We start from the raw sequence: 56935 nt of genomic DNA on the forward strand, positions 1-56935 counted from the left end.
TATGACGAGCAACAGGGCTATCGCGGTGCCATCAGCAAGCTCGACATTTCGGGCGACTGGGGCGTGAAGCTCGCCGAGATCAAGTCTCTGTCCGATATCTCGCCATGGCGCATGGCCGTGGTGCTGGAGACCAGCGACCAGTCGGCGCGCATCGGCTTCCAGCCGAGCCGTGAACTCGGCGGCGCCGTGAGCAAGCAGCGCGAGACCGGCCTCATCACGCTCGACGGCATCAAATGGGCAAGAGCAGCCTCGGGGGCTGCGAAGGGCAGGGCGGCAAGCGCAGTGTCGCAGGTGCTCCAGCCCGGCGACGTGATCTACGCCGATCCGCTGTACAAGGACGCCCAGCCTGTCGAAGGTCAGTACCGGCTGCGCCAAATTCCCGAAGTGTCCGGCGCGATGGTGGTGATGGACCCCTGGACCGGCCGCGTGCTGGCGATGGTCGGCGGCTTCTCGTTCGACCAGAGCCAGTTCAACCGCGCCACGCAGGCCTATCGGCAGCCCGGTTCGTCGTTCAAGCCGATCGTCTATTCGGCCGCGCTCGACAACGGCTATACGCCCTCGACGGTCGTGCTCGACGCGCCCATCGAAATCGACCAGGGCCAGGGCGCGGGCGTGTGGCGGCCTGAAAACTTCTCCTCGGGCAAGTTCCAGGGGCCGGTGACGCTGCGCAACGCGCTGCGGCAGTCGCTCAACACGGTGACGGTGCGCCTCGCCCAGGACATCGGCATGCCCCTGATCGGCGAATATGCCCGCCGCTTCGGTGTCTATGACGAACTGCCGAACTATCTGTCCTACGCGCTCGGCGCCGGCGAGACCACGGCGATGCGCATGGTCACGGCGTATTCGATGCTCGCCAATGGCGGCCGCCGAGTGAAGCCGACCTTGATCGACCGCATCCAGGATCGCTACGGCCACACCATCTTCAAGCACGACCAGCGCGAATGCCGCGGCTGCGACGCACCGGGCGGCTGGAAGAACCAGAACGAGCCACAGCTGATCGATCGCCGCGAGCAGGTGCTGGATTCCATGACCGCCTATCAGATCACGGAGCTGATGGAAGGCGTGGTCCAGGCCGGTACCGCGACCGTTGTCAAGCAGGTCGGCAAGCCGATCGCCGGCAAGACCGGCACCACCAACGAGGCCAAGGACGCCTGGTTCGTCGGCTTCTCGCCCGACGTCGCCGTCGCCATCTATATGGGCTACGACAAGCCGCGTCCGCTCGGCAAGGGTAACGCCGCGACCGGCGGCCATCTCGCAGCTCCCATCGCGCGCGACTTCCTCCAGCTCGCGCTCGCCGACAAGCCGGCAGTCCCCTTCAAGGTGCCGGCAGGCATCAAGCTGGTGCGGGTCGTCGCCAAGTCCGGCATGCGCGCCGGTCCGGGCGAGACCGGCGGAACCATCCTCGAAGCCTTCAAGCCGGGCACGGCGCCGCCGGATAATTATTCGGTCATCGGCGTTGCCGATGCCGACGGCCGCATGCCGGCGTCGCAGCAGCAGCAGCCGGATTCCGGTTTCTTCATGCGGCCGGGCACGGGCGGGCTGTACTAAGGCTTAGGACAAGACAGACGTTCGTCGCCGCGGTGGTTGCGCTTTGCAGCCGCCGCCGCTACATCCCGTTGTCATTAGACGCGGAACAATCCCGCGAGACCAGAGAATCCCATGCGCGCCGAAATCGAACGGTTGGTAGAAGAGATCAAGCAGTCTGTCGGGCTGCTGAGGAGGCATCTTTGACGTCGAGAAATCGACGGCGCGCCTCGCTGAGCTGAACAAGCTCGCAGAAGATCCCAACCTCTGGAACGATCCTCAGAAAGCCCAGAAATTGATGCAGGAGCGCACCTCGCTCGAGGATGCGCTCTCCGGCATCGGCAAGGTCGAGCAGGAGCTCGAAGACGACATCGGCATGATCGAGCTCGGCGAAGCCGAGGGCGATGAGGGCGTCGTCAAGGAAGCCGAAGCCGCGCTGAAGACCCTCAAGAAGGAAGTTGCCCGGCGCGAGCTCGAGGCGCTGCTCTCGGGCGAGGCCGATAGTTTCGATTCTTATCTCGAAGTGCATGCCGGCGCCGGTGGCACCGAGAGCCAGGACTGGGCGCAGATGCTGCTCCGCATGTACTCGCGCTGGGCCGAAACCCACGGCTTCAAGGTCGAGATGCTGGAAGAGTCCGAGGGCGAAGAGGCCGGCATCAAGTCCGCGACCATCCAGGTCTCCGGTCACAATGCCTATGGCTGGCTCAAGACCGAGGCGGGCGTGCACCGCCTGGTGCGGATCTCGCCGTTCGATTCCAACGCGCGGCGGCACACCTCGTTCTCGTCCGTCGCTGTGTTTCCGGTGATCGACGACACCATCAAGATCGACATCAAGGAATCCGACGTTCGCGTCGACACCATGCGCTCCGGCGGTGCCGGCGGCCAGCACGTCAATAAGACCGAGTCCGCGGTACGACTGACGCATATCCCGACCGGCGTCGCCGTGGTCTGCCAGGCCGGTCGCTCGCAGCACAAGAACAAGGCGCAGGCCTGGGACATGCTGCGCGCGCGGCTTTACCAGATCGAGCTGAAGCGGCGGGAAGAGAAAGCCGCCGCCGACCAGGCCGCCAAGACCGACATCGGCTGGGGCCACCAGATCCGCTCCTACGTGCTCCAGCCCTACCAGATGGTGAAGGACCTGCGCACGGGTGTGCAGACCTCCGACACATCAGGCGTGCTCGGCGGCGATCTCGACGACTTCATGGCCGCGACCCTGGCGCAGCGCGCCTTCGGCACTCCCGGCGCCGACATCGAGGACGTCGACTGATGCCCCGGATCGCCTTCATCGGGCTTGGACGGATGGGCCACGGCATGGCCGGCCGCTATCTCGATGCCGGTTTTACGGTGACGCTGTGGAATCGCAGCAAGGCCAAGGCGGAAGACCTGATCGCGCGCGGCGCGCTGTGGGCGACCTCGCCTGAGGACGCGGCGATCGACGCCGATGCCGTCGTGACCATGGTCGCCGATGACGAGGCCTCGCGTGCGGTCTGGCTCGGGCCCGAGGGCGCGGCCAAGACGGCCAAGGCCGGCACCATCGCGATCGAATGCTCCACCGTCTCCTATGACCACGCGCGCGAGATGGGCCGCGAAATGAACGCGCGCGGGCTGATCTATATCGATTGCCCCGTGACGGGATTGCCGGATGCGGCAGCGAGCGGAAAGCTGACGCTGCTCGTCGGTGCCGATGCGGCCGATCTCGAACGCGCGCGGCCCTATCTGACACCGATCGGCTCGACCATCCGCCATTTCGGCGCGGTCGGCGCTGGCACGGTCTACAAGCTGATCAACAATCTGATGGGCGCGATCCAGATCGCCGGTCTCGCTGAGGGCCTTGCGATCGCCGAGCAGGCCGGGCTCGACATGAACCTCGTGCTGGACTCGATCCAGGCTGGCGTCGCCGCAAGCCCGCAGGTGCAGCGTCACTCCAAGCGCATGGTCGCCCGCGATTTTTCCGGCGCGACGTTCACGGCGGCGCTGCGGCATAAGGATGCCGCCTACGCGGTGAAGCTCGCCGAGAGCCTGCTGGCCGACAAGCCGCTGGTCGCGCGCGCCGCGGTGGAGGCCTACGCGCAGGCCAAGGCCGCGATGCCTGACGACGACGAAGGCAAGATGATCGAGCTGGTGTCGCGGCCGAAGAAGCCGTCTTAGCGGATCACATCGACATAGGCAGTTTCGCTCGCCTCGTTCGAGCATCGGTCTTGTAATCGGGTGCGTCATCGGAAATCGGGTGGCGCTGTTCGCCGCGTTGTCCTAGGGCGGCTGTCTCGCCTACCGACACGAGACGCCATGCCCCCGAATGACAACCGGATTGACGCGCGCGACTGGTCGCTGCTCGCTGTGCTCTCGGTGCTCTGGGGCGGCTCGTTCTTTTTCAACGGCGCGGCGCTGCGGGAATTGCCGCCGCTGACGCTGGTGCTTTTGCGCGTTGCACTCGGATCGGCCATTCTGCTGCCGCTGCTCCGCATGCGGGGCATCAGTTTCCCCCGGGGCATAGCCGGCTGGAAGCCGTTCGTCGCGATTGGGCTCCTTAACAACGTGATCTCGTTCTCGCTGATCGTGATCGGTCAGACTTTCATTCCAAGCGGGTTGGCGTCGATCCTGAATGCCACCACGCCGCTGTTCACGGTGATCGTGATGGCGGCGGCAGGCGAAGAGGCCTTGCAGCTGCGCCGCGTCGGCGGCGTGGCACTGGGTCTCGCCGGCGTGATCATCCTGCGTGGATGGGGTGTCGAGACACGAGCAGGGCAGGGGCTCGGCATCCTGCTCTGCCTCGGCGGCGCCTTCAGCTATGGCTTTGCGGCGTTGGCCGCGCGGCGGTTGTTGAAGGACGCCGCGCCGCTAGGGACGGCAGCATTTCAACTGATGGCTTCCACGGTGATGATGGCGATCGTTGTCGGCGCGATGGAGCAGCCGTGGCGTCTCCCGATGCCGGGCGCGACGACGTGGCTAGCGGTGCTTGGCCTTGCCGGCCTGTCGACGGCGCTCGCCTATATCGTCTTCTTCCAGATTCTGCGGCGGTCGGGCGCGACCAATGTGATGTTGGTGACGCTGCTCATTCCCGTCACCGCCGTTCTTCTGGGGTGGCTGGTGCTGGGCGAGCCGATCGCCATGCGTGAGATCGCGGGCGCTCTTGTCATCGGCAGCGCATTGCTGGTGATCGACGGGCGCCCCGTAAACCTGCTGCGGCGCGTCGCTTGAGTTCCTAAGTCGCCGTTTCACCTCACGGAAAATCGTGGCGCTTGCCAGCCGCAGGCGGCCTTGCGACACTCTCGGCAAAACAAGACTATAAAACATAGGGGAGAGAACGATGCCGGGTCGTCGCGAAAGCCTTGCTGCCCTCGCCATTCTTGCTGCCGGCGTGCTCGTCACGACACCGGCCCTGGCGCAAAAGAAATACGATCCCGGCGCCACCGACACCGAAATCAAGCTCGGCAACATCATGCCCTATAGCGGGCCGGCATCGTCCTATGGCGTGATCGGCAAGACCGAGGCCGCGTTCTTCAAGATGATCAACGACCAAGGCGGCATCAACGGGCGCAAGATCAATTTCATCAGCTATGACGATGCCTATTCGCCGCCGAAGGCGATCGAGCAGGCGCGCAAGCTGGTCGAGAGCGACGAGGTGTTGCTGATCTTCCAGCCGCTCGGCACGCCTTCGAACTCCGCGATCATGAAATACATGAATTCCAAGAAGGTGCCGCAGCTCTTCGTCGCCTCCGGCGGCACCAAGTTCGGCGATCCCAAGAATTTCCCATGGACCATGGGATTTCAGCCGAACTACCAGAGCGAGGGGCGGATCTACGCGAAATATATCCGTGACAAGTTTCCGAACAGCAAGATCGCGGTGTTCTGGCAGAACGACGACGCCGGCAAGGACCAGTTCAAGGGCCTGAAGGACGGGCTTGGCGACAAGGCCAATATGATCATCGCCGACAAATCCTATGAGGTCAGCGATCCTTCGATCGACTCGCAGATCGTCGCGCTTCACGATTCCGGCGCCGACATCTTCTTCTCATGGGCCGCGCCCAAGGGATCGGCGCAGGCGATCCGGAAGGTCGGTGAGCTCGGCTGGAAGCCAAAATTCTTTCTGGCCAACACTGCGACCTCGGTCGCCTCGGTGCTCAAGCCAGCCGGGCTCGACTATTCCAAGGACATCATCTCGACCGTCTATCTGAAGGACCCGACCGATCCGAACTGGGACAAGGATCCTGCGGTGATCAAATGGCGCGAGTTCATGGACAAATATTACCCTGACGGCGACAAGGCCAATTCCAACAATATCTACGGCTACGTTCAGGCAGAGGCGATGGCGCAGGTGCTGAAGCAGTGCGGCGACAACCTCACACGTGACAACGTGATGAAGCAGGCCACGAACCTAAAGGATTTCCACACCGACCTGATGCTGCCGGGCATCATGGTCAATACGTCGCCCGACGATTATTTCCCGATCGAGCAGATGCAGCTGATGCGCTTCAACGGGCAGGCCTGGGAGCTGTTCGGCGACGTCTCACCGGTGAGGTCGGCCACGAGCGCGGCCAATAGAATGCGAGAAGCGCAGGCCTAGCCCGCGCTGAGGCGCACGCCGGCGCGCAGGAATTTCTGCGGATCGACCGCTTCGCCGTCGATGCGGGTTTCATAGTGCAAATGCGGGCCGGTGGATCGGCCGGTCGAGCCGACGAGACCAACCACCTGGCCGATCTTCACGATCTCGCCCACCCTGACGTTGATCTCGGAGAGATGGCCATAACGGGTCGCAAGACCATTGCCGTGATCGACCTCGATCATGCGGCCGTAGCCGCCTGACCAGCCGGCCGAGACGACCTTGCCGTTGGCGGTGACACGAACGGGATCGCCGCTCGCGGCGCGGAAGTCGAGCCCGGTGTGCATCGCGGGCCGGCCGAGGAATGGATCGCTGCGCACGCCGAAGCCGGAGGTGAACTCGACCTCGCCGATGACGGGCTTGCGATAGGGCACGAGTGCGAGGGTGCGATTGAGCCGGTCCATCTCGGCGCGGGTGCTGTTGATGCGATGGAGCTGCTTCTCGAACGGCCCCGAACTGGCGGTGAGCTTCACGGGTACGAAAGGCCCACCCATTGCCGTGCGCGGCACGGCGGCTTCGAGATTTGCGAGGTTCAGGCCGAGATCGCTGACGACGCCGCGCATACGGCGCATGCGTGAATCCATGCCTTCCTCGACGGCGTTGAGCGCCGCCATCTGGCGACGCTCGACCTGGTCCAGCGAGGTCGTGAGCCGAACCACGACGTTGTCGAACCCTTGATTCTTGGCGAATTGATTGACGGGCGGAGCTGCGAGCGTCGGCGCGCGCGACTCGAGCCGCGCTTCGCGATCCGGCGGCGCCACGAAGATCACGGTGTCGCTGATCGGCGAGGGCTTTGGCGTGCCCTGCGTCGCCTGGCTGGCATCGCCACGCTGTGGGTTGGAACGGGGAATCGATCCGGTCACGTCCGGCATGGACCCGAGCGCCGTGGCACGGGACTCCAGCGCCGTCTGGCGCTTCATGATCTGGTCGAGCTTCTGGTCGAACTGCTCCTGGTCGAGCAGCTGCCGGCTGGTGGTGCGGTCGACCTTGGCGCGCAGCTCGGCGATGCGGTCCTCATAGGCGTATTGCATCTCGGCCTGCCGGGCGATCAGCCGGGTGAGGACGTCGTCGCGGAAGGCGAAATAGGTCGCGGTCGCGGCCGACCAGAGCCCGAGCAACACCACGGTGCCGACCACGATCCAGAACACCACGGGCCCCAGGCGAACCTGCTTGCCGTGATGCACGATGGTGTAGGCGTCGTCGGTGTCCGGAAGGGGAAGCGCGGTTGCCACCGCGGCAGCACGGCGATGAAAGGCTCGTCCGTGGTCGTGGGGGTGATGTTGGGGGTACTGCGAGAGCTGGGCAGAACTTTTCGACATCGGCACTCCCGCGCCGGTCGGATGAGTCCGTACGGCCTAATTGCCGCGGCAATCTGGGCCAGTCATGGTTAATTTTCCGGAAACGGAACCGCTTGAATTTAAATGATTGGTTAAAGGGTTCTTGCCGCCTCCAAGACCTCGTCGGCGTGGCCATCGACGCGGACATTGCGCCAGATCCGGGCGATCCTGCCGTCGGCGCCAAGCAGCATCGTGGTACGAAGAACTCCCAGGAAGTTCTTGCCATACATGGACTTTTCGCCCCAGGCGCCGTAGGCCTCCAGCATCTCATGCGTCTCGTCCGAGATCAGGGGCACGCCGAGACCGTGCTTGTCGCGGAATTTATCCTGAGCCTTGACCGGATCGGCGGAGATACCGAGCACGGCGGTGCCAACCTTGGCGAAGGCACCTGTCAGCCGGGTGAAATCGATGGCTTCCCTGGTGCAGCCCGGCGTATCGGCGCGGGGATAGAAGAACAGGACCAGCTTCTGGCCGGTATAATCCGACAGCGCGACGACACCGCCACCGTCGCGGGGCAGGCGGAAGGCGGGAGCCTCCTGACCCTCGGCCAGGCCGGCCTTCGTCGCCTTTTCGGGTGCGGGTGCCGATTTGGAAGAATTTAACCGTTTCGATGCGGCCTTATGCGATGCTGTCTTTGCTATGGTCCCAGTTGATTTGCTCGCCGGTGTCCGCTGTGTTTTCGCGGACTTGGTTTGAGTCGCAGCCCGCGCTTTCACGGGCGTCTTTTTAGCCGTCGGACTGCCGGAGGGCGCTTTGGACGATTTCTTTTGGGATTTCTTGGACATACGCCTTCCTTTCGTCGCTTTCGGCGGGTCAACCAAAGCGGTATTGCAGCCCTTTTCCGCTATGCCGGAATCGTGCCCTCGGCAGGGCGAGTCTGACGACGCCGGAGTCTGGTTACAAGGAATTCCACGCACCACCCCACTGCTCGTTGAACGCGCTCCCGGGGCGACATGACGAACAGAAGGAATATTCGAGGTATGGCGGCAATGCCGGCGCGGGAAGCTTCGCTTCCCGTCGACGGCTGCGGCCCCGGCGGCGCTCAATCCCACGACGGGCGCCTGTATCGAGAGGCAATGGCAAGGAATACGTCGCCCCAGGATTACAATCGGGATTTGGATCGGCGCGGCAGCCAAACAGAGTCGCAGCAATGGGACGACGCCGATTGGGATCCGGATCAGGAAGCGGCGGCGGGCTATCGGGCGCGCCGGCTGCTGTCGCGTTCCAATTCGGGCTTCCATCGCTTCGCTGACGGGTTTGGGCCGCTGCGCCGCTGGCTGGGCGGCGGTCGCTGGCTGAAGCGCGTGGCCGTGGTCGTCGGTGCCCTGATCGTCATCTTCGTCGGCTGTTTCGGCGCGCTGTGGTGGCGGCTCGGCGCCGGTCCCATCAATCTCGACATTGCGACGCCGTGGCTCGCCGCCGCGATCGAGGACAATATCGGTCACGGCAACACCGTGGAGGTCGGCGGCACGCAGATCGAACGGGCCGGGCGGATCCGCATTGCCGTGCGCATCCGCGATATCGTCGTGCGCGACCACGATCACGTCATTGTCGCCACCGCACCGAAGGCCGAGGTGAAGCTGTCGGGTGCGGGCCTGCTGATGGGGCATCTGCGCGCAGAAAGCCTCAACCTCGTCGATGCCGAGCTCGCGATCCGGATCGCGCCTGACGGCACCGTTACGGTGTCGGCTGGCGACACCGCAAAGCCGCTCGCAACCGGCGTCGCCTCCAAGAAGGACGCGGGGCTGCCGCCGACTTTCCCGCGCAACGGTGTGCCACCGCCTCCGTTCGCCACCGAGCCTGCGACCCCCGACGCATCGCAAGCCGCGCCCCAGGCCGCGGCCCCGACCGGCATTCTTCAGGGCCTCGACTGGCTCGACAGTCTGAGCATGACCGGCCTCGACGGCCAGAACCTCAACGAGATCGGCCTGAAGAACGGCAATCTGATCGTCGACGATCAGCAGCGCGGCAGCAAATGGACGTTTGAGAACATCACGCTCAGCCTGCGCCGACCGAGCCGTGGCGGCGTCGCGCTCAGCCTCGGCGAGGAAGGCGCGCGTCCGTGGTCGTTGCGTGCCACGATCGGCCCCGCCGAGAACGGCGTGCGCTCGGTCGATATCCGCGCCGACAAGGTCTCGACCGCCAACATCCTGCTGGCGCTGCGGGTGAAGGACCTCACCTACACCGCAGACCTGCCGCTGACCGGCGAGCTCAAGGGCGAGCTCGGCCGCGACGGCGTGCCGACCTTCTTTCGCGGCAAGATCGCGGTCGGCGCGGGCAACATCATCGACACCGATACGCCCGACTATCCGATGGCGATCGACTCGGCTGAGATCAATGTCGAGTGGGACGCCAATCGGCGGGTGCTGGTCGCTCCCTTCAAGATCCTCTCGGGCGCGAACCGTCTGACGCTTCTGGCTCATGTCGAGCCGCCCAACGGCACCGTCAATGACTGGCAGCTGGGTTTCAGCGGCGGTTCGATCCTGCTCGGCGGCATCGACAACGAGCCGCCGCTGGTCTTCAACCGCATTGCGATCGGCTTCCGTTTCGACACCGACCACAAGAGGCTGCTGTTGACGCAGGCTGATATCTCCAACGGGGAGATCGGCGTCGCCGGCACCGGTGCCATCGACTATTCGGGCGAGCCGCGGCTGACATTGGGTTTTGCGGGAACGCCGATGTCGGCCTCCGCGCTCAAGCGGATGTGGCCGACGCTTGTCGTTCCCGAGTTGCGCGAATGGGTGATCGAGCGGATCGAGCGTGGAACGCTCCAGCGCATCGAGATCGGCGTTAATTCACCGACGAAGAATCTTCCGCGCAAGGGCCCGCCCATTCCCGACGACGGCCTGTCGGTCAATATCGTAGCGAGCGGTGTCACGGTTCGCCCCGTGGATGGCTTGCCGGTGGTGCACGATGCCGATTTGAAGGCACGCGTGACCGGTCGCACCGCGACGGTAAATATCGGGCAGGGCATTGCCGATACGCCAGCAGGCCGCAAGGTTACGATTTCCGACTTCGTCTTCGAGGTGCCCGATATGGCGCCCAAGCCGTCGCCGTCGCGGACCAGGTTCCGTGTCGAAGGCCCGGTGCCTGCGGCCGCCGAAATGCTTTCCAACGATCGCCTGAGCGATCTGTCGTCGACCGTCATCGATCCCAATACGAGCAAGGGGACGTTCTCGGCGAACGTCCAGCTTGGGTTGCCGGTCAAGGGCGAGCTGACCAAAGCCGACACCACCTACAGCGTTACCGCCGATCTCAACGGTTTTGGCGCCGACAAGCTCGTGATGAACCAGAAGCTGGAGGCCAACAACCTCAAGATCGTCGCGAGCAACCAGGGCTACCAGGTCAAGGGCGACGTCAAGATCAACGGGCAGGCGGCCTCGCTCGACTACCGCAAACCGGCCGAGGGCGACGCGGACGTCAAATTGCAGACCACGCTCGACGATGCGAGCCGCGCGCGCCTCGGATTTGACTTGGGTCCCGCCGTCAGCGGATCGGTGCCGATCAAGCTGTCGGGCAAGATCGCAGGGGGGCCCGACCAGACGACGAAGCTCGGCATCGAGGCCGACTTGACCTCCGTCAAGCTCGACAACATCCTGCCCGGCTGGGTCAAGCTGCCGGGCAGAGCGGGCAAGGCCAGCTTCAAGGTGGTGCCGACGGCGCAATCGACGCGTCTGGAGGAGATCGTCATCGAAGGCGGCGGCGCCTCGATCAAGGGGTCGCTCGAGGTCGATGCCAACGGCGATCTCATGAACGCGAACTTCCCGACCTATGCGCCGTCAGACGGCGACAAGGCGTCGCTGAAGGTGGAGCGCAGCCAGGAGGGCGTGGTCAAGGGCACGATGCGCGGCGACGTATTCGACGGCCGCGGCTTCCTGAAATCGGCGATTTCAGGCAATTCCAAGGACGACGCCAAGAGCAAGACGAAGAACGTCGATTTCGACATGGACGTGAAGCTCGGCGCCGTCATGGGTTTCAACGGCGAGGCGATGCGCAGCGTCGAAGCCAAGATGTCGCGGCGCAACGGTGCGGTCAAAGCCTTCACGCTGAGCGGCAGGATCGGAAAAGACACGCCCGTGGCCGCCGACCTGCGCGGCGGCCGCGCCCAGGGCAACCGCGAGGTCATCTATCTCCAGACCAGCGATGCCGGCAACTTCCTGCGCTTCACAGACACCACCAACAAGGTCTACGGCGGCCAGATGGTGGTGGCCATGGAGCCGCCGACGTCAGAGCCTACGACACGGGAAGGCCTGATCAATGTGCGCGACTTCTCGGTCAAGGGAATGGATCAACTCGATCGCGTCGCGGCGGGCGCTCCCAACGGTGCGCAGAGCGGCGTGGCCTTCACGGCGTTGCGTGCGGAGTTCACGCGGCAGAACGGCGCGCTCACGATCCGCGACGGCGTGGTCAAGGGGCCGATGATCGGCGCCACCATCGAGGGCTCAATCGACTTTCCCGGCAATCAGGTCTGCATGAGCGGCACCTTCGTGCCGATGTATGGCGTCAACAACATCTTCGGCCAGATACCGCTGTTCGGTATCTTCCTCGGCGGCGGCAACAATGAAGGGTTGATCGGCGTGACCTACGAGGTCGTCGGCACGCCCGCCGCGCCGGTGATGCGCGTCAATCCGATTTCGGCGATGGCGCCGGGTCTATTCCGCAAGATCTTCGAATTCAACACCGGCAAACAGAACTCGCCGTTCGAGGAATTCCCGTCGCAGTCGAACGATGGCTCGAGCGGATCGACGCGTCAGCTATCAAGCGGCTGCACCCTCGCGCGGCGATAGCGGCGAGCAGCTGTCTCCGGCGTCATGGCCGGGCTTGTCCCGGCCATCCACGCCTTGTCCCGCGGCGTCAAGGACGTGGATGCCCGGGACAAGCCCGGGCATGACGAGATCATTGTGAGCATTCCGGCCGCCTACGCCGCGCGCACGCCGGCCAGGAAGGTCCCGACTTCGCCGGAGAGCTGCTCGGCCTGCTTGGAGAGGTTCGAGGCCGCGGCGAGCACCATGCCCGCGGCATTGCCGGTCTCGTTCGCTGCCGTGCTGACGCCACCGATATTGGTGGTGACTTCCTGGGTCGCCTCAGCCGTCTGCGAGACACTGCGGGCGATCTCGGCGGTGGCGGCGCCTTGCTCCTCGATCGCAGCGCCGATCGAGGTGGCGATCCGGCTGACTTCCTCGATCGTGGCGGTGATGCCGCCGATGGCGTCCACCGCTTCCTTGGTCGCGCCCTGGATCTGGGCGATCTTTTCGCCGATCTCGCGGGTGGCTTCCGCGGTCTGGCTCGCCAGCGACTTCACCTCGGAGGCGACGACCGCAAAGCCGCGGCCGGCTTCACCGGCGCGTGCGGCCTCGATGGTGGCGTTGAGCGCGAGCAGATTGGTCTGCGCCGCGATGCTGGAGATCAGCTCGGCGACATGCTCGATCTGCTGGGCGCCATCGGAGAGCGCGCGCACGATGGTGTCGGTGCGGCGTGCGCTGTCCACGGCGCGGCCGGTGACCACGGCGGACTGCGCGACCTGACGGCTGATCTCGGTGATGGAGGAGGAGAGCTCCTCGGCGGCGGCGGCGACCGTCTGCACGCGCTGGCTGGCTTCCGTGGCGGCCGAGCCGACGACGGCGGCGCGGCGATTGGTGCCTTCCGCGGTCGACGACATCGACTTCGCGGTGACCTCCAGCTCGCCGGAGCCCGAGGCCATCAGGCCGACGAGCTGGCCGACAGAGGCATCGAACCGATCGGCGAGCGAGATCAGCGCGTCACGCTTCTCCTGTTCGCTGCGGGTCTTGGTGGCGACCTGCTCGGCCTCCAGCTTGCGCGCCGTCAACGCGGTCTGCCTGAGCACTTCGAGGGTCTCGGCCATGCGGCCGATCTCGTCGCCGCGACCAGTCTCCTCGACCGCCGCGTCGATAGCGCCTTCGGAAATGGCCTGCATGCGGTTCTTCTGGCGGTCGAGCGCGCCGAGCACGTCGCGGGCAATCAGCCAGGACAGTGTCGCCATCAGCAGCATCAGGCCGATGCCGATCGCACCCAATTCCAGCGTCAAGGCTCGCACGTCGGCGTCGATGTCGTCGACATAGAGGCCGTAGCTGATCGTCGCGTTCCAGGGCGCGAATTTGCGCGCGAACACGGTCTTGCGGACGGGCTCCGTCTGGCCGGGGCGGGGATAGAGATACGAGGTTACGCCGCCCTGTGCGGTCTCAGCGCCGGCCTTGATAATAGCGTCGGCGATCAGGACGCCATTGGAGTCCTTTGCGCCGGTAATCTTGCCTTCGAGCTGCTGGTTGGCGCCGTTGACGATGAGGGACGTATCGGCGTTGTAGACCACCGGATAGCCTTGGCCGCCATTGAAGCTCATGCGGCGGCCGCGCAGATGGAACTGGGCCTTCGCTTCGGCCTGCGTCAGTTTGCCGGCGCCGACCTCCTCCTCAAGTGATTGGGCGAGGTTGTGGAGCATATCGACCGCGGTCCGCATCTGCTGGACGCGGTCCTCCAGCATGCGGCTCTTGCTGAGCACGGACGACACCCCGATGATGGCCGTGACCGTGAGCGCCGAGAGACAGACCATGCTGGCGAGCTTGGTGCGGATCTTGAGGTGACTCAGCAGCTTCATCACGGCCTCGACGGAATGGTTATTGTTGCTCGCGTCGGTAGCATGAAATTCTTACCAATCATGAATGGACGCGTGCGACGGGCTGCCGCGCAAGCGGCGTCCGCGAGCTGCATGCGCAGACATCCATGCGGAAATGCGCCGCGTGGGCGCATGGCTCGTCAAGTCGGAGAAAATTGTGTGGGTCTTTAGTCGCGATCGAATGCGATGGGAGCGGACATGAACCGATTCGTTCATCGCCTCATCATGTCGATGCTGCTCGTCGCGGTCCTCGTCCTGGTCTGGAACGTGCTGGGCTCGCGCTGAGATGGCACCCGTAAATATACTGGTGCCATCCCTTTATTCACGAATCAATTGCTGACGCCTCAGCGCCGCGCGAGCGCGCCGCCGGTTGTGCCGCTAGTCCTTGCCCATCGCCGCATCGGCGCTGACCGAGCCGCCGCCGGCTGCCGAGAGATAGAGGCAGGCGAAGCAGAACAGGATCGCCGCGGTGCCACCATTGAGCAGCGGCAGGAACACCGGCGTCTCGCCCTTGAACATGTGGCCCATGAAATAGGCGAAGGCCATCTCACCCGAGAGGATGAACGCCGCGAGGCGGGTGAACAGGCCGATCATCAGCAGCGCGCCAAGCACGAGCTCAAGCGTACCGGCTGCGTAGATGATCGGCGGGATGTTTGCGAAGTAGGGAAGCACCGGAAACTTGAACAGCTTGGCGATGCCGTACTGGAGCAACAGGAGTCCAGTCATAAAGCGAAACAGGCTCAAGAGAACGGGTTGAAAGCGAACGAGATAGGGAAAGTTCATTGGTTTGTGCCCTCCATCCAATGCGCGACTTGGACCGTATTCGGTTCCGAGCCGCAAGCCACCCCAGCTCAATTTGAGCTGACATTTTTGTCATGTCGGACAAAACACCGCAGCCGAGACTTTCAGCCGCGTGCGATCCGCATTTTTTGCATCTATTCGCGCCGCGCCCATCCGTAATTTCCCGGTGACGCGAATGCGCCCAAGTTACCTGCGGGAGACCTATCGCCGCAAGGCGGGCACGACCAGGAACGGGATCATCCCGAGCACCACGCTCCCAAGCGCGAAGGCGAGCAGCGCGTTGTAGCCATGCGTCGCGTCATGGATCAGGCCGCCGCTCCAGGAGCCGAACGCCGAGCCGAGCCCGCTGCCGATCGAGATGGTGCCGTAGATGGTGCCGACGCGCTTGCCCCCGAAGATCTTCATTGCGGTCGCCGTGATCAGCGGTCCACGTGAGCCCATCATGCTGCCGAAGCAGACCACGAATCCGGTGAGCAGGAGGATGTTCGGATCGTACTGCAACAGCCACAGCAGGAAGATGCCGAGAATCGAGATCGCGTAGCTGAGCAGCACGGATGGCCGGCGTCCGATCAGGCCGTCGAGCGCTGATACCCCTAGCATGCCGAACACCAGCACGACGCCGGAGAAGCCCCAGGCGGTGGCGGCCTGCAGCGGTGGAAAGCCGGCATCGATCAGATAGGCCACGATCTGTGCGGCGATCGCATACATGCCGACGGCGGTGAAGAAGAATGTCGAGAACAGCGCCCAAAAGGCGTGATGGCGCATCGCGCTCGGAAGGGTCCAGCCGTGATCGACGAAATGCGGATCGGTCTTCTTGGCGATACGCGGCGACCCCGAGGCGAACAGCCGCCATGGCAGCAGCATGAGCGGCACCAGGAGGCCGAGCGCAGCGAAGCCGAACAGCTGGTAGGTCTCGCGCCAGCCGAGATGATCGATCAAAAGCTGCGAGGCCGGCAGCAGCGCCAGCACGCCGCCACCCATGGCCGAGTAGACCACCGCCATCGCGGTCGGCAGCTTCGGGCCGAACCAGCGGCCCAGCAGGATCGAGTTCGGCACATTGCCGATGAAGGCGACGCCGATGCCGACGCAGAGTCCGATCGAGAGCTGGAACTGCCAGAGTGACTGCGCGTGGCTTGCGATCAGGAAGGCCGAGCCGAGCAGCAAGAGGCCGAGGGCATAGACGATGCGTGGGCCGGAATGATCGAACAGGCGTCCGACCAACGGCGCCATCAGTCCGCTGACGAGCCAGGTCAGCGAATAGATCGAGACCACCTGGGCGCGATCCCAGCCGAAGTTTTCCGAGATCGGCTTCAGGAAGACGGTAAAGCTTTCGCTGAGGCCGCGGCCGAGCACGGCGAGTGTGAAGCAGAGCGCGAGCACCACGAGCGCGGTGCGCACGACGCCCTGCGGCGTCGCCGTGACGCCTTCCCTGGTCGCTTGCTTGGACTGTTCCTCGAGCGTGTTCTGGTCCATTGCCAATCAGGGAGCGCGCTTCAGCGCCCCCTGACAAGCAGCGAAAAGCTCATACGCCTATGCAGGCCTGAGCAGGATGTGCTTCTTCTTGCCGAACGACAGCTTGACCACGCCTTCCGGCGTCAGGTCGGCCGCCGACAACGCCATCTTCTCGTCGGTGACGGGCTCGTCGTTGACGCGCAGGCCGCCACTCTTGATCTGGCGCCGTGCTTCGCCGTTGGAGGCAAGGAGACCCGCCTTGACGAAGGCGTTGAGCACGCCGAGGCCGGCGTCGAACTCGCCGCGCGGAATTTCCACGGTCGGCAGGCTCTCGGCCAGCGCGCCTTCCTCGAAGGTGCGGCGCGCGGTCTCGGCCGCCTCGTTCGCTGCGTCGCGACCATGCAAGAGCGCGGTCGCCTCGGTGGCGAGCACCTTCTTGGCCTCGTTGATCTCGGAGCCTCCGAGCGCCTCGAGCTTCCTGATCTCGCTCATTGGCAGCGTCGTGAACAGCTTCAGGAATTTGCCGACGTCGGCGTCTTCGGTGTTGCGCCAGTACTGCCAGAAATCATACGGCGAGAACTGGTCGGCGTTGAGCCAGACCGCGCCTTGCGCGGTCTTGCCCATCTTGGCGCCCGACGCCGTGGTCAGCAGCGGCGTGGTCAGCGCAAACAGTTGATGGGTGCCCATGCGGCGGCCGAGATCGACGCCCATGATGATGTTGCCCCACTGGTCGGAGCCGCCCATCTGCAAGTTGCAGCCGGTCCGCCTGGCGAGTTCGACATAGTCATAGGCCTGGCAGATCATGTAGTTGAACTCGATGAAGCTCATCTCCTGCTCGCGCTCGAGGCGGAGCCGCACGGAGTCCATGGTCAGCATGCGGTTGACCGAGAAGTGCCGGCCGACGTCGCGCAGCATTTCGATGTAGTTGAGCTTTGTCAGCCACTCGGCATTGTCGAGCATGATGGCGTCACTCTTGCCGTCGCCATAGCGCAGCACTTTTGCGAACACGCCTCGGATCGATTCCTTGTTGGCCTCGATCTCGGCGACGGAGCGGATTGCGCGCGTCTCGTCCTTGCCGGAGGGATCGCCGACCATGGTGGTGCCGCCGCCCATCAGGGTGATCGGCTTGTTGCCGGACTCCTGCAGCCAGTGCAGCATCATCATGGTCAGGTAATTGCCGATGTGCAGCGAGCGAGCGGTGCAATCGTAACCGACATAGCCGGTCACCTCGCCCTTGGCGGCGAGTGCGTCCAGCCCCTCGAAATCGGAGCACTGATGGACGAATCCACGTTCCTGCAGCGTATTGAGGAAATCCGATTTGAATGCAGTCATTTGTCGGCGCGCCTGACAATTCTTGGTTTACTGTTTTGGGAGCAATTTAAGGGTCTTCCGTGGGAACTCGGTTGCCGCCCGCCACTTTGGCCTGTGGCATTATAAGATGTGTCCCTCTGGCACAAGATCGGCATGCCGGAGGGGGCTCTTGAGGACGCTGATCCATGATGTTGACGGCACTCGGCTTGATGAGCGGCACCTCGCTGGACGGGGTGGATGTCGCGCTGATCGAAACCGACGGAAAGCAGGTGAAGGCGTTCGGGCCGTCCGGCTATCGGCCCTATAGCCCGGCCGAGCGCAACCTGCTGCGCCAGGCGCTGAGCGAGGCCGTGCAGCTGTCGCAACGCGATGCCCGGCCGGGAGTTCTGGCCGAGGCCGAACGCGCGGTGACGCTCGCGCATGCCGAGGCGGTGGCCGCTTTCGTTGCCCAGAACCGGATGAAACCGGAAGACATCGACATCGTCGGCTTCCACGGCCAAACCGTGCTGCATCGCCCCGAGAAGCGGCTGACGGTGCAGATCGGCGATGCGCCGGCGCTGGCCAGGGCAATCCATATCCCCGTGATGCATGATTTCCGCGCCGCCGACGTCGAGGCCGGCGGGCAGGGCGCGCCATTCGTGCCGGTTTACCACCGGGCGCTCGTCCATTCGCTGGAGCGCGAAGGGCCGATCGTTGTCGTCAATATCGGCGGCGTCTCCAACATCACCTATATCGACGGCAACGACACGCTGATTGCCTGCGATACCGGGCCCGGCAACGCGCTGCTCGACGATTTCATGTACCGCACCATGAATCAGGCGTTCGACGCGGACGGAAAGTTCGCAGCCCTTGGCAAGGCGGACGAAGCCTGGATCGCGCGAGCGCTGGAGCTGCCGTTCTTCGCAAGCCCGCCGCCGAAATCGCTCGATCGCAACGATTTTGCCGCCCTGAAGCTCGGCGAGGTGCAGCCGGCCGACGGCGCCGCGACTCTCACCGCCTTCACCGCGGCGGCGATCGCCCGCATCATCCCGCTGCTGCCTCGCAGGCCGCGGAGCTGGATCGTCTGCGGCGGCGGCGCGCGCAACCGGACCATGCTCCAGATGCTGCGGGAGCGCGTCGGGTCCGCCACGGTCGAGGCCGCCGAGACAGTCGGCTGGGCCTCCGACGCCATCGAGGCGCAGGCCTTCGGCTTCCTCGCCGCGCGCGGCCTGAAGGGACTGCCGCTGTCGTATCCCACTACCACGGGCGTGCCGATGCCGATGACGGGCGGGGTGATCGCGCGGCCTTGAGGCCTTAATAGATCGGCGCCGATCCATGCAAATGCATTGAACTTGACGAGTGTATGCAAATGCATTTATGTTGGATGCAGTTGCATACAACCGCCGGGATCGTTGCCATGACCGCTTCCCTCAAACTGATCAGCCACAAGCTTTGTCCATACGTGCAGCGCGCAGTGATCGCGCTCAAGGAGAAGGGCGTTCCGTTCGAGCGGGTCGACATCGATCTCGCCAACAAGCCCGACTGGTTTCTCAAACTGTCACCGCTTGGCAAGGTGCCGGTGCTGGTCGTGACGAGCGAGAAGGGCGAGGTCGCTTTGTTCGAGAGCAACGTGATCTGCGAATACATCGAGGAGACGCAAGGCGGGGTGAGGCTGCATCCGGCGGATGCCTTGAAGCGTGCCGAGCACCGGGCTTGGATGGAGTTCGGTTCAGCAGTGCTCGGCGACCTCTGGGGCCTGGAGACCACGACCGATCCGGCGACGTTCGAGAGCAAGCGCCAGGCGCTCGTGGCGAAATTTGCGCGGGTCGAAGCGGCGCTCGGTGCCGGTCCTTATTTTGCTGGCGAAGCGTTCAGTCTGGTCGACGCCGTGTTCGCTCCCGTCTTCCGCTATTTCGATCTGTTCGACGAGCTGACTGAGCACGGCATTTTCCGCGATGTGCCGAAGGTCCGGGCGTGGCGCGCCGAGCTGGCGAAGCGTCCGAGCGTCCGCACTGCCGTGGGCGCGGACTATTCGCAATTGCTGCGCGCCTTCCTCGTGCGCCACGACGCACATCTGCTCAAGCTTGCGGCCTGAGCCCACGCCGATGTCGCAATCCATGGCCTGGCTGATGCTGGTGATCGCCGGCCTCCTCGACGTCGGCTGGGCGATCTCGATGAAATATGCGGAGGGCTACACGCGCTCTGGCTGGAGCGTCGTTTCGCTCGTGCTGCTCGCAGCCTTCGTTGTCCTGCTCGGGCGTGCCTTGAAGGTGCTCGAGGTCGGCGTCGCCTATTCGGTCTGGACCGGGATCGGCGCCGCCGGCACCTTCGTCATGGGCGTCGCGCTGTTCGGCGAGGCCCTGAGCGCGATGAAACTTGCGGGCATCGCGCTCGTCTTGATGGGAATCGTCGCGCTCAAGCTGGCTTGAGCGGTGCCCCTTAGCGCACGTTGGCGAGGCGCATGTCGAGATAGGCGGTGATGGTTTCCATCAGCGGCTCGAGCTTGGCGTCGAAGAAATGGTTGGCGCCGGGGATGACCTGCTGGTCGATCACGATGCCCTTCTGGGTCTTCAGCTTCTCGACCAGTGTGTTGACGTCCTTGGGCGGCACCACCGCGTCCTTCTCGCCATGCACGATCAGGCCCGAGGACGGGCAGGGCGCGAGGAACGAGAAGTCGTAGAGGTTGGCGGGCGGCGCGATCGAGATGAAGCCCTCGACCTCCGGGCGGCGCATCAGCAACTGCATGCCGATCCAGGCGCCGAAGGAGAAGCCGGCAACCCAGCAGGCGCGCGCTTCGGGATTGATGGTCTGCGCCCAGTCGAGTGCCGCGGCCGCGTCCGACAATTCGCCGGTGCCGTGGTCGAACGAACCCTGGCTGCGGCCGACGCCGCGGAAATTGAATCGCAGCACCGAGAAGCCGCGATGCGCGAACGCATAGTAGCACTGGTAGATGATCTGATGATTCATCGTGCCGTGGAACTGCGGATGCGGATGGAGAACCATCGCGATCGGCGCGTTCTTCTGCTTGGCCGGATGGTAGCGGCCTTCGAGACGGCCGGCGGGGCCGGTGAAAATAACTTCAGGCATGATGATCTCTTGATTGATCCCTTGAAGACGTTCTTCAACAATCAACCGATTGTGCGGATTTCATCGGCTGCTAGGCCGATCAAGCCGCGAATGGAAGGGTGGAGCGGCGCCCTCGGATGATGCGCGAGCGGCGCGCGGCGAACTGACGCGCGCGTTCTAACATGAGGCGAGGGTCAAAAAGCAAGCATCTTGAACATCCCGCAATCGGCTCAAGACGTTAGCGTGTCATGGCCGTCATCGCGCGATGGCGATTGGGAATCGAGATTGCCAAGTGCTCCCTGCGGGCCCATGTCGGGTACCAGCGGGCGAAGCAGCCTGACCAAATGGTAATATAATACGTCATGCCGAGCCGTGTTTATCTCGACTGGAACGCGACCACGCCGCTTCGCCCCGAGGCGCGAAGCGCAATGCTCGCAGCCTACGAGTTGATCGGCAATCCGTCCTCGGTTCATGCCGAGGGGCGGGAGGCACGGCGGCTCGTCGAGGGAGCCCGGTCCACGCTTGCCGAAGCCGTAGGCGCGCTGCCGCGGAACGTCGTCTTCACCTCCACCGGAACCGAAGCCAACGCGCTGGCGCTGTCGCCGGACCTTCGGGGCCCGTCTGGCGGACCTGTCGACCGGCTTCTGGTCTCGGTCGTCGAGCATGCTTCGGTGCTGGCAGGCGGCCGGTTCCCGGCCGATAAGATCGGTCATATCAGGGTCACGCGCTCCGGCGTGATCGACCTCGAGCATTTGAAGGCGCTGCTCAGCGATGGCCCGCCGGTGCTGGTCTCCGTCATGGCGGCCAACAACGAGACGGGCGCGCTGCAGCCTATCGCCGAGGCCGCGGGAATCGTTCACGGGGCCGGCGGCCTCCTGCACGTCGATGCAATCCAGGCGCTTGGAAAAATCCCTTTCGATATCAAAGCTATCGGCGCAGACCTTGCGACCTTTTCTGCGCACAAGATCGGCGGCCCCAAGGGGATCGGCGCGCTGGTTGTGGCCGAGGGCGTGGCCGGACTTGAGCCGTTGCTGCGGGGTGGCGGGCAGGAGATGAACCGGCGCGCGGGAACCGAGAATGTCGCCGGCATCGCCGGCTTCGGGGCTGCGGTGCGGGTCGCGCTTCAGGCTTTGCCGGAGGATACGGAGAGGATGGCAAGTCTAAGAGATCGCTTGGAAAACGGCATTCGCTCCATGGCCGGCGCAACGGTCTTCTCAGACAACGTTGAGCGGTTGCCTAATACCGTTCTTTTCACGGCCCCTGGCTTGAAGGCCGAGACCGCCGTGATCGGTTTCGACCTCGAAGGTGTCGCAGTGTCCTCGGGCTCTGCCTGTTCCTCGGGCAAAGTCCAGCCGTCCCACGTGTTGTCGGCAATGGGGTATGATCCCACCGTCGCCCAGGGAGCGGTGCGTCTCAGTCTGGGCTGGTCCACGGAGCCGGATGACATCAACAGGGCGTTAGAGGCTTGGCGAAAGCTCGGTAATACCCTACTTAAGGGATAAGCGATGAAACACGGCTTGAACGGTTCTAAGCGCGTGCGTCCCGCCAAGAAACATCGTAATAGTCGTCCGAGTTTGATGATCCACCGCGGTCCTTGAAACCGCGAGCGGAGGATAGAATGCCAGCCGTGCAAGAGACGGTCGAGCGCGTGAAGCGCATCGACGTCGATCAGTATCGTTATGGGTTTGAGACCCTGATCGAGTCCGACAAGGCCCCCAAGGGGCTGTCGGAAGAGACCGTAAAGTTCATCTCCGAGAAGAAGAACGAACCCGCCTGGATGCTCCAGTGGCGGCTCGAAGCCTATCGGCGCTGGCTGACGATGACCGAGCCGACCTGGGCCCGCGTCGACTATCCCAAGATCGACTTCCAGGACCTCTATTACTATTCGGCCCCGAAGCCGAAAAAGACGATCACCTCGCTCGACGAGATCGATCCCGAAATCCTCAAGACCTACGAGAAGCTCGGCATCCCCTTGCGGGAAGTCGCCATGCTCGAAGGCGTCGAGCCGAAGCCCGGCGAGGAGGATCCCGCGCGTCGCAAGATCGCGGTCGACGCCGTGTTCGATTCGGTCTCCGTTGCGACCACCTTCAAGGCGGAGCTGAAGAAGGCCGGCGTGATCTTCATGCCGATCTCGGAAGCGATCCGCGAACATCCCGAGCTGGTTCAGAAATATCTGGGCTCGGTGGTGCCGACGTCGGACAATTTCTATGCGACGCTGAACTCGGCGGTGTTTTCGGACGGCTCGTTCGTCTACGTGCCTCCGGGCGTGCGCTGCCCGATGGAGCTGTCGACGTACTTCCGTATCAACGAGCGCAACACCGGTCAGTTCGAGCGCACGCTGATCATCGCGGACAAGGGCTCCTACGTCTCCTATCTCGAGGGCTGTACCGCGCCGCAGCGCGACGAGAACCAGCTGCACGCGGCCGTCGTCGAGCTTGTCACGCACGACGACGCCGAGATCAAATATTCGACGGTGCAGAACTGGTACCCGGGCAATTCGGAAGGCAAGGGCGGCATCTACAATTTCGTCACCAAGCGTGGCGATTGCCGCGGCAACAATTCCAAGATCTCCTGGACCCAGGTCGAGACCGGTTCGGCGATCACCTGGAAGTATCCCAGCTGCATTCTGCGGGGCGACAATTCGCGTGGCGAGTTTTATTCGATCGCGATCTCGAACGGCTATCAGCAGGTCGACAGCGGCACCAAGATGATCCATCTCGGCAAGAACACGTCGAGCCGCATCATCTCCAAGGGCATCGCCGCCGGCAGGTCGCAGAACACCTATCGCGGGCTCGTCACGGCGCATCGCAAGGCGACCGGCGCGCGCAACTTCACCGCCTGCGATTCGCTGTTGATCGGCGACAAATGCGGCGCGCACACCGTGCCGTACATCGAAGCCAAGAACTCGTCGGCGACGTTCGAGCACGAGGCCACCACGTCGAAGATCTCCGAGGACGTGCTGTTCTACTGCATCCAGCGCGGTCTCACGCAGGAGGAGGCGGTCGGCCTCGTCGTCAACGGCTTCGTCAAGGACGTGCTGCAGCAACTGCCGATGGAATTCGCGGTGGAAGCGCAGAAGCTGATCTCGATCTCGCTCGAAGGATCGGTCGGCTAGCGCCGATCCTCGCGGCGCGCATCGCGCGCCCCATGCATCATTTGAATAAACTGGACACCAAGATGGCTTTGCTCGAAGTGAAAGACCTCAAGGTTCGTGTCGAGGAGCGTGAGATCCTCCACGGGCTGACCCTGACCGTGAACGAAGGCGAGATCCACGCGATCATGGGGCCGAACGGCTCCGGCAAGTCGACCCTCTCCCACGTCATCGCCGGCAAGCCCGGTTACGAGGTCACCGACGGCCAAATCCTGTTCAAGGGCGAAGACCTGCTCGAGATGGCCCCGAACGAGCGCGCCGCCAAGGGCGTGTTCCTGGCGTTCCAGTACCCGGTCGAGATTCCCGGCGTCGCCACCATGAATTTCCTGCGCACCGCGCTGAACGCGCAGCGCAAGGCGCGCGGCGAGAGCGAGTATTCGACGCCCGACTTCCTGAAGAAGGTTCGTGAAGTCTCGAAGTCGCTGAATGTCCCGCAGGACATGCTCAAGCGTGGCGTCAATGTCGGCTTTTCCGGCGGCGAGAAGAAGCGCAACGAGGTGCTGCAGATGGCGCTGTTCGAGCCGAGCCTGTGCATCCTCGACGAGATGGATTCCGGCCTCGACATCGACGCGCTGCGCATCGCAGCCGACGGCGTCAACGCGCTGCATTCGCCCAAGCGCGCGATGGTCGTGATCACCCACTATCAGCGGCTGCTCAACTACATCGTGCCCGACATCGTGCACGTGATGTCGAAGGGCCGTGTCGTGAAGAGCGGCGGCAAGGAACTGGCGCTGGAGCTGGAAGCGTCGGGCTACGCCCAGTTCGAGGACGCCGCGTAAGGATTGTTTGAGATGAACGTTGCTGTGGCAAAGACCGGAAACGGCCGCGCGGTGAGCGATCTCTTCGCCAGCGCCGAAGGCCGCCTGCCGGGTTCGCCTTCCGTGATCGCGGCGCGCCGCGAGGCGTTCGAGACCTATGAGCGTCTCGGCCTGCCGCACCGCCGGATCGAGGAATGGAAGTACACCGATCTGCGCGCGCTGGTCGGCGAGGTGCTGCCGCTGGCGGCGGCGCCCGATGCGGCTGGGTTGAAGCGCGCCGCGGACGCGGTGAAAGCGCACGCGATCGCGGGCGCCCGCAAGCTGGTGCTGGTCGACGGCGTGTTCGCTCCCGATCTCTCGGACATCAAGGCGCTGGCCTCCGAGGCGGGCTTTAAGACATTGCGGGAGACGCTGGAGAAGGATTCCGGTCTGCTGAAGACCGCAGCTACCGATGCTGTGATCTCGCTGAACGCGGCAATGGCGACCGACGGTGTTGTGCTTGATATCGCCGACGGCGCGCAGCTGTCCGCGCCGATCCAGATCATCCACATTGCGACCGCGCCTTCCGCGTCGACTTTCACCCGCTCGCAGATCGCGGTCGGGAAGGGCGCTCGTGCCACCATCATCGAGAGCTTTGTCGCGGCCGGCGCCAAGGCCTACCAGGTCAACGATGCCGTCATCCTCTCGGTCGGCGACAACGCCGACGTCGCGCATATCCGCCTGATGGACGATTCGCCGGATGCGGTGAACGTCACCTCGCAATTCGTCACCGTCGGCGCGAATACAAAGCTCAATTTCTTCAACATGACCACCGGTGCTGCGGTCAGCCGCCTCCAGGGCTTCATCACGCTCGCAGGCGAGGGCAGTGAACTCTCCGTCAACGGCGTGAATCTGTTGCAGAAGACCGAGCATGGCGACACCACGCTGGTCGTCGACCACGCCGTGCCGAATTGTGTGAGCCGCGAAGTCTTCCGGGCCGTGATCGACGATCGTGCGCACTCGGTGTTCCAGGGCCGCATCATCGTTCGTCCAGATGCGCAGAAGACCGACGGCAAGATGATGATCCGCGCGCTGCTGCTGTCGGACGAGGCGGAAGCCGACAACAAGCCCGAGCTCGAGATCTTTGCTGACGACGTCTCCTGCGGTCACGGCGCCACCGCCGGTGCGCTCGACGACAGCCTGCTGTTCTATCTGAAAGCGCGTGGGCTGCCGGAGAAGCAGGCCCAGGCGCTGCTGATCCAGGCTTTCGTGGGCGAGGCGATCGAGCAGATCGCCGATGATGATCTGCGCGAGCACGTGATCGGCATTGCCGAGCGCTGGCTGGAGCGGCGCCAATGAGCACGCATCGGGCAGTCAAGAACGGCGCCTATGACGTTGCGCGCGTGCGCGAGGATTTCCCGGCGCTGGCCATGCAGATCTACGGCAAGCCGCTGGTCTATCTCGATAACGCGGCTTCTGCGCAGAAGCCGAGTGCCGTGCTCGATCGCATGACGCAGGCCTACACCTCCGAATACGCCAACGTACATCGCGGCCTGCATTATCTCGCCAACGCCGCGACCGAGGCCTATGAGGGCGGCCGCACCAAGGTGGCGCAGTTCATCAACGCGCCGCGGACCGAGGAAGTGATCTTCACTCGCAACGCGACCGAGGCGATCAACCTCGTCGCCTCGTCCTGGGCTGAACCGAACATCAAAGAAGGCGACGAGATCGTCATCTCGATCATGGAGCACCACTCCAACATCGTGCCCTGGCATTTCCTCCGGGAACGCCATGGTGCCGTGATCAAATGGGCGCCGGTCGACGACGAGGGCAATTTCCTTATCGACGAATTCGAGAAGCTGCTGACCTCGAAGACCAAGCTTGTCGCGATCACGCAGATGTCGAACGCGCTCGGCACCATCGTTCCGGTCAAGGACATCGTGAAGATCGCCCACGCCCGCGGCATCCCCGTGCTGGTCGACGGCAGCCAGGGCGCCGTGCATCTGCCCGTCGACGTCCAGGACCTCGGCTGCGACTTCTACGTTTTCACCGGCCACAAGGTCTACGGTCCGACCGGCATCGGCGTGCTCTGGGCGAAGTACGACCACCTCGTCGCGATGCGCCCGTTTAACGGCGGCGGCGAGATGATCCGCGAGGTCTCGCGCGACATCGTCACCTATGGCGATCCCCCGCACAAATTCGAGGCCGGCACGCCGGCGATCGTCGAGGCGGTCGGGCTTGGCGCCGCCATCGACTACGTCAATTCGATCGGCAAGGAGCGTATCGCCGCGCACGAGCACGATCTCGTCACCTATGCGCAGGACAAGCTGCGCGAGATCAACTCGCTGCGGCTGATCGGCACGGCGCGGGGCAAGGGCCCGGTGATCTCCTTCGAGCTCAAGGGCGCGCACGCCCATGACGTCGCCACCGTGATCGACCGCCAGGGCATCGCGGTGCGCGCCGGCACCCATTGCGTGATGCCGCTTTTAGAGCGGTTCAACGTCACAGCCACATGCCGGGCGTCGTTCGGCATGTATAATACGCGGGAAGAAGTCGATCATCTGGCACAGGCGCTTCTGAAGGCGCGGGATTTGTTCGCATGAGTGACACGGCCGAAATCAAAGCCAATCCGATGGAAACCCAGTCGGCGCTGCCGCCGGAGGAGACCGAGCGTCTCACCACCGAAATCATCGCCGGGCTGAAGACCGTGTTCGACCCGGAAATCCCAGCTGATATCTACGAGCTCGGCCTGATCTACAAGGTCGAGATCAAGGACGATCGTTCCGTCGACGTGCAAATGACTCTGACGACGCCGAATTGCCCGGCCGCCGGCGAGCTGCCGACGATGGTCGAGAACGCGGTCGCCAGCGTCCCCGGCGTCGGCGTAGTCGACGTCAAGGTGGTCTGGGAACCGGCCTGGACGCCGGAGCGCATGAGCGACGAGGCGCGCCTCGTGCTCAACATGTGGTGACGCGTAACCTCGGCTTTAGATACTTAGAAGATCCTTGTTGGATCCTTGGCATTGAATTCGCTCGGCAACGGACCACATCACTGACATGACACAGATTTCGTCAGGCTCGACACCAGCATCCACTCCGAAGCCGCGGCGGCCCCGCCCGCAGGTGATGCGGCTGACGGACGCTGCTGCCCAGCGCATTAACGAGCTGACCCAGCGGGCCGATTCCGAGATCGTGGGCTTGCGTGTCGGCGTCAAGAACGGCGGCTGTGCCGGTCAGTCCTACACTGTCGAATACGCCCATGACGTCCGCCCGACCGACGAGGTCGTCGAGGACAAGGGCGTCAAGATCCTGGTCGATCCGAAGGCCGTGCTGTTCCTGCTCGGCACCGAGATGGACTACAAGGCCGATAAGATGCAGGCCCAGTTCGTCTTCAACAACCCCAACCAGATCTCCGCCTGCGGCTGCGGCGAGTCGGTCGAGCTGCGCCCGGCGCAGATCGACGGGTAGTTTCCTGTCATTGCGAGGAGCACTTGCGACGAAGCAATCCAGGCTGTCTCTGCGGCGACAGTCTGGATTGCTTCGCTTCGCTCGCAATGACGGCGGTGGTATGAAGGCTGGCCTGCTCGCCCCGGGAAGCCTGCCATGGACCGCGAATTCCTGATCGACCTGTTCGCCGATTTCGGCCCCGTCGCGATTCGAAAAATGTTTTCCGGCTACGGCATCTCCGCCGACGGCATCAACTTCGCGCTCGCGTTGCGCGCCGGCCTGTTTTTCCGCGCCGATGAGGTGACGATCCCGGATTTTGAAGCGGAAGGCTCAAAGCCGTTCCAATACGCGAGCCGCGCCAAGACCGTGGTGGTGAACTCCTACTGGGAGCTGCCGGCCCGGCTGTTCGACGATTCCGAGGAGCTTTCGCAATGGGCGAGGGCCGCGCTCGCCGCCGCCCAGCGCGCCAAGGTGAAAAAGCGGCCCAAAGCCAAGAAGACACCGAAGAAAGCGGCGCACAAGCCGGCGAAGAAGGTGGCCAAGCCTGCGAAAGCGCCGAAGAAGGCGAGCAAAAAGAGCTCGCTTGGGAAGCGCGCCAAGCGACTGGGGTAAGCTCAGTCCACGGCCTTGGTCAGACCAACCCGCATGTCCTTGGCGGTGAAGACGCAGATGCCGTCGGCAAGCACGCGACCGTCAGCAATTCCGAGCACCAGCTTGCCGCGCCGGACCATCCGCATGGCGACCTCGTAGCGCACGCGTTGCGCGTTCGGTGTGACCTCGCCCGTGCACGCGACTTCGCCGACGCCGATGGCGCGGCCCTTGCCCGGCGAGCCCGACCAACCAAGCCAGTAGCCGACCATCTGCCACATGGCATCCAGCCCCAGAGAGGCCGGCATGGTCGCATCGCCGCGATAGTGGCAATCGAAGAACCAATGGGCCGGCGCGATGTCGAGTTCGCCGACGATATGGCCCTTGCCGAACTCGCCGCCGTCCAGGCTGATCTCCGTGATGCGGTCCATCATCAGCATCGGCGGCGCCGGCAATTGCGCATTGCCCGGGCCGAAATAGCCGCCCTCGCTCGATTTCAACAAGTCGTCCCTCGTGTAGGACGGTTGCGGCGTGTGAAAATCATGCGGGTTGGGCAAGACGATAAGTCCTCCGGATGCTCGCAGTCGGGCGCCTCGAGACGGCGAGGGAGATGTCGTTCGTCAGGTCAGAATGTCAAGCGCGGGCGGCGGTGCGCGGCTTCGGCGTCACGCCACGCGGTTGTGCGTCTCTACCGCGAATTCCGGATCGGCCTCGCAGATCACGCGGTTGCGGCCGTTGCGTTTGGCGGCGTACAGGCAAGCATCCGCGCGTTCGATCAGCGCATCGGTGTCGTCGCCCTGCTTGAGCATGGAGACGCCGACGGAGATGGTGACGCGGCCGAGGATTTCGCCGGTGGACTTCTTCTTTAATTCCTTTGCCATCACCGCGCGGCGGATGTGATCGGCCACCGTGAGGGCCTGGCGCAGCGCGGTGTTGGGTAGCACGACCGCGAATTCCTCGCCGCCATAGCGCGCGGTGATGTCCTGGCCCTTGATGGTCTGCTTCAGCGACAGGCCGACCAGCCGCAGCACCTGGTCGCCGGTGAGATGGCCGTAGGAATCGTTGAACGACTTGAAATGATCGATGTCGACCAGCAGCAGCGACAGCGGCTCGCCGGAGGCGAGCGCGCCTTGCACGGCCATGTCGATCATGCGATCGAAATATTTGCGGTTGCCGAGCCCCGTCAGCGGATCGGTCAGGCTCTCGGCGCGGATTGCCTCCAGGCTCTGCTGGAGATTGCTGATCTCGCTCTTCGAGAGCGTCAGCCGATCTTCCAGCGCCTTGTTGGTCTCGCGCATCTCGCTGGTGGAATGCAGCAGCGTCTCGACGATCGACTTGATCTGCTCGCGGCTCTTGGCCGATGACAGCTTTTCGGTCGCGCCCGACAGGCTGGCATCGTAGGAGCCGGTCATCTCGAGTGCGTCGCCGAGTACCTTCATGACGTCGTCGATCTCGCCGATGACGCGCGCACCGACCTTGTCGATGCGGTCGGTGGTCTTGATGTGGGAGAGGTAGGTCTCGTAGATCTGATCGAGATCGGCCTCGGTCAGCTTGCCGCTCCGCGCCAGCGTCTCGTTGATGATCTTGTTGAGCGGGGCGTTGTAGCCGGTGGCGTAGACGAACCAGATCTCGTAATTGCGGGGAATTGCCGTCTGTCGTAGCGATCGGATTTGACCGAGCGCAACCTCAGCGAACGCCATCGTGCGTTCGTGTTCGTCGAGCACCTTGACCACGGAACATACCCCACAGCGATCGGCGCGCCGTCGACCGCAGCAATACTTAAATTATGTTCGTAGGCTAACGGACGATCGTGAACGCCCCGTAAATATACGTCCACGAATGCGTCCAAAAAAGTGCGCGCCAGCTTTACTTCAACCAAAGCCGGGCGCGCATCGCGCTTCAGGCGCCGGCGGGGGAGCGAACCGGACGCAGCAGAAATGCCGGCAGATGCGAGTGGTCGCCCGGCTCACTGTCGGCCTCACGTTGGCGGCGCGGCTCGGGGCGACCGATCGACGGCACATGCGACGGATTGGCCTGCTGGCGCGCACCGTCACGCGGCTCGGATGATGGCTTGCCTTCACGCGGAGGTCTGGCTTCACGCGGAGGCCTTGATTCACGCGGAGGCCTGGCCTCGCGTGCGGGCCTTGCTTCGGAAGCGGGCCTCGCCTCGGGAGCGGTCCGTGCTTCGGCTGAAGGCTGTGCCTCGCCACGCGCTTCGCGCGGCTCGTGGCTGCGCTCACGATCGCGACCGCGTTGCGGCTTGCCGCGTCCGCCGCGTGAACGTTCACGGCCGCGCTGCTCGCGCGGACGCTCGCTCGCATCGGAAGCATCGGTGCGGACTTCGAAATCGCCTTCGGCGCGCGGAATGCTCTGGCCGATCAGCTTCTCGATCGCCACCATCGACTTCTGGTCGAGCGGCGTGACGAGCGAGATCGCCATGCCGGACCGGCCTGCGCGACCGGTGCGGCCGACGCGGTGGACATAGTCGTCGGGATGGTGGGGAACATCGAAATTGAAGACGTGGCTGACCTCGGGGATGTCGAGGCCGCGGGCGGCGACGTCGGATGCGACCAGCAGGGGCAGCTCGCCCTTGCGGAACTGTTCGAGTGCCGCCGTGCGGGCCGACTGATCCATGTCGCCGTGCAGCGCACCGACGCTGAAGCCGTGCTTCTGCAGCGATTTGTGAACGACGGCGACCTCGCGCTTGCGATTGCAGAAGATGATCGCGTTCTGGAGATCCTTGGCCTCGCGCAGCAATCGGCGAAGCAGCTCGCGCTTCTCGTGCGCCTCACGCCCGGCCGGGACCTGACACTGCGTAACGGTGACAGCGGTGGTGGCGGGCTTCGATACCTCGACCTTCTGCGGATTGTGCAGGAAGGTTTCGGTGATGCGCCGGATCTCCGGCGGCATGGTCGCGGTGAAGAACAGGGTCTGCCGGGTGAACGGGACGAGCTTGCAGACGCGCTCGATGTCGGGAATGAAGCCCATGTCCAGCATCCGGTCGGCTTCGTCGATGACGAGCAACTCGACGCCGGTGAGCAGCAGGCCGCCGCGCTCCGTGTGGTCGAGCAGGCGGCCCGGAGTGGCGATCAGCACGTCGACGCCGCGCGTCAGCTTGGCATCCTGGTCGCCGAAGGAAACGCCGCCGATCAGGAGGGCGACGTTGAGTTTCTGACCCGCGCCGTAGCGGTCGAAGTTTTCCTTCACCTGCGCCGCGAGTTCGCGGGTCGGTTCGAGGATCAGGGTGCGCGGCATGCGCGCCCGGGCGCGACCCTTTTCGAGGATGGTGAGCATCGGCAGCACGAAGGCCGCGGTCTTGCCGGTGCCGGTCTGGGCGATGCCGAGCACATCCTTGCGAGCGAGGACGTGAGGGATCGCCTGTTCCTGAATGGGGGTGGGGGTGGTGTAACCGGTGGCCGCCACTGCGGCGAGGACTTTTTCGGATAGTCCGAGATGGGTAAAAGACATTGAGCCTCTGGTCGAAACCGCCGTTCGGAATCGAGGGTAATAAGGCTGTCGCGTTCCACCCCAAAACGGCGCGCTCTCAAAGAAGCTGGGGGTGCTGACTCACGCGAACAAAGCGCCAAGCTCAGGAATCGCTCTTCGATCTGAGCCGCGTCGCCACGGAACATAGGCGGGAATCGGCCAAAGTCAATGGAGCAGGCGCGGGAAGGCCCTAAAAAACCTGAGGTTTTCGCCCAAATAGCGGGCGCGGCTGCGGTTTTCCGCCCAATCCGGCGATCGGCCGGAGCTGCCCAAACGTCGGCTAACGCCCCTGCGGCCCCTGCGCGCGGAAGTCGCCGGGGGCCATCCCGTAGGCGGCGTTGAAGGCCCGGTAATAGGTCGCCAGGCTGTCGAAGCCACAGGAGGTCGCGATGTCGGCGATCAGCCGGTCCGGGGCTTCGCGCATCAAGTGGCGGCTCTGGTTCAGGCGTTCCTCCGTCACGGTTTGCGAGAAGCTCTTGGCCGTGCTTTCGAACAGAATATGCAGGTGACGCACGGAGATGCCGAGCAGATCGGCCACCACTGTCGGCGCCAGATTCGGGTCTTGCAGGTGACGCGCGATCAGGCGCCGTGCCTGCGAGAGCCGGGCGGTCCGCAGCGCGGCCTGCCCGAGGCGGCTGCCGGGCCGCAGGATGCCGCGCTCGATCAGCGCCAGATGGGCTAAAGCCTGGACGAGGGAAGCGGCATCGGCGGGGCCGTCATCACCCGCGGCAACTTCACCGAGATCGGCGAAGCAGGCGCCGAGCAGAGGCGCCAGGGTGGAATCGTCGAACGTCCGGGGCGCAAGCTCGCGCATGCGGTTATCCTGCGTGGAGAGGCTGCTCACGGGGACCTTCAGGATCCGCAGATGGAAGCCTCCTGCGCCCAGCGGCGTCGTGCGATAGGGCAAGTCGGTATGGCTGGTGGCGAAGCTGCCATTGGCGATCGTGAAGTCGCTGCTGCGCATGCCGCCGAACCAGCCGCCGCTGCCGAGCTGCTGATAGACGCAGATGCTGTCGCTCGGCGCGTCAGCGATGTCGGTCATGCTGCGCTCGACACTGTAGTGCGAGGCCTTCAGTTCGACGAGGCCGGCGCCGCCAAGCTGGCGCAGCGAGAATTCGCCGAAGAAGTCCGCGCGGCGTTCTCGCTCGAGTTCGGCGGTGACGCCGAACAGGCCCTTGGAGCGCACCTCGCGCCAAAAGTCGAAGCGGTCGTGCGGCTCGACCTCGTCGGTGCACCAGCGATACACGGCAGCCCCTTGCTTCCAGCGGAATTGCCCACAAGAATTGACTGAGAAAAAGCAGATTCCAGCGGGATCTGCCATAGGCTAGACGACAAAACCTGAGTCCTCGGGGCTGTTGAACCAGCGCTATGGCTGGGCCGACTATCACATCAACGGCGCGGTTCCCATGAACCGCTGTTCGAGGGAACCGGCGTGGGCCGTTCGTGAGGGATTTTCGATGACGCGTCGGCTTTTCAGAGTTCTGGCGGCGCTTGGCCTCGCCGTCGGCCTCAGCGGTTTCGCGCTCCCCGCCTGTGCCGAGAAGCGCGTTGCGCTCGTCGTCGGCAACAACGACTACAGGAACGTTCCGAAGCTGCTCAAGGCGGTCAACGACGCCCGCACCATGGGCGATACGCTGAAGCAGCTCGGCTTCTCGGTGATGGTCGCCGAAAACCAGAGCCGGCAGCAATTTTCGGAAACGCTGCTCGCGTTCGATCGGACGATCGAGCCCGGCGACACCGCGTTCTTCTTCTATGCCGGCCACGGCTTCGAGATCGCCGGCCAGAACTATCTGCTGCCGACCGACGTGCCGGCGGCGACGGAAGGGCAGGAAGAGCTGGTGCGTGACGCCTCCATCCTGGCCGATCGCATCGTCGAGCGTCTCCAGAACAAGAAGGCGCGAACCTCGATCCTGGTGTTCGACGCCTGCCGCAACAATCCGTTCGAGCGCAAGGGCACCCGCGCCGTCTCAGGTGGTGGCGGGCTTGCCCCGATGGTGCAGCTGCCTGAAGGCGTGTTCTCGGTCTTCTCCGCGGGCCCGCGCCAGACCGCGCTCGACCGCCTCTCCAACGACGACGCCAATCCCAATTCGGTGTTCACGCGCACCTTCGCCAAGGAACTGCTCCAGCCCGGCGAGAACCTGGTGCAGGTGGCGCAGCGTACGCGCCGTCTCGTCGCCGAGATGGCCGACACCGTCAAGCACAGGCAGGTGCCGGTCTATTTCGATCAGATGGTCGACGACGTCTTCCTCAGCGGCATCGCCAAGGACGTCGCCGCGCGCCCGGCCGATCCCCCAGCGCAGAAGCTCGCGGCGCTGCCACCGGTGTCGGTGCCGCGCGTGCAGAAGGAGGAGACCACCAATGCGCCGATCGCGAGCTTCTCGCGTCACAATGGCGGTTGGAGCGTGGTGTTCTCCTTTGCCGATCCGACCCTCGGCGTTTCCTGGCGCATGGCCGGCAATGGCGACTTCCGCGAAACCGGCTTCATCGATACGCTCGACCCGCGCACGCGCAAGAGAATGCCGAACCCATCGATTGAATTGCCGCCGGACGCGCAGGCCGGCACCATCGAGGTCCGCTACGTCGACCAGTCCGGTGACATGCAGGGGCCGTTCCCGATCAGGTTCGATCCCGAAGCCGCGCTGATCCGCGACCAGCGCAAGATCCTCGACATGACCGCGACGAGTTGGCTGTCATTCCGCGAGTTCAACGGGCTGCTGGTCTACTACACGCACCTCGTGTCCTACCGCTGCGCCATCCGCGAGGTGCGCATCGGCATCGACACCGCCGTTCCGAACCAGGTGTTGAAGATGCCGGGCTGCGACATGCGCGATCCTAGCGCGATCAGCGCCGGCATGCCGCTCTACATGAAGCTCGCGCCGGCAACGCAGTTCATCTCGGTGGAGCTGACCTATCGCGACGGCAGCGTGTCGGAGATCAAGAGCTTCCGCAGCGCGAACCGCAGCAACCACTGAGGTGTCGAGCAGGCCGCGTCCGCCGCAGCTATTCGCGGCGCTTCTGATCAAACATTTGATGGAATCGAAGGTTCGATCAGGGCCGGAGTCAGCGAGAAGAAGGCGCCCATCGCGATCGAGATGATGACGCGGCGCAGCAGGAGCTTCTCCTACTCCTCGTATGTATAGCCGTTCTGTTCGATGCGCACTGGCGCCAGCCCGGGCCTGCGCGGCGTGATCATGATCACGACGAAAAGCACGTTGATCAGGATCCAGACGCCGAGCAGTATGAGGATTGTCTGCACTGCAATTTCCTGAATGAGTCGGAATTGGCAGCAAGGCTAACGGCCATTCACAACTGCGGCAAATGAATCTTGCTTGCTGCACTGCACAGAAAGCAACTGGTGGATGAGGACCCGGCCGTGAAACCCGATACGTCGCAGCATCCCCAGGGCTCCGCGGTAAAAGTGCGGTGTTGCATCGTCGGCGGCGGACCGGCGGGCATGATGCTCGGCTATCTCCTGGGGCGCGCCGGGATCGATGTCGTGGTGCTGGAGAAGCATGCGGATTTCTTCCGCGACTTCCGCGGCGACACCGTGCATCCCTCGACGCTTCAGGTGATGGACGAGCTCGGCCTGATCGACGGATTCCTGAAGTTGCCGCATCAGCGCTTGCAGAAGATGGACGGCCTGTTCGGCGGTACCCCCGTTCGCATCGCCGATCTCAGCCGCCTCCGCACCAAGTACCCCTTCATCGCCTTCATGCCGCAATGGGATTTCCTGAATTTCCTGCGCGAGGCCGGCCAGCGCTTCGCCTCGCTGAAGGTGATGATGAACACGGAGGCCGTTGATCTGATCCGCCACGGCGAGACCATCGCCGGCGTGCGGGCGAATACGCCGAACGGGATCGTGGACATCGAAGCCGATCTCACCATCGCCTGTGACGGCCGGCATTCGACGGTGCGCCAGCGTTCCGGCCTCGAGGTCGAGGAGATCGGCGCGCCAATGGACGTGCTGTGGTTCCGCGTCGGCCGCAAGGCGAACGAGACCGAGAACGTGTTCGCGCGCGTCGAGCCCGGCAAGATGATGATCACCTTCGACCGCGGCGACTATTGGCAGTGCGCCTATGTCATCGCCAAGGGACAATACGACGCGGTGAAGGCGAGGGGATTACAGGCGTTGCTCGATGACGTCGTTCGCATGGCGCCGATCCTGAAGAGCGGCATTGCCGATGTGAAGAGCTTCGACGATTTCAAGCTGCTCACTGTCGCGATCAACCGCCTGCCGCGCTGGACGCGGCCGGGCCTGCTTCTCATCGGCGATGCCGCGCATGCGATGTCGCCGGTCGGCGGCGTCGGCGTCAATCTCGCCGTGCAGGATGCGGTTGCGACCGCAAATCTGCTGGCGGACAAGCTGCAAAACGGCTGTCCGTCGGAGGACGAACTCGATGCCGTGCGCCGTCGCCGCGAATTCCCGGTGAAAATGACGCAGCGAACGCAGATGATCGTGCAGAACAACATCATCAGCGGCGCCTTGCAGGGCGGCGACCGGCCGCTGAAAGTGCCGCTGGTCGTGCGCCTCATCACCGTGCTGCCGTGGCTCCAGGGCATTCCGGCGCGCCTGCTCGCGCTCGGCGTCCGGCCCGAGCACGTGCGGTCGAAGGCTGCGCCGGCACGGTAGCGCAAGAACCCGGTAGGGATAACGCTGCGTTAAATCGCGCTCGGCGCGTTGCCTGCGTGCAACAGCGCAAACGGATTGAAGGCGCGCTGCTTGCCAATCCCACGTCTTAACTGTCTTGATTCAAATTTGAGTAAGAACTGCATGTGAGCGTGCACCCATCAAAGGACACGGGGTGTACCATGCGTAACAAATTGATTGCCGCCTTCGCCTGCACGACCGCTCTGGTTTCGACCGGCGCCGCTTCCGCCGCCGATCTCGGTGCGCGGCCCTACACAAAGGCGTCGGCCTATATGGAGTCGATGTTCAACTGGACCGGCTTCTATGTCGGCGGTCACATCGGTGGCGCATGGACCAACGAGCGTTGGAACAACACCGCGAACACAACGCCCTTTGGTGACCTCGCTCCGGGCGAGGGCTTTCGTCAGCGCGGCGCCGGCATCATGGGCGGCGCCCAGATTGGCTACAACTGGCAGGCCAACAACTACGTGTTCGGCATGGAAGGTACGATCTCCGGCCTCGACAACCACGGCTCGGGCAGGAACAACACGTTCGGCGTCGGCCTCGACGATGTGTTCTCCTGGCGCGCCAACGTGCTCGCGACCGTCGTCGGTCGTGCGGGCTTCGCCGTGCAGAACAATCTGTTCTATATCAAGGGCGGCTATGCCGGCGTGAACAACCGTCTCTCGGTGAGCGACACCGTTCCGAATCCGTCGACCGGCTCTGGCGGTCAGACCCATTGGGCCAACGGTTGGACCGTCGGCGCCGGCTGGGAATACGGCGTCACCCGCAACTGGATCGTCGGCCTCGAGTACAACTACGCAGCCTTCGCCAGCCAGACCTATCAACTTGGCGGCACCTCGGGCAATTACAGCTTCGATGCCAAGCCGCGCGACATCCAGTGGGCCGTCGTGCGCGCCAGCTACAAGTTCGACGCGCCGGTCATCGCCCGCTACTGAGTGCGTCAACGAACGACCAAGCAGCCATAAAAGACGATCACTGCCCAAATTTAAAAGCCCCGGCATTGTCCGGGGCTTCTTTTTTGTGTGCAGCGCTTTCGCGTACGGCCTACGCCATCACCGAGAACCCGCCGTCGACGGGGATCGCGGTGCCGGTGACGAAGTTGGAAGCGGACGAGGCAAGGAACACGGTGATGCCGGCGAAGTCGTCGATGTCGCCCCACCGCCCCGCAGGCGTGCGTGCCAGCACCCGCTCATGCAATCCTGATACCTGCTGCCGCGCGCCGCGGGTCAGGTCGGTGTCGATCCAGCCCGGCAGGATGGCATTGACCTGGATGTTGTCGGGCGCCCATGCATTGGCGCAGGCGCGCGTGTACTGAACGATGCCACCCTTGCTCGCCGCATAGGCCGTTGCGAAGCTCGCGCCGAAGATCGACATCATCGAGCCGATGTTGATCACCTTGCCGTTGCCGGACGCCTTCAGCGCCGGGTAGGCCAGCTTCGAGCACAGGAAGGCGCTGGTGAGGTTGGTGTTGATCACCGTATTCCACTCGTCGAGCTCGAGCTCGTGCGGCGGCTTGCGGATGCTCATGCCGGCATTGTTGACGAGGATGTCGATGCGGCCGAGATCTCCGACGACACGTTCGACCATCGCTGCGATGGCCGCCTTGTCCGTGACGTCGGTGGCAACACTGATCGCCTTCACGCCGCGTTGACTGAGATCGGCGACGGCGGCGGCGGATTTGGTTTCGTTGCGTCCGACCACGGCGATGTTGGCGCCGGCATCTGCGAGGCCACGGGCCATGCCGAGCCCGATGCCGCCATTGCCTCCCGTGACGATCGCGACCTTGCCGCGGAGATCGAACCGACTGGTTGTCATGCTGCTATTCCCTGGTTTCTTCTATTGGTTGCTCTGCCAGATCAGCACCAGCCCGAAGCCGGCCATGGCTGCGCCATAGCCGGCCCATTGCAACTGGTTGACCATGAAGCTCGATCGCGGCCACGCGACGGTGCCCGTGCCCTGTCCGATCCAGAGCAGCCCGACGGCGAGGGCAAACAGGCCTGCTACAAGCAGAGATCTGCGCATGCATTCCTCCCCATTGGTCCGCTTCTGTCGGGACGCGACAAGCCGATTGCCGCGGCCCGAAAACTTGGCGGGAGACTAGCCGTAGCCGTGGTTGGGATACAATGGCTGCTGATGCAGGCCGCAGCGCGGATGCATGTCCATACGCAAGATCGCCGGAAAGCCAGCTTTGGATACGCCTACCAATGCTGAAAGCGGGCATCAGCCGCTGAAGCACCGCACAACGAAAAAGCCCCGGACGATGCCGGGGCTTTGACGTCTGAACTTGCGTTCGGATCAGTACTTCGCGACGACCGGACCGGTCCAGTTGAAGCGGTAGACCAGCGAGGTCGAGATCGTCTGGTTCCAGCTGTTGGCACGGATGCTGTTACCGATCGGAAGATTGCCCACGTCCGTCACGATGTCCGAGGTCTTGGCGTTGTAGAAGGCCGAACGATACTCGGTCTTCATGAACCAGCCGGGCGACTGGATGCCGAAGATGTTCAGGTTGTTCTCGACGCCACCGCCAACAAACCAACCGTTGCGGTTGTAGCTGCCCAGGTGGACACCAGCGGGAACGCCACCCAGCGTCATGAAGTTGGTCTGGCCGAAATGGGCGCCAGAGTAACCGCCGTTGACGTAGGAGAGAACGTTCGGGGCGACCAGCCAGCCGAGGCGAACACCAGCGGCCCAGGAGTCTTCCAGCTTCTGGTTGCCGGTGAGGCCAAGGGTCGGATCCTGAATGGTGGCACGGATGCTGCCGAACTGACCGTCAGCGAACACGCCGGCGACCCAGGTGCCGCTGAACTGCCAGTCGTAGCCGAGGCCGACCGTGCCGAACCAGCCCGAGCCACCCTGGCGCTGATCGATCGTCAGGGGAACTGCGCCGACCGTGGTCTGCACGCGCTGGTCAGAGGCCGAGAGGCCGCCGCCGGCGCCGCCGAAGATGTAGAAACCGGTCCAGCTGGCGACGGGAGCCGCCATCGGCGCCTTCACGTAGGGACGGGCGCCAAGGTCAGCGGCCGAGGCCGAACCGGTCATCGCGGCAACCGCAGTCAGTGCGAGCAAAATCTTCTTCATTTTAAAATCCCCAAGCTTTGGTCTGTCTGGCAGGCGCGAGCGCACTGAAGTCCGTGTGATCTGATGTCCCGGACTATAACTGCTTCTCTCCGAAATGCTGTTGCAGAGCAGGCACAGTCGCCGGGAAACGCTGCACGGCAGGGATTCTGAGTGTCGTTGTCGAAATATACAATAATCCTGCATTATCAATGTGTTACTAAGAATTTCGCCTATCTTTGTTTTGGTAACTTCTCGTTAGCAAATCCGGCTTTGTCCGAAATGGAGGCAATCCTGCATCAGCATGGCCCGGTGAGTCGTTGGCCGACTCGCGATGCGACGAGGCCGGGAATCAGCGAGTCGAGGTGGGGTAGGACGGTTGTCGTCCCCAAAACAAAAGAGCCCCGGGCTTCATGCCGGGGCTCTGGATGGGATACGACCGGGCAGCGCCTGCGGGATCAGACGTCCAGCAGGTCGTCATTGGCGAATTCGGCCTTGTCCGAGATGAACGCGAAGCGCGCTTCGGCCTTGGTGCCCATCAGGCGCTCCACCGAATCCGCCGTGGTGTCGCGGTCGTCGGCAAGCAGAACCACTTTCAGCATGGTCCGCTTGGCCGGATCCATGGTGGTTTCCTTGAGCTGCGCCGGCATCATTTCACCGAGGCCTTTGAAGCGATTGACCTCGACCTTGGCGTTGGCGTTGAACTCGCTCTTGATCAGCGCTGCCTTGTGCGCGTCATCGCGGGCGTAGACCGACTTCGTGCCGTTGGTCAGCTTGTAGAGCGGCGGCACAGCGAGGAAGAGGTGGCCTTCGTCGATCAGCCGCGGCATCTGCCGGTAGAAGAAGGTGATCAGCAGCGAAGCGATGTGGGCACCGTCGACATCGGCGTCGGTCATGATGATGATGCGCTGATAGCGCAGATCCTCTTCGCGATACTGCGCGAGCATCCCGCAGCCGATCGCCTGCACGAGGTCGGCGAGCTGCGTGTTCGCCGTCAGCTTGTCCTTGCCGGCGGAGGCGACGTTGAGGATCTTGCCGCGCAGCGGCAGCACCGCCTGGGTCTTGCGGTCGCGCGCCTGCTTGGCGCTGCCGCCGGCCGAGTCTCCCTCGACGATGAAGAGTTCCGAGCCGTCCAGACCGGCATCGCTGCAATCGGCGAGCTTGCCCGGGAGACGCAGCTTCTTGCCGGCGGTCTTGCGCGCGGTCTCCTTCTCTTGCCGGCGGCGCAGCCGCTCCTCGGCGCGGTCGACCACGAAGTCGAGCAGCCTGTTGGCCTGGTTCGGATTGCCCGACAGCCAATGGTCGAACGGATCCTTCATCGCCTGTTCGACGATGCGCTGCGCTTCGGCGGTGGCGAGACGGTCCTTGGTCTGGCCCTGGAATTCTGGCTCGCGCACGAACACCGAGAGCATCACGGCTGCACCCACCATCACGTCTTCGGACGTAATGGACGACGCGCGCTTGCCCTGGCCGACGCGTTCGGCGTGGTCCTTGAGGCCGCGCAGCAGCGCGCTGCGCAGGCCGGATTCGTGCGTGCCGCCGTCGGGCGTCGGCACGGTGTTGGTGTAGGAAGACAGAAAACCGTCGGCATCCGCGGTCCAGGCGACGGCCCATTCGCAGGCGCCATGCGCGCCGTTGCGGCCCGATTTGCCGGAGAAGATGTCGGGATGCACCAGCGTGTCGGCATGGATCGCCGCCGCCAGATAATCCTTGAGGCCACCGGGAAAGTGGAACGTCGCTTCCGCCGGCACGTCGTCGACGCCCTTGAGCAGTTCGGGCGCGCAATTCCAGCGGATCTCGACACCGCCGAACAGATACGCCTTCGAACGCGTCATCTTGAACAGGCGCTGCGGCTTGAACGCGGCCTTCGCACCGAAGATGTCGGTGTCCGGCTTGAAGCGCACGCGGGTTCCGCGGCGGTTGTTGATCTTGCCGAGATCCTCGAGCTTCCCCTTCGGGTGCCCGCGCTCGAACGTCATGCGATAGAGTTTCTGGCTGCGCGCGACTTCGACCTCGAGCAGCGAGGAGAGGGCGTTCACCACGGAAATGCCGACGCCGTGCAGGCCGCCCGAGGTCTCGTAGACCTTGGAGTCGAACTTGCCGCCCGAGTGCAGCGTGCACATGATGACTTCGAGCGCCGACTTCTTCGGGAATTTTGGATGCGGATCGATCGGGATGCCGCGGCCGTTGTCCGTGACGGTCAAAAAGCCGTCCGCGCTCAACTCGACTCCGATGAAGGTCGCGTGCCCCGCCAGCGCCTCGTCCATCGAGTTGTCGATGACTTCGGCGAAGAGGTGATGCAGCGCCTTCTCGTCGGTGCCGCCGATATACATGCCGGGCCGGCGGCGCACCGGTTCCAGGCCTTCGAGCACCTCGATGTCGGCCGCGGTGTAGTCGGCCTCGGCGCCGCTCGCGCGCGGGGCCGCCTTGGCGGGACGAGGCTTCGGCTCATCACCACCGAAAAAGTCGTCTTTTGCTTTTGGTTTCAACTGCTTGGACATATATCTTTATGCGTTTTGAGGGCCGCATGAGCGGCGAATCGGTTGGGCCGACTATGCCACTTCTGACTTGGAAAGGTTATCGCAGGGCGGGCCGGGCGGTGTGGTTGGGAGCCAATCCCGGCGATTTTACGCCGCAGCCCCATCAATTCCCGGCAATTTGACGGTCCGGTCCGGTCTGGACCGGACTTTGTGACTTGATGTCACACAAGTCCTTGGCTTACCAGTCCTTTTCATCGAGCAGCACCTTCGGGCAGGCGGAAAGGCAATTTTGAATGGAGCAGTTTGCGCACGCGCTTGCCGATTTCGTGCGCGCGCATCAGACGTGGGCAGCTCCCATCGTGTTCGTGCTCGCCTTCGGGGAGTCGCTCGCCTTCATCTCGCTGCTGATTCCGGCCTGGGGCGCGTTGGTCGCTATCGGCGCGCTGATCGGCGCGAGTGGCATCAGCTTCTATCCTGTCTGGATCGCCGGCGGCATCGGCGCGGCGCTGGGCGACTGGGTCTCCTACTGGTTCGGCTATCGCTACAAGGAGAAGGTTGCCCAGATGTGGCCGCTCTCGCGCTATCCGGAACTCCTGCCCAGGGGCGAGGCCTTCGTGCGCAGCTGGGGCGTGCCGAGCATCTTCATCGGCCGCTTCTTCGGCCCCTTGCGCGCCTCCGTGCCGCTTGCAGCCGGCATTTTCGAGATGCCCTATTGGAGCTTCCAGGCCGCCAATTTCGTCTCGGCGCTGATCTGGTCGGCGGCGCTCCTGCTGTTCGGCGACGTGATCGCGAAGTTCATGGAATGGATCTGGCGCGTGGTGTGACGTGCGAACCTTGACGCCAACCGCAACTGGCCCTATAGCCCCGCGCCATGATCAACGCCGCGACCATTTTGTTCGCCCGTCGCCGCCGCCGCTCTTTAGCGGTTTGGGCGGTCGATCGCGTTTGAGATCATCGTCTTTGCCGCTGGATCCGATCCGCGGCATTCTCTCTCCTGTCAGCGCGATCTGATCCGGCGGCCCCCCGAAAGAGGCCAGCAGGAGACCAGGATGTACACGCCACCCTTTTTCAAGCAGGACCGCGCCGCGAGCCTGAAATTCGCCGACACGCGCGGCTTCGGCACCATCTGCGCCTTCGACGGCCGTAAACCGGTCGCCTCGCCGCTGCCGTTCTATTTGACCTATGCCGCCGATGGCACGCCGCAGGCCGCCTTTCACGTCGCCCGTCACAATCCGCTGCTAAAGCTGGCGGACGAGACGACCTGCTGGCTGCTCGCTGTCAACGGCCCCGATGCCTATGTGTCGCCGGACTGGTACGTCTCGCCGGATCAGGTGCCGACCTGGCTTTACCAGTCGGTGCATCTGAGCGGGACGGTGAGGCTCCTGTCGGATGACGAGCTGGCGGTGCAGATCGACACGCTCAGCGACAAGTTCGAGAACTGGCTGTTGCCGAAGAAGCCGTGGACCTCGGGCAAAATGACGGCGGGGCGGCTCGAGGGGCTGAAGAAGGGGATCGTAGGTCTGGTCATGACGGTTGAGGAGGTCGAAGGCAGCTTCAAGCTCAACCAGCACAAGTCCGATGCCGACTATACGGCCATCGCCAACGCGCTTGGCGCGCAAGCCCACGCCGACGCCAGGGAGATCGCGCAACTGATGCAGGACGTGAGGCCGGAGGCCTTCGCATCCGAAACCAACATGCTCGAAAGGAGCGCGCCATGAGTCTCGTTGACACCAAAAATGCCCCCAAGACCGGCGCTGCGACAAAGCCCGCGACCGTCTTCGTCGACGGTGGCTCCGGCACCACCGGCCTCGGCATCAACGAGCGGCTGAAGCTGCAGAGCGACGTTGTCGTGAAGACGATTGCCGACGACAAGCGCAAGGATCCCGCGGCCAAGAAGGCGCTGATGGAGGAGGTTGATCTCGTCATCCTCTGTCTGCCGGACGACGCCGCGAGGGAAACGGTTGCGCTCATCGACAGCATGGGGCCGTCGGGCCCGAAGGTGCTGGACGCCTCGACCGCGTACCGGGTCGCGCCCGACTGGGCCTATGGCTTTCCGGAACTGACGCCGGATCAGGCTGGCAAGATCAGGGCTGCGAAGAAGGTCTCCAATCCCGGCTGTTATCCGACCGGCGCGATCGCGCTGCTGCGACCGATCGTCGATGCCGGCCTGCTGCCTGCGGACTATCCCGCCACCGTCAATGCGGTGAGCGGCTATTCCGGCGGCGGCAAGTCGATGATCGCGAGCTTCGAGGAGGGCAGTGCGCCGTCCTTCGAGCTCTACGGTCTCGGATTCGAGCACAAACATCTGCCCGAGATGCAGCTCTATTCGAACTTGACGCGGCGGCCGATCTTCATCCCGTCGGTCGGCAATTACCGGCAGGGTATGCTGGTGTCGGTGCCGCTCCAGCTCGACACGCTGCCCGGCAAGCCCAGCGGCGCCGATCTCCAGGCCGCATTGGCAAAGCGTTACGCCGGCTCGAAATACGTCTCGGTGATGCCGCTGCAGAACGAGGCGACCAAGGGCGGCAAGCTCGAGCCGGAAGCGCTCAACGAGACCAACATGCTCGAGCTCTACGTCTTCGCCAGCGACAAATACCACCAGGCGGTGCTGGTCGCGCGGCTCGACAATCTCGGCAAGGGCGCCTCCGGCGCGGCCGTGCAGAACATGCGGCTGATGCTGGGCCTTGCCGACGAGTAGCCGATCGAGCGTTGCCGCGAGACCGGTCCGGTGGACGAAGCGACCCGGCAACCTTCTACCCCGCCAAGACGATCCAGCGACGCCTGAAAGGAACGCGTGATGAGTTCGAAGAGGATCGGCATTTTGGGCGCATCCGGCTACACCGGGGCCGATGCGGTGCGCCTGCTGGCGCGGCATCCGAATGCGGAAATCACCGCACTCACCGCCAACACGCATGCCGGCAAGGCCATGAGCGAGGTGTTTCCGCATTTCTTCATGCTGGATTTGCCCAAACTCGTGGAATGGGAAAAGGTCGACTGGACCCAACTCGATGCGGTGTTCTGCGGATTGCCGCACGGCACCACGCAGCAGATCATCGCGGCCGTGCTGAAGGCCAACCCGAAGATCAAGGTCCTCGACATGTCCGCCGATTTCCGGCTGCGCGACAAGGAAACCTACGCGCAGTGGTACGGCCACGAACATCAGGCGCTCGAGTTGCAGGGCGAAGCCGTCTACGGTCTGACCGAATTCTACCGGGAGAAGATTACCGCGGCGCGGCTGGTCGCCTGTCCCGGCTGCTATCCGACGGCAGCGCTGTTGGCGCTGGTGCCGCTGGCGAAAGCAAAACTGATCGACGTCGATGACATCGTGATCGACGCCAAGTCAGGCGTTACCGGCGCCGGACGTGGCCTGAAGCAGAACACGCTGTTCAGCGAGGCGGGCGAGGGGATTTCGCCGTATTCGGTCGGCACGCACCGGCATGCGCCGGAGATCGAGCAGGAGATCGGCGTCGCCGCCGGTTCCGCGGTGACGATCAATTTCACGCCGCATCTCATACCGATGTCGCGGGGCGAACTCTGCACGTCCTACGTCAAGCTCAACGGCGCGACGCCGGACGATTTGCGGGCCGCCCTCGAGAAAGCCTACGCGAACGAGCCGTTCGTGCATGTCGTCAAGAAGGGCGTGCTGCCGCAGACCCAGAACGTACGCGGCTCGAACTATGTGCAGATCGGCGTCATCGCCGACCGGATCAAGAACCGCGCCATTGTGATTTCGGTACTCGATAATCTGGTGAAGGGCTCGGCCGGTCAGGCGATCCAGAACATGAACCTGATGTTCGGATTCGCCGAGACCACTGGACTGGAGCAGATCGCGCTGTTTCCCTGATCGGAGTGGTCGCCGTGGACGAAGGGACTCTGCAATTCTATCGGAGCAACGCTCGGTCCTATGCGGACTGGGCAAAGGCGCCCTCGACGCGGCTGCGAGGCTTTCTCGCCCTGCTGCCGTCCGGCGGCTCGATCCTCGAGCTCGGCTGTGGTGCCGGCAATCATTCGGCGGTGATGCTGGCCGAAGGTTTTTCGGTGCGCGCCACCGACGGCTCGCCTGAAATGGCCGAGATCGCGTCGCAGCGGCTCGGTCATGCCGTGGAGGCGATGCGGTTCGACCAGCTTGACGCGCACGAGGCCTATGACGGCGTCTGGGCCAGTGCCTGTCTCCTGCACGTGCCGCGCGACGAACTCGCCGGCATCCTGGCGCGGATTCATCGCGCACTCAGGCCTTCAGGCGTGTTCTATGCCAGCTACAAGATGGGCGAGGGCGAGGGCCGGGACAGTCTCTGGCGCTATTACAATTATGCGTCGCCAGAATGGCTCGAGGCGACCTACGCCAGCGCAGGTCCATGGATTACGCTGTCCTCGGACAGGAACGTGATCCAGAGCTTTGACGAGACGCCGGCGAACATGCTGCATCTCGTCGTTCGCAAAGCCTGATTTCGGGCTACAAGGCCTGATCTCAAGCCACCTCGAAGATCGCGACGGCCAGCACGGCCTGCGCGATAAAGCCGACGGTGAAGGCGTAGGAGCAACATTCGCTGCTCGTCATGGCCGGGCTTGTCCCGGCCATCCACGTCGCCGCAGTCGAGGAAGACTGTGGATGCCCGAGCTTTCGCCTGGCCGAAGCGACTTCAGCCGCATAGGCGGGACCAGCCCGGGCATGACGGCTGCGAGGGCTTTCTCAGTACTTCGCGATGATCGGGCCGCCGAATTTGTAGTTGATGCGCGCGGTGATCAAATCGACGTCCTGGCCGATGCGGTCGGTGCGTGAGAACGTGCCGACCGGCGCCAGCGCGCCGTTGGAGGTCAGCGTGACGTCGTGGCGGCCCATGAACAGATGGTCGTATTCGAGGCCGACCGACCAGTTCGGGGCGAAGCCGTATTCGATGCCGACGCCGACCGTGCCGCCCCAGCGGGTGTCGTCGGCACCGTCGAACTCGGCTCCGGCCAGACCGCCCGTTCCGATGCCGCGGTAGCGGTTGCGGGTGACGGCGGCGCCGCCCTTCACATAAAGCAGTGCGTTATTCCAGGCATAGCCGACCTGGCCGGTGAACAGGCCGAAAGCATCGACACGGGTGCGGTTCGCGACGCCGGCCACGGTGCTGGCGCTCCGGCCGGAGAGATCCGCCCAATCGCCCTGCGCTTCGAGGCCGAACACGAAGGCGCTGCTCTGCCAGCGATAGCCGATCTGGCCGCCGGCGACGGCGCCCGTCGCGTCATGGCAGCCTTCCGCAACGCCGGGCGCGAAACCAACCGTCTGGTCCCAGCAATTGCGCGACGAGCCATAGCCGCCGTTGGCGCCAATGTAGAAGCCGCTCCAATCATAGATCGCCGCGATCATCGGCGGCGCCTTGGTGTAGGGACGTGCGGCGAGATCGGCGGCACTGGCCTGGGTCGTGACGGCTGCGAGCGAGAGGCCGGCGAGCGCGGATGCAATCTTCCAATTCATGTCTGCCCCGAATCATCAATGAGATGGCCAAATATACCTGTGGATTGGCGATCCTTCGTCTCTCCCACGGATGGCATCCCTGTTTTTGTCGCACTGTCATCCTTTGGCAACACCAGCAGCCGGGCAGGCTTTCGAGGATTTCACCCCTTTGTTGCAGGCGCTAAGCCATCGGAGATGCGATCAAACCACCTTGAAGATCGCGACGGCTAGCACGGCCTGCGCGATGAAGCCGACGGTGAAGGCCAGCGTGCGGAACACCGGGATCCCGAGCGCATAGACGATCAGATGCGCGACGCGCGACCAGAAATAGACGGCGCAGGCAAGCACCGTCCATGTCGAGGAATAGTCGATCGCGTTCAGGATCAGCACCAGCGGCGCGAACAGCACGAGGTTCTCGACGGCGTTGTCATGCGCGAACATCAGGCGGTTTGCCCATTCCGACTGCGGCTTGTCGGCGCGCGAGGGATTGGCCATCGCGCCACCGAGACCGCGAATCTGGCAGCGGTTGATGGTGTAGGGAATCCAGAGGATTCCGGTCAGGACCACCGTCAGTGTCAGCCAGAACAATTCACGCGTCATAACCCGGTCCCCTCATCAATTTCTGCCGCAGGCGCGGAGCTTATACGAAAGCGCGGAAGATTCTGCTATGCGCGAACCCTGACATAGCTGCCGGGGGCGTCCTCGATCGCGGGAAACGCCTCGCTGCCGACCGTGCGGGCCGGGACTTCCTCGGGATCGAGCGCGCCCAGCCATTGCCGCCAGTCCGGCCACCACGAGCCCTTGTGCTCGACCGCACCCTTCATCCACTCGGCGACGTTGGCGGACTTCACGTTGTCGTTGGTCCAGTACTGGTATTTGTTCGAGGCGGGCGGATTGACCACGCCGGCGATGTGGCCCGAGCCGGACAGCACGTATTTCACCGGGCCGCCGAAGAACTGGGAGCCGTACAGCACCGATTCCGCCGGCGCGATATGGTCCTCGCGGGTCGCGAGATTGTAGATCGGCACCATGACCTTGGAGAGATCGAGCAAGGTGTTGTCCAGCACCAACGTGCCGGTCGAGAGCCGGTTCTCCAGATAGCAATTGCGCAGATAGTACGAATGGTTCGACGCCGTCATGCGCGTCGCGTCCGAATTCCAGTGCAGCAGGTCGAACGCGCTCGGCTGCTGGCCCTTGAGGTAATTGCTGACGACATAGGACCAGATCAAATCGTTGGAGCGCAGCATGTTGAAGGCCATCGCCATCTTCGAGCCTTCGAGCACGCCCGCCGCCTTCATGTCCTGCTCGAGGGATGCGATCTGCTCCTCGTCGACGAACACGAGCAAATCACCGGCATGGGTGAAGTCGACCTGTGCTGCGAAAAACGTCGCGGACGCCACGCGCTGGCGGCGCTTCTCGGCGAGCCAGGCCAGCGTGGTCGCGAGCATGGTGCCGCCGACGCAATAGCCGGCGGTGTGCACCTTCATCTCGCCGGTGACCTTCTCGATCACGTCCATCGCCGTGAGCGGGCCTTCCTTCATGTAGTCTTCCCAGCTCTTGGCACCGAGCCGTTTGTCGGGATTGACCCATGAGATCACGAACACGGTGATGCCCTGATCGACGCACCACTTGATGTAGGATTTCTCCGGCTTGAGATCGAGGATGTAGAATTTGTTGATCCAGGGCGGGATGATCAGGAGCGGCGTGCGCAGCACCTTCTCCGTCGTCGGCGCATACTGGATCAGCTGCATCATCTCGTTTTGGTAGATCACCTTGCCCGGCGTCGTCGCCATGTTGACGCCGACCACGAGATTATCCGGATCGGACTGACGGATCTTCAGCGTGCCCTTGCCGGCGGCGATGTCCTCGGCCAGCATCTTCAGCCCGCGCGCGAGATTTTCGCCGCTGCTGGCCACCGTCGCGCGCAGCACTTCCGGGTTGGTTAGCACGAAGTTCGAGGGCGACATCGCGTTGGTGACCTGCTGGACGTAGAACTCGGCCTTGCGGCGGGTCAGCGGATCGAGCCCCTCGGCGTCGCGCACAAGCTCCTGCGCAAATTTGGTCGTGAGCAGATAGAGCTGCATCAGGAAATCGAAGAATTGGTTGGACTTCCATTCCGGATCGGCAAAGCGCTTGTCGCGCGGCGAGGGCGCGATCGCGGGCGGGGCGTCCTGACCGGCCATGCGGCGCGCCGCCGAGCCCCAGAGGTCGAGATAGTCCTTGGCGAGCTTGGTCTGGAGCGCGGAGGACCGCGACGTATCCGACAGCCAGTATTCGGCGACGGCGGTGAAGGTCTTGACGACCTCGGCAAGCTCCGCGGGCGGACGATCCTGCACCTCGCCCCTCTCCCGCGGCTTCAGGTACGCGGCGAGCGCCTTGCCGCCGCTTTCCATCGCCCGCGCGACATTCATCGCGAAGGCTTCCGCATCGAACTTCGTCTCGGGTTTGGGCGTATCGGTCGTGGCCATACTCATGAGCAGAACAGTAACGATTCATTCCGTATTCGTCACCGCGAAGCTCGCATGTTTGGCGTTAAACACTCTCGAAGATGTGTTGCAGTGCGACAAATTTTCTTGGTTCCGTCACAATCGAGCCGCACCGCTCGGCTTGGTGGACCCGGGGGTTGTTTTCTCGCTCGCACCATCTGGGCAGCAATGGTTTGAGCTTGGGCGTGGACTTGGGTAAGGTTGCCCGGGGCCGTGCTTTGGGACGAGGTGGGGATTTCCCTAGTGTTGGCGTTGAGGGACCTGCAAAAGTCGCGGTGGAGCTGTGGTGTGCTGCTGATGGCGTTGCTCGCCTTGGGCGGCTGCTCGAGCCAACTTGCGGATATGACGCCTGCCGATGCGCAAGCGCATCCGAGGGAGGCCGGTAGCTATCTGCCGGTGCACGATCTGCCGCCAGATCGCGATCAGGCGGTCATGCCGCCGGACCAACGCGCCAAGATCGAGGCCGAGCTTGCTGCCGCGCGCGACCGTCAGGCGGTTGCCACCAAGGACGCGAAATAGGGCGCTGCAAGGTAATCGCTGGCGCCTCCGCTTCGCCGTGCTAAAAGACCTTAGTTCAGCCGAGAGTCAGGGCGAACGACTTCAGTCACCGTCGTCGATGATTGCTCTAAGTATTTGATCTTGAGTAATTTTCGCGAGGGAAGCGGGCGCCTTTCCGCGTGGCCGTTTTGGCCTGTCGATTCTGTCCTGACCGGTTGCCCGGAGCCGAGAGAGCCATGGAAGAGTTTTACCGCATCCGCCGCCTTCCGCCTTACGTGTTCGAGCAGGTCAACCGGGCCAAGGCAGCCGCGCGGAACGCCGGCGCCGACATCATCGACCTCGGCATGGGCAATCCGGACCTGCCGGCGCCAGCGCACGTGCTGGAGAAGCTGAAGGAGACGCTGGGCAAGCCGCGCACTGACCGCTACTCGGCCTCCCGCGGCATCCCTGGGCTGCGCCGGGCCCAGGCCGGCTACTACGCCCGCCGTTTCGGCGTGAAACTCAATCCCGACACCCAGGTGGTGGCGACGCTCGGCTCCAAAGAGGGGTTTGCCAACGTGGCGCAGGCGATCACCGCGCCCGGCGACGTCATCCTTTGTCCCAATCCGAGCTACCCGATTCACGCCTTCGGCTTCTTGATGGCGGGCGGCGTGATCCGCTCGGTGCCGTCGGAGCCGACGCCGCAATTCTTTGAGGCGGCCGAGCGGGCGATCGTGCATTCGATCCCGAAGCCGCTGGCGCTCGTCGTCTGCTATCCTTCGAACCCGACCGCCTATGTCGCCAGCCTCGATTTCTACAAGGACCTGGTCGCGTTCGCGAAGAAGCACGAGATCCTGATCCTGTCCGATCTCGCTTATGCCGAGGTCTATTTCGACGAAAGCAACCCACCGCCCTCGGTGCTCCAGGTGCCGGGCGCGATGGACGTCGCCGTCGAGTTCACCTCGATGTCGAAGACCTATTCGATGGCTGGCTGGCGCATGGGCTTCGCGGTCGGCAACGAGCGCGTGATTGCGGCACTCGGCCGCGTCAAATCCTATCTCGACTACGGTGCGTTCACGCCGATCCAGGTCGCAGCGACCGCCGCGCTGAACGGACCGGACGATTGCATCAAGGAGATGCGCGACACCTACCGCAAGCGGCGCGACGCGCTGGTGGAATCCTTCGGCCGTGCCGGCTGGGAGATTCCGCCGCCGGAAGCGTCGATGTTCGCCTGGGTACCGCTGCCGGAAGCCTTCCGCAGCGTCGGCAGCATGCAGTTCGCGACCCTGATGGTGGAGAAATCCGGTGTCGCGGTCTCGCCGGGCGTCGGCTTCGGCGAACATGGTGAAGGATATGTCCGCATCGCCATGGTGGAAAACGAGCAACGGATCAGGCAGGCCGCGCGCGGCGTGCGCCGCTTCCTTGAAAGCGGCATCGAAACGTTGCACAACGTCGTTCCGCTCGCCACTCGGCGTTAAGTTCTCTTCCGCAGGCTTTCCAAGGCATCATGGTTGCACCCCTGAAAGTGGGCATAGCGGGGCTCGGCACCGTGGGCGCCGAAGTTGTCCGTCTGATCGAAACGCAGGCGCGCGTGCTTGCCGGCCGCAGCGGCCGCGGCATTCGCGTCGTCGCCGTCACCGCCCGCTCGAAGGCCAAGAAGCGCGCCGTCGATCTGCGCGGCATCGAATGGGTCAAGGATCCGCTTGCCCTCGCCACGCATCCCGGCATCGACTGCTTCGTCGAGCTGATGGGTGGCTCCGGCGATCCCGCCCTGTCGGCGGTCGAGGCCGCGCTCGGTGCCGGCAAATCCGTCGTCACCGCCAACAAGGCGTTGCTGGCAAAGCACGGCCTCAAGCTGGCCAAGGCCGCCGAAAAGCACGGCGGCGCGCTGAATTTCGAGGCAGCCGTCGGCGCTGCGATCCCTGTCATCAAGACGTTACGCGAAGGTCTCGCCGGAACCGGCATCAACCGGGTCTACGGCATCCTCAACGGCACCTGCAATTACATCCTGACCCGGATGGAGCTGGAGGGCCTGTCCTTCGCCGAGTGCCTGAAGGACGCGCAACGGCTCGGCTATGCCGAGGCCAATCCGTCATTCGACGTCGACGGCCACGATACCGCGCAAAAGCTCGCCATTCTCGCCAGCCTCGCTTTCGGCACGAAAGTTGCTCAAAGCGCGGTGTATGTCGAAGGTATCTCCTCCATCGCGCCGGAAGATCTCCGTGCCGCTGACGATCTCGGTTACCGGCTCAAGCTCCTCGGCGTCGCCGTTCGTACCGCCAAGGGCATCGAGCAGCGCGTGCATCCGACCATGGTTCCGAAATCCTCATCGATCGCACAGGTGATGGGTGTCACCAATGCGGTCACGATCGATGGCGAGGGCATCCCGCCGATCACGCTGGTGGGCCCCGGTGCCGGCGGCGCTGCGACCGCATCCGCCGTCGTCGCCGACATCGCCGATGTCGCGCGCGGCATTCGCGCCAATCCGTTCGGCCGGCCGATTTCGCAGCTGCGCGATACCAAGAAGGCGCCGATGGAGCGCCACGAGGGCGGCTACTACATCCGCCTTCTGGCACGCGATTTCCCGGGCACCGCGGCTGCGATCGCGACGCGGCTTGCGGAGCAGAAGATTTCGATCGAGTCGATCGTGCAGCGCCATCCCAATGGCGGCGCTGCGCCGGCAGACGGCAAGGCGGTACCGGTGCCCGTCATCCTCATCACCTATGCCACGCACGAGGACGCCGTGCGCCGCGCGCTCGCGGCCGTGCAGAAGGACAAGGTGATCAGCGGACGGCCGCAGGTCATCAGGATCGAGAAGAACTGAGCATGTCCCGGAAAAGTGTGAGGCGTTTTCCGGAAAGGTCATGCTCCAAGAATAAGACACGGTTCGAACGAACTGTGGGTGTTACGAGTTGATGCGGCGGAGATGTCCGTCCAAAACTGTTTCGAAGGAGTGAGCCGATGTCGACCCATATTTCAGTCCCGCCGCAAGCATTGCTCGAGCGCATTCTCACGCTGGAGATCGTGCGTGTGACGGAGCGGGCGGCGGTGTCTTCGGCGCGTCTGCGCGGGCACGGCAACGAGAAGGCGGCCGACCAGGCCGCGGTGGACGCGATGCGGCGCGAGCTTAACAAGCTCCCGATCGAGGGAACCATCGTCATCGGCGAGGGCGAGCGCGACGAGGCGCCGATGCTCTTCATTGGCGAGAAGGTCGGCATGAACGCCGGCCCGCAGGTCGACATCGCGGTCGATCCGCTCGAAGGCACCACGCTGTGCGCCAAGAACATGCCGGGCTCGATCGCCACCATGGCGATGGCCGACGGCGGCACGCTGTTGCACGCCCCCGACGTCTACATGCAGAAGCTCGCGATCGGTCCCGGCTATGACAAGGGCGTCGTCGAGCTCGATGCGACACCGGCCGAAAACGTCCGCCGCCTCGCCAAGGCCAAGGGCGTCAAGCCGGACGGCATCACCGTTCTCGTGCTCGACCGTCCGCGCCATGCCAGCATCATCGAGAGCGTGCGCTCGACCGGTGCCGCCGTGCGCCTCATCACCGACGGCGACGTCGCCGGCGTGATCCACTGCGCCGACCCTGACAACACCGGCGTCGACATGTATCTCGGCACCGGCGGCGCACCCGAAGGCGTGCTCGCAGCCGTTGCGCTGCGCTGCATCGGCGGCCAGATGCAGTGCCGTCTCATCCTCGACTCCGACGAAAAGCGGGAGCGCGCCGCCAAGATGGGCGTCAACGATCCCAAGCTGATCTACGGCATCGAGGACATGGCGCGCGGTGACTGCCTGTTCGCGGCCACCGGTGTCACCACGGGCTCGCTGCTGTCAGGCGTCAAATTCCGCAAGGACGGCGTGATCGAGACCGAGACGGTGGTGATGCGCTCGGTCACCGGCACGGTGCGCTACATCAAGGCCGAGCACCGCGAGCTGGCGAAATTCCACCTGGACTAAGTCCGCGACCGTCCCGCGTGCGATCGTTCGGCCAGTTCAGCCGGACGTCGCCGTGTATGGCACCTCGATGGACCTGATCCATCGCGTGTCCGCTAAGGCCTGCGCGGTGCGGGCGGCATGAACATGAACGCGTCGCACAAGGTCAGAGCGAGTTGGAGCACCTCTTGAAGCTGGCCAACTTCCTCAGCCCAAGGCTGCAAAAAAGACCTGGCTGACGCAATGTCTCCGCTCGCGAGCGCGCGGCGCGCGTTCGTGTCCGCCTCGGCATAGGCGTCGGTCGCGAGCATTTTGGACAGCTCCTGCGACACGCCGCCATCGAGGCTCTCCAGGCGAGTTTCGGAAACGTAGTGATCTGGCCGCAGCTCTATCAGGTTTTCTGACTTCGTCAGATCGAATAGCCCGACCTTGCCCAGCATGACCAGAAGCGGGTGATCTCGGGCGAGAGATGACGGAATGATCTGGTAGGTCTTCAACCTTCCAGCTCGGTCTTGAAGAGAAAAGAACGAAATGACTGGCCCGATCCGAAAGCGCGAATTGCGGTGGAGCACCGCAACGTGATGATCGACCTCGGAGTCGGCTTCGAACACGGCACCGCTCTTGGGCCCGGCCTCAATGCCGTTTGCGATCAGGTAGGATGAAAGGCCGGCAACTCGGGCTGTGACGGTGCGTTCATCTAGCCCGTCTACCTCAAATTCGATCTCGCGTCCGATGAATGCGGATAGTCCTTTCGTGTAAGCCCCAATCGTCTTGCCGCTCACGAAGTGAACAATCTCGATCCATAGGCTGTATGGATGATTCGGAAACGGATCGAACGATCGGCGTGACTGCTCTAGCCACTGTTCGGGAGAGCGTCCGAATTGTCCGTTCCAGGCTATGCCCAGACAGCCAGGCTGGGCCTCAATCAAGCTACCGACGACGGCAGTGACGATGCGGGTGCTTTCTATCACCCTGGGCTTCGCGGTTTCCGCCCCTTCGCAGCAGAGCCCGTCATCGAGACGACCAGGTGCGCACGGTGCTTCCCCAGTGCCTGCGATGCCTCCGGCCATCCCGAGGAGGCCTGTTGCCACGCCGATTGATTGATCGGCGTTGGCGCGCGCATCAAAAGGACTCCCGCCAGATGATCGCCGATGCGGATCAGGAGCAGATCGTCGGCTTCCGCATGTGCTGCGGCTGTGCTGATGTCCCAATGCAAGCCTGGATGACGGTCGCGTAGCGTCTCGATGAGGACCTTCTTTTCTGGAAGGCCGGCGCTCTCTAACAAGACAAATGCAAGAGGGTTGGTCATGACAAATCCGCTGCACTCCGACTGGTTGAGGCCCGTCACCTTGTTCATCTTGCGCGTGTCTGGTGTGGCGGACTAGCGCTATTGTTGCATGGAAAGGATCATGCTTTAAAGCCCTTCATCTGAGACGAAGCCACCCGGAGCGCGGGCTATCCGCGAAGCCAAGCATGACCACAACATCCGACCTCACCGCCGTCAAAGCCCTGGTGTTCGACGTGTTCGGCACCGTCGTCGACTGGCGCACCAGCCTGATCACGGACTTCATGTGGTGGGCGAAGGGCCGCGGGATCTCCGCCGACTGGACCGCCTTGGTCGACGGCTGGCGCGGCATGTACATGGCCTCGATGGATGACGTGCGCAAACATCCCGAGCGCGGCTATGTCATGTTAGATGATCTGCATCGCCGCTCGCTGGAAAAGCTGGTCGCGCAATTTTCGATTTCAGGCCTGACCGAAGCCGATCTCGATCACCTCACCAAGGGTTGGCACCGCCTGAACCCTTGGCCCGACAGCGTCGCGGGCCTGACGCGGCTGAAGACGAAATTCGTGATCTCGCCGCTGTCGAACGGCAATGTCGCGCTGCTCACCAACATGGCGAAGTTCGCAGGGCTTCCCTGGGACCTCATCATGTCGGCCGAGCTGTTCGAGCACTACAAGCCCGATCCCGAAACCTATCTCGGCGCCGCGCGCCTGCTGTGCCTCAAGCCGGAAGAGGTGATGATGGTCGCAGCCCATAACGGCGACCTTGCCGCCGCGCAGAAGAACGGGCTGAAGACGGCCTTCGTGGCGCGGCCGACCGAATACGGTCCGCTTGAGAAAGTCGATTTCGAGGCCACCGGCAATTGGGACATCGTCGCCAAGGATTTTGGCGGAATCGCCGACAAGCTCGGGTGCTAGGCCGGCCGCGACGTTGGCCCTCCACCTTGCGGCGGCGTTCCCGTCGCGCTGTGCTTCTTGTTGGTCCTTGCCGCCTGCCAGACCTCGATGAGCAACGCGG

At 63.8% G+C, this 56935-nt stretch carries 52 protein-coding genes (2 of these 52 cut by a window edge); 30 read left to right on the top strand and 22 right to left on the bottom strand.

The window, feature by feature from the left end:
- The 5 genes from GWG67_RS24495 to GWG67_RS24515 all read left to right on the top strand — a co-directional run.
- On the top strand, positions 1-1548 hold the 3' portion of the coding sequence (locus GWG67_RS24495; protein ID WP_275171916.1) for a penicillin-binding protein 1A. 954 nt of this gene lie to the left of the window's left edge; 1548 of the gene's 2502 nt are visible here — the last part of the coding sequence; the start codon falls outside the window, past its left edge; the stop codon is at positions 1546-1548.
- A gap of 111 nt (positions 1549-1659) precedes the next feature.
- Positions 1660-2791, top strand: a protein-coding gene (prfB, locus tag GWG67_RS24500) for a peptide chain release factor 2 (RefSeq protein WP_007609760.1) whose coding sequence is annotated in 2 segments (ribosomal slippage) — positions 1660-1728 and positions 1730-2791 — 1131 coding nt in all. Because the reading frame shifts where the segments join, the coding sequence is not laid out codon by codon here.
- Entirely contained in the window at positions 2791-3672 is an 882-nt protein-coding gene (locus tag GWG67_RS24505) for an NAD(P)-dependent oxidoreductase (protein ID WP_275171917.1), read from the top strand. The genes prfB and GWG67_RS24505 overlap by 1 nt, the downstream gene beginning before the upstream one ends.
- Positions 3673-3810: 138 nt before the next feature.
- Positions 3811-4722: a DMT family transporter gene (locus tag GWG67_RS24510; RefSeq protein WP_275171918.1), complete on the top strand. Its 912-nt coding sequence runs from the start codon at positions 3811-3813 to the stop codon at positions 4720-4722.
- A gap of 109 nt (positions 4723-4831) precedes the next feature.
- Positions 4832-6088 (top strand): ABC transporter substrate-binding protein, encoded by a 1257-nt coding sequence (locus GWG67_RS24515; RefSeq protein ID WP_342761058.1) that lies wholly within the window; start codon positions 4832-4834, stop codon positions 6086-6088.
- On the opposite strand, the gene GWG67_RS24520 is transcribed toward GWG67_RS24515, so the two are convergent.
- Entirely contained in the window at positions 6085-7443 is a 1359-nt protein-coding gene (locus tag GWG67_RS24520; RefSeq protein ID WP_275171919.1) for a M23 family metallopeptidase, read from the bottom strand. The genes GWG67_RS24515 and GWG67_RS24520 overlap by 4 nt on opposite strands.
- A gap of 110 nt (positions 7444-7553) precedes the next feature.
- Positions 7554-8246 carry a peroxiredoxin gene (locus tag GWG67_RS24525; RefSeq protein WP_275172014.1) on the bottom strand — a complete coding sequence of 231 codons (693 nt, stop codon included), beginning with the start codon at positions 8244-8246 and terminating at the stop codon, positions 7554-7556.
- 204 nt (positions 8247-8450) lie between these two features.
- Between GWG67_RS24525 and GWG67_RS24530 the strand changes: the two genes are divergently transcribed.
- Positions 8451-12248 carry a DUF3971 domain-containing protein gene (locus tag GWG67_RS24530; RefSeq protein ID WP_275172015.1) on the top strand — a complete coding sequence of 1266 codons (3798 nt, stop codon included), beginning with the start codon at positions 8451-8453 and terminating at the stop codon, positions 12246-12248.
- Positions 12249-12379: 131 nt separating this feature from the next.
- On the opposite strand, the gene GWG67_RS24535 is transcribed toward GWG67_RS24530, so the two are convergent.
- The 4 genes from GWG67_RS24535 to tyrS form a co-directional block, all read right to left on the bottom strand.
- Positions 12380-14074 (bottom strand): methyl-accepting chemotaxis protein, encoded by a 1695-nt coding sequence (locus tag GWG67_RS24535; protein ID WP_275171920.1) that lies wholly within the window; start codon positions 14072-14074, stop codon positions 12380-12382.
- A gap of 396 nt (positions 14075-14470) precedes the next feature.
- Positions 14471-14875 carry a DoxX family protein gene (locus GWG67_RS24540; protein ID WP_275171921.1) on the bottom strand — a complete coding sequence of 135 codons (405 nt, stop codon included), beginning with the start codon at positions 14873-14875 and terminating at the stop codon, positions 14471-14473.
- A 219-nt stretch (positions 14876-15094) separates the two neighbouring features.
- On the bottom strand, positions 15095-16366 hold the full coding sequence (locus tag GWG67_RS24545) for an MFS transporter (protein ID WP_275171922.1): 1272 nt from the start codon (positions 16364-16366) through the stop codon (positions 15095-15097).
- A gap of 57 nt (positions 16367-16423) precedes the next feature.
- Positions 16424-17677, bottom strand: coding sequence for a tyrosine--tRNA ligase (gene tyrS / locus GWG67_RS24550; protein ID WP_275171923.1), 1254 nt, complete (start codon positions 17675-17677; stop codon positions 16424-16426).
- A 164-nt stretch (positions 17678-17841) separates the two neighbouring features.
- On the opposite strand from tyrS, the gene GWG67_RS24555 reads away from it, so the two are divergent.
- The 3 genes from GWG67_RS24555 to GWG67_RS24565 all read left to right on the top strand — a co-directional run bounded on the left by GWG67_RS24555 (position 17842) and on the right by GWG67_RS24565 (position 20064).
- Positions 17842-18945 (top strand): anhydro-N-acetylmuramic acid kinase, encoded by a 1104-nt coding sequence (locus tag GWG67_RS24555; RefSeq protein WP_275171924.1) that lies wholly within the window; start codon positions 17842-17844, stop codon positions 18943-18945.
- 107 nt (positions 18946-19052) lie between these two features.
- Positions 19053-19730 (top strand): glutathione S-transferase family protein, encoded by a 678-nt coding sequence (locus tag GWG67_RS24560; protein WP_275171925.1) that lies wholly within the window; start codon positions 19053-19055, stop codon positions 19728-19730.
- Between the two features lie 10 nt (positions 19731-19740).
- Positions 19741-20064 (top strand): multidrug efflux SMR transporter, encoded by a 324-nt coding sequence (locus tag GWG67_RS24565; protein WP_275171926.1) that lies wholly within the window; start codon positions 19741-19743, stop codon positions 20062-20064.
- Positions 20065-20074: 10 nt separating this feature from the next.
- Here the strand turns inward: GWG67_RS24565 and GWG67_RS24570 are convergent, their stop codons facing one another.
- Entirely contained in the window at positions 20075-20722 is a 648-nt protein-coding gene (locus GWG67_RS24570; protein ID WP_007591562.1) for an alpha/beta hydrolase, read from the bottom strand.
- 341 nt (positions 20723-21063) lie between these two features.
- Here GWG67_RS24570 and GWG67_RS24575 point away from each other — a divergent pair, with 341 nt between their 5' ends.
- The 8 genes from GWG67_RS24575 (at position 21064) to GWG67_RS24610 (ending at position 28647) form a co-directional block, all read left to right on the top strand.
- Complete coding sequence (locus GWG67_RS24575) at positions 21064-22203, top strand: cysteine desulfurase family protein (RefSeq protein WP_275171927.1); 1140 nt, start codon at positions 21064-21066, stop codon at positions 22201-22203.
- A 116-nt stretch (positions 22204-22319) separates the two neighbouring features.
- Positions 22320-23816, top strand: coding sequence for a Fe-S cluster assembly protein SufB (sufB, locus tag GWG67_RS24580; RefSeq protein ID WP_247499343.1), 1497 nt, complete (start codon positions 22320-22322; stop codon positions 23814-23816).
- A 62-nt stretch (positions 23817-23878) separates the two neighbouring features.
- On the top strand, positions 23879-24631 hold the full coding sequence (gene sufC, locus GWG67_RS24585; protein ID WP_275171928.1) for a Fe-S cluster assembly ATPase SufC: 753 nt from the start codon (positions 23879-23881) through the stop codon (positions 24629-24631).
- A gap of 12 nt (positions 24632-24643) precedes the next feature.
- On the top strand, positions 24644-25948 hold the full coding sequence (gene sufD / locus GWG67_RS24590) for a Fe-S cluster assembly protein SufD (RefSeq protein ID WP_275171929.1): 1305 nt from the start codon (positions 24644-24646) through the stop codon (positions 25946-25948).
- Positions 25945-27192 (top strand): cysteine desulfurase, encoded by a 1248-nt coding sequence (locus GWG67_RS24595; RefSeq protein WP_275171930.1) that lies wholly within the window; start codon positions 25945-25947, stop codon positions 27190-27192. The genes sufD and GWG67_RS24595 overlap by 4 nt, the downstream gene beginning before the upstream one ends.
- Positions 27189-27560 (top strand): SUF system Fe-S cluster assembly protein, encoded by a 372-nt coding sequence (locus GWG67_RS24600; protein WP_007591551.1) that lies wholly within the window; start codon positions 27189-27191, stop codon positions 27558-27560. Before GWG67_RS24595 ends, GWG67_RS24600 begins: the two co-directional genes overlap by 4 nt.
- 85 nt (positions 27561-27645) lie before the next feature.
- A complete protein-coding gene (locus GWG67_RS24605; protein ID WP_081747958.1) occupies positions 27646-28056 on the top strand; it encodes an iron-sulfur cluster assembly accessory protein in 411 nt (136 codons plus the stop codon).
- Between the two features lie 135 nt (positions 28057-28191).
- The gene (locus GWG67_RS24610; RefSeq protein ID WP_275171931.1) at positions 28192-28647 is read left to right on the top strand and encodes a TfoX/Sxy family protein; all 456 of its coding nucleotides are present in this window, start codon (positions 28192-28194) and stop codon (positions 28645-28647) included.
- 2 nt (positions 28648-28649) lie between these two features.
- Here the strand turns inward: GWG67_RS24610 and fabA are convergent, their stop codons facing one another.
- The 4 genes from fabA to GWG67_RS24630 all read right to left on the bottom strand — a co-directional run bounded on the left by fabA (position 28650) and on the right by GWG67_RS24630 (position 33355).
- Complete coding sequence (gene fabA / locus GWG67_RS24615) at positions 28650-29180, bottom strand: bifunctional 3-hydroxydecanoyl-ACP dehydratase/trans-2-decenoyl-ACP isomerase (RefSeq protein WP_275171932.1); 531 nt, start codon at positions 29178-29180, stop codon at positions 28650-28652.
- Between the two features lie 108 nt (positions 29181-29288).
- A complete protein-coding gene (locus tag GWG67_RS24620; RefSeq protein WP_275171933.1) occupies positions 29289-30356 on the bottom strand; it encodes a GGDEF domain-containing protein in 1068 nt (355 codons plus the stop codon).
- Between the two features lie 166 nt (positions 30357-30522).
- The gene (locus GWG67_RS24625) at positions 30523-32091 is read right to left on the bottom strand and encodes a DEAD/DEAH box helicase (protein WP_275171934.1); all 1569 of its coding nucleotides are present in this window, start codon (positions 32089-32091) and stop codon (positions 30523-30525) included.
- A 298-nt stretch (positions 32092-32389) separates the two neighbouring features.
- On the bottom strand, positions 32390-33355 hold the full coding sequence (locus GWG67_RS24630; RefSeq protein ID WP_275171935.1) for a helix-turn-helix domain-containing protein: 966 nt from the start codon (positions 33353-33355) through the stop codon (positions 32390-32392).
- Between the two features lie 211 nt (positions 33356-33566).
- On the opposite strand from GWG67_RS24630, the gene GWG67_RS24635 reads away from it, so the two are divergent.
- Positions 33567-35081 carry a caspase family protein gene (locus tag GWG67_RS24635; RefSeq protein WP_275171936.1) on the top strand — a complete coding sequence of 505 codons (1515 nt, stop codon included), beginning with the start codon at positions 33567-33569 and terminating at the stop codon, positions 35079-35081.
- Positions 35082-35230: 149 nt separating this feature from the next.
- On the opposite strand, the gene GWG67_RS24640 is transcribed toward GWG67_RS24635, so the two are convergent.
- Positions 35231-35365 (bottom strand): hypothetical protein, encoded by a 135-nt coding sequence (locus GWG67_RS24640; protein ID WP_275171937.1) that lies wholly within the window; start codon positions 35363-35365, stop codon positions 35231-35233.
- A gap of 117 nt (positions 35366-35482) precedes the next feature.
- On the opposite strand from GWG67_RS24640, the gene GWG67_RS24645 reads away from it, so the two are divergent.
- Both GWG67_RS24645 and GWG67_RS24650 read left to right on the top strand, forming a co-directional pair.
- Positions 35483-36739, top strand: a complete 1257-nt coding sequence (locus GWG67_RS24645; protein ID WP_275171938.1) for an FAD-dependent oxidoreductase — start codon at positions 35483-35485, stop codon at positions 36737-36739.
- Positions 36740-36918: 179 nt separating this feature from the next.
- The gene (locus GWG67_RS24650; protein ID WP_275171939.1) at positions 36919-37695 is read left to right on the top strand and encodes an outer membrane protein; all 777 of its coding nucleotides are present in this window, start codon (positions 36919-36921) and stop codon (positions 37693-37695) included.
- Between the two features lie 109 nt (positions 37696-37804).
- Here the strand turns inward: GWG67_RS24650 and GWG67_RS24655 are convergent, their stop codons facing one another.
- The 4 genes from GWG67_RS24655 to parE form a co-directional block, all read right to left on the bottom strand.
- Entirely contained in the window at positions 37805-38575 is a 771-nt protein-coding gene (locus GWG67_RS24655) for an SDR family NAD(P)-dependent oxidoreductase (protein ID WP_275171940.1), read from the bottom strand.
- A gap of 21 nt (positions 38576-38596) precedes the next feature.
- A complete protein-coding gene (locus GWG67_RS24660; RefSeq protein WP_275171941.1) occupies positions 38597-38782 on the bottom strand; it encodes a hypothetical protein in 186 nt (61 codons plus the stop codon).
- 273 nt (positions 38783-39055) lie between these two features.
- The gene (locus GWG67_RS24665) at positions 39056-39838 is read right to left on the bottom strand and encodes an outer membrane protein (RefSeq protein WP_275171942.1); all 783 of its coding nucleotides are present in this window, start codon (positions 39836-39838) and stop codon (positions 39056-39058) included.
- Between the two features lie 434 nt (positions 39839-40272).
- A complete protein-coding gene (parE, locus tag GWG67_RS24670) occupies positions 40273-42315 on the bottom strand; it encodes a DNA topoisomerase IV subunit B (RefSeq protein ID WP_275171943.1) in 2043 nt (680 codons plus the stop codon).
- A gap of 272 nt (positions 42316-42587) precedes the next feature.
- Between parE and GWG67_RS24675 the strand changes: the two genes are divergently transcribed.
- The 5 genes from GWG67_RS24675 (at position 42588) to GWG67_RS24695 (ending at position 46740) form a co-directional block, all read left to right on the top strand.
- Positions 42588-43118 (top strand): DedA family protein, encoded by a 531-nt coding sequence (locus GWG67_RS24675; RefSeq protein WP_275171944.1) that lies wholly within the window; start codon positions 42588-42590, stop codon positions 43116-43118.
- A 225-nt stretch (positions 43119-43343) separates the two neighbouring features.
- On the top strand, positions 43344-44012 hold the full coding sequence (locus GWG67_RS24680) for an FMN-binding negative transcriptional regulator (RefSeq protein ID WP_275171945.1): 669 nt from the start codon (positions 43344-43346) through the stop codon (positions 44010-44012).
- A complete protein-coding gene (argC, locus tag GWG67_RS24685; protein ID WP_275171946.1) occupies positions 44009-44992 on the top strand; it encodes an N-acetyl-gamma-glutamyl-phosphate reductase in 984 nt (327 codons plus the stop codon). The genes GWG67_RS24680 and argC (GWG67_RS24685) overlap by 4 nt, the downstream gene beginning before the upstream one ends.
- Positions 44993-45091: 99 nt before the next feature.
- Entirely contained in the window at positions 45092-46138 is a 1047-nt protein-coding gene (argC, locus tag GWG67_RS24690; RefSeq protein WP_275171947.1) for an N-acetyl-gamma-glutamyl-phosphate reductase, read from the top strand.
- A 14-nt stretch (positions 46139-46152) separates the two neighbouring features.
- On the top strand, positions 46153-46740 hold the full coding sequence (locus tag GWG67_RS24695; protein ID WP_275171948.1) for a bifunctional 2-polyprenyl-6-hydroxyphenol methylase/3-demethylubiquinol 3-O-methyltransferase UbiG: 588 nt from the start codon (positions 46153-46155) through the stop codon (positions 46738-46740).
- 244 nt (positions 46741-46984) lie between these two features.
- Here GWG67_RS24695 and GWG67_RS24700 read toward each other — a convergent pair whose 3' ends face one another.
- From GWG67_RS24700 to GWG67_RS24710, 3 genes are all read right to left on the bottom strand, one after another.
- Positions 46985-47752, bottom strand: coding sequence for an outer membrane protein (locus GWG67_RS24700; RefSeq protein WP_275171949.1), 768 nt, complete (start codon positions 47750-47752; stop codon positions 46985-46987).
- A 180-nt stretch (positions 47753-47932) separates the two neighbouring features.
- Positions 47933-48331: an MAPEG family protein gene (locus GWG67_RS24705; RefSeq protein ID WP_275171950.1), complete on the bottom strand. Its 399-nt coding sequence runs from the start codon at positions 48329-48331 to the stop codon at positions 47933-47935.
- Between the two features lie 65 nt (positions 48332-48396).
- Positions 48397-50205 carry an alpha/beta hydrolase gene (locus GWG67_RS24710; RefSeq protein WP_275171951.1) on the bottom strand — a complete coding sequence of 603 codons (1809 nt, stop codon included), beginning with the start codon at positions 50203-50205 and terminating at the stop codon, positions 48397-48399.
- Positions 50206-50460: 255 nt separating this feature from the next.
- Between GWG67_RS24710 and GWG67_RS24715 the strand changes: the two genes are divergently transcribed.
- The 4 genes from GWG67_RS24715 (at position 50461) to glpX (ending at position 54657) form a co-directional block, all read left to right on the top strand.
- Positions 50461-50736, top strand: coding sequence for a hypothetical protein (locus GWG67_RS24715; protein WP_275172016.1), 276 nt, complete (start codon positions 50461-50463; stop codon positions 50734-50736).
- Positions 50737-50951: 215 nt separating this feature from the next.
- Positions 50952-52172 carry an LL-diaminopimelate aminotransferase gene (locus GWG67_RS24720; RefSeq protein WP_275171952.1) on the top strand — a complete coding sequence of 407 codons (1221 nt, stop codon included), beginning with the start codon at positions 50952-50954 and terminating at the stop codon, positions 52170-52172.
- A gap of 29 nt (positions 52173-52201) precedes the next feature.
- Positions 52202-53518, top strand: coding sequence for a homoserine dehydrogenase (locus GWG67_RS24725; RefSeq protein ID WP_275171953.1), 1317 nt, complete (start codon positions 52202-52204; stop codon positions 53516-53518).
- A 137-nt stretch (positions 53519-53655) separates the two neighbouring features.
- The gene (gene glpX / locus GWG67_RS24730) at positions 53656-54657 is read left to right on the top strand and encodes a class II fructose-bisphosphatase (protein ID WP_275171954.1); all 1002 of its coding nucleotides are present in this window, start codon (positions 53656-53658) and stop codon (positions 54655-54657) included.
- A gap of 92 nt (positions 54658-54749) precedes the next feature.
- Here glpX and GWG67_RS24735 read toward each other — a convergent pair whose 3' ends face one another.
- Together GWG67_RS24735 and GWG67_RS24740 are read right to left on the bottom strand one after the other, a co-directional pair.
- A complete protein-coding gene (locus GWG67_RS24735) occupies positions 54750-55604 on the bottom strand; it encodes a hypothetical protein (RefSeq protein WP_275171955.1) in 855 nt (284 codons plus the stop codon).
- Positions 55601-55990 carry a hypothetical protein gene (locus GWG67_RS24740; RefSeq protein WP_275171956.1) on the bottom strand — a complete coding sequence of 130 codons (390 nt, stop codon included), beginning with the start codon at positions 55988-55990 and terminating at the stop codon, positions 55601-55603. The genes GWG67_RS24735 and GWG67_RS24740 overlap by 4 nt, the downstream gene beginning before the upstream one ends.
- Positions 55991-56106: 116 nt before the next feature.
- On the opposite strand from GWG67_RS24740, the gene GWG67_RS24745 reads away from it, so the two are divergent.
- Positions 56107-56835 carry a haloacid dehalogenase type II gene (locus tag GWG67_RS24745; RefSeq protein ID WP_275171957.1) on the top strand — a complete coding sequence of 243 codons (729 nt, stop codon included), beginning with the start codon at positions 56107-56109 and terminating at the stop codon, positions 56833-56835.
- Here the strand turns inward: GWG67_RS24745 and GWG67_RS24750 are convergent.
- Positions 56832-56935: the 3' portion of a hypothetical protein gene (locus tag GWG67_RS24750; protein ID WP_275171958.1), read on the bottom strand. 841 nt of this gene lie beyond the right edge of the window; only the last 104 of its 945 coding nucleotides appear in the window; the start codon falls outside the window, past its right edge — the gene reads right to left on this strand; the stop codon is at positions 56832-56834. The genes GWG67_RS24745 and GWG67_RS24750 overlap by 4 nt on opposite strands.

The sequence above is a fragment of the Bradyrhizobium sp. CSS354 genome, assembly GCF_029051725.1.
Classification (GTDB): Bacteria; Pseudomonadota; Alphaproteobacteria; order Rhizobiales; family Xanthobacteraceae; genus Bradyrhizobium.

Coding starts and splice junctions, on each gene's coding strand:
- GWG67_RS24505 (WP_275171917.1), top strand. CDS start 2,791: ATGCCCCGGATCGCCTTCATCGGGCTTGGACGGATGGGCCACGGCATG.
- GWG67_RS24510 (WP_275171918.1), top strand. CDS start 3,811: ATGCCCCCGAATGACAACCGGATTGACGCGCGCGACTGGTCGCTGCTC.
- GWG67_RS24515 (WP_342761058.1), top strand. CDS start 4,832: ATGCCGGGTCGTCGCGAAAGCCTTGCTGCCCTCGCCATTCTTGCTGCC.
- GWG67_RS24520 (WP_275171919.1), bottom strand. CDS start 7,443: ATGTCGAAAAGTTCTGCCCAGCTCTCGCAGTACCCCCAACATCACCCC.
- GWG67_RS24525 (WP_275172014.1), bottom strand. CDS start 8,246: ATGTCCAAGAAATCCCAAAAGAAATCGTCCAAAGCGCCCTCCGGCAGT.
- GWG67_RS24530 (WP_275172015.1), top strand. CDS start 8,451: ATGCCGGCGCGGGAAGCTTCGCTTCCCGTCGACGGCTGCGGCCCCGGC.
- GWG67_RS24535 (WP_275171920.1), bottom strand. CDS start 14,074: ATGAAGCTGCTGAGTCACCTCAAGATCCGCACCAAGCTCGCCAGCATG.
- GWG67_RS24540 (WP_275171921.1), bottom strand. CDS start 14,875: ATGAACTTTCCCTATCTCGTTCGCTTTCAACCCGTTCTCTTGAGCCTG.
- GWG67_RS24545 (WP_275171922.1), bottom strand. CDS start 16,366: ATGGACCAGAACACGCTCGAGGAACAGTCCAAGCAAGCGACCAGGGAA.
- tyrS (WP_275171923.1), bottom strand. CDS start 17,677: ATGACTGCATTCAAATCGGATTTCCTCAATACGCTGCAGGAACGTGGA.
- GWG67_RS24555 (WP_275171924.1), top strand. CDS start 17,842: ATGATGTTGACGGCACTCGGCTTGATGAGCGGCACCTCGCTGGACGGG.
- GWG67_RS24560 (WP_275171925.1), top strand. CDS start 19,053: ATGACCGCTTCCCTCAAACTGATCAGCCACAAGCTTTGTCCATACGTG.
- GWG67_RS24565 (WP_275171926.1), top strand. CDS start 19,741: ATGTCGCAATCCATGGCCTGGCTGATGCTGGTGATCGCCGGCCTCCTC.
- GWG67_RS24570 (WP_007591562.1), bottom strand. CDS start 20,722: ATGCCTGAAGTTATTTTCACCGGCCCCGCCGGCCGTCTCGAAGGCCGC.
- GWG67_RS24575 (WP_275171927.1), top strand. CDS start 21,064: ATGCCGAGCCGTGTTTATCTCGACTGGAACGCGACCACGCCGCTTCGC.
- sufB (WP_247499343.1), top strand. CDS start 22,320: ATGCCAGCCGTGCAAGAGACGGTCGAGCGCGTGAAGCGCATCGACGTC.
- sufC (WP_275171928.1), top strand. CDS start 23,879: ATGGCTTTGCTCGAAGTGAAAGACCTCAAGGTTCGTGTCGAGGAGCGT.
- sufD (WP_275171929.1), top strand. CDS start 24,644: ATGAACGTTGCTGTGGCAAAGACCGGAAACGGCCGCGCGGTGAGCGAT.
- GWG67_RS24595 (WP_275171930.1), top strand. CDS start 25,945: ATGAGCACGCATCGGGCAGTCAAGAACGGCGCCTATGACGTTGCGCGC.
- GWG67_RS24600 (WP_007591551.1), top strand. CDS start 27,189: ATGAGTGACACGGCCGAAATCAAAGCCAATCCGATGGAAACCCAGTCG.
- GWG67_RS24605 (WP_081747958.1), top strand. CDS start 27,646: ATGACACAGATTTCGTCAGGCTCGACACCAGCATCCACTCCGAAGCCG.
- GWG67_RS24610 (WP_275171931.1), top strand. CDS start 28,192: ATGGACCGCGAATTCCTGATCGACCTGTTCGCCGATTTCGGCCCCGTC.
- GWG67_RS24625 (WP_275171934.1), bottom strand. CDS start 32,091: ATGTCTTTTACCCATCTCGGACTATCCGAAAAAGTCCTCGCCGCAGTG.
- GWG67_RS24635 (WP_275171936.1), top strand. CDS start 33,567: ATGACGCGTCGGCTTTTCAGAGTTCTGGCGGCGCTTGGCCTCGCCGTC.
- GWG67_RS24650 (WP_275171939.1), top strand. CDS start 36,919: ATGCGTAACAAATTGATTGCCGCCTTCGCCTGCACGACCGCTCTGGTT.
- GWG67_RS24655 (WP_275171940.1), bottom strand. CDS start 38,575: ATGACAACCAGTCGGTTCGATCTCCGCGGCAAGGTCGCGATCGTCACG.
- GWG67_RS24660 (WP_275171941.1), bottom strand. CDS start 38,782: ATGCGCAGATCTCTGCTTGTAGCAGGCCTGTTTGCCCTCGCCGTCGGG.
- GWG67_RS24665 (WP_275171942.1), bottom strand. CDS start 39,838: ATGAAGAAGATTTTGCTCGCACTGACTGCGGTTGCCGCGATGACCGGT.
- parE (WP_275171943.1), bottom strand. CDS start 42,315: ATGTCCAAGCAGTTGAAACCAAAAGCAAAAGACGACTTTTTCGGTGGT.
- GWG67_RS24675 (WP_275171944.1), top strand. CDS start 42,588: ATGGAGCAGTTTGCGCACGCGCTTGCCGATTTCGTGCGCGCGCATCAG.
- GWG67_RS24680 (WP_275171945.1), top strand. CDS start 43,344: ATGTACACGCCACCCTTTTTCAAGCAGGACCGCGCCGCGAGCCTGAAA.
- argC (WP_275171946.1), top strand. CDS start 44,009: ATGAGTCTCGTTGACACCAAAAATGCCCCCAAGACCGGCGCTGCGACA.
- argC (WP_275171947.1), top strand. CDS start 45,092: ATGAGTTCGAAGAGGATCGGCATTTTGGGCGCATCCGGCTACACCGGG.
- GWG67_RS24700 (WP_275171949.1), bottom strand. CDS start 47,752: ATGAATTGGAAGATTGCATCCGCGCTCGCCGGCCTCTCGCTCGCAGCC.
- GWG67_RS24705 (WP_275171950.1), bottom strand. CDS start 48,331: ATGACGCGTGAATTGTTCTGGCTGACACTGACGGTGGTCCTGACCGGA.
- GWG67_RS24710 (WP_275171951.1), bottom strand. CDS start 50,205: ATGAGTATGGCCACGACCGATACGCCCAAACCCGAGACGAAGTTCGAT.
- GWG67_RS24720 (WP_275171952.1), top strand. CDS start 50,952: ATGGAAGAGTTTTACCGCATCCGCCGCCTTCCGCCTTACGTGTTCGAG.
- GWG67_RS24725 (WP_275171953.1), top strand. CDS start 52,202: ATGGTTGCACCCCTGAAAGTGGGCATAGCGGGGCTCGGCACCGTGGGC.
- glpX (WP_275171954.1), top strand. CDS start 53,656: ATGTCGACCCATATTTCAGTCCCGCCGCAAGCATTGCTCGAGCGCATT.
- GWG67_RS24740 (WP_275171956.1), bottom strand. CDS start 55,990: ATGAACAAGGTGACGGGCCTCAACCAGTCGGAGTGCAGCGGATTTGTC.
- GWG67_RS24745 (WP_275171957.1), top strand. CDS start 56,107: ATGACCACAACATCCGACCTCACCGCCGTCAAAGCCCTGGTGTTCGAC.